Annotated in this window: 58 protein-coding genes and 1 pseudogene (1 of these 59 cut by a window edge); 16 read left to right on the top strand and 43 right to left on the bottom strand. The window is 68.5% G+C overall.

Annotated features, from left to right (window positions below):
- Positions 1 to 443, bottom strand: partial view of an ROK family glucokinase gene (locus tag E3O19_RS14820; protein WP_134568843.1) — the 5' portion only. It extends 505 nt beyond the left edge of the window; 443 of the gene's 948 nt are visible here — the first part of the coding sequence; its start codon is at positions 441 to 443; its stop codon lies beyond the left edge, outside the window.
- 173 nt (positions 444 to 616) lie between these two features.
- Between E3O19_RS14820 and E3O19_RS14815 the strand changes: the two genes are divergently transcribed.
- Positions 617 to 2449 carry an AMP-dependent synthetase/ligase gene (locus E3O19_RS14815; protein WP_134568841.1) on the top strand — a complete coding sequence of 611 codons (1833 nt, stop codon included), beginning with the start codon at positions 617 to 619 and terminating at the stop codon, positions 2447 to 2449.
- A gap of 25 nt (positions 2450 to 2474) precedes the next feature.
- Here the strand turns inward: E3O19_RS14815 and E3O19_RS14810 are convergent, their stop codons facing one another.
- The 3 genes from E3O19_RS14810 to E3O19_RS14800 all read right to left on the bottom strand — a co-directional run bounded on the left by E3O19_RS14810 (position 2475) and on the right by E3O19_RS14800 (position 7838).
- Positions 2475 to 2966, bottom strand: coding sequence for a peptide deformylase (locus E3O19_RS14810; protein WP_134568839.1), 492 nt, complete (start codon positions 2964 to 2966; stop codon positions 2475 to 2477).
- A 99-nt stretch (positions 2967 to 3065) separates the two neighbouring features.
- Positions 3066 to 4349, bottom strand: a complete 1284-nt coding sequence (locus E3O19_RS14805) for a MinD/ParA family ATP-binding protein (protein WP_241981398.1) — start codon at positions 4347 to 4349, stop codon at positions 3066 to 3068.
- An 84-nt stretch (positions 4350 to 4433) separates the two neighbouring features.
- Positions 4434 to 7838, bottom strand: a complete 3405-nt coding sequence (locus tag E3O19_RS14800) for a pyruvate carboxylase (RefSeq protein WP_134568837.1) — start codon at positions 7836 to 7838, stop codon at positions 4434 to 4436.
- A gap of 77 nt (positions 7839 to 7915) precedes the next feature.
- Between E3O19_RS14800 and E3O19_RS14795 the strand changes: the two genes are divergently transcribed.
- A complete protein-coding gene (locus E3O19_RS14795) occupies positions 7916 to 8722 on the top strand; it encodes a ParA family protein (RefSeq protein WP_134508497.1) in 807 nt (268 codons plus the stop codon).
- A gap of 143 nt (positions 8723 to 8865) precedes the next feature.
- On the opposite strand, the gene E3O19_RS14790 is transcribed toward E3O19_RS14795, so the two are convergent.
- The 5 genes from E3O19_RS14790 to ku all read right to left on the bottom strand — a co-directional run bounded on the left by E3O19_RS14790 (position 8866) and on the right by ku (position 12323).
- On the bottom strand, positions 8866 to 9417 hold the full coding sequence (locus tag E3O19_RS14790) for a MerR family transcriptional regulator (RefSeq protein ID WP_134508499.1): 552 nt from the start codon (positions 9415 to 9417) through the stop codon (positions 8866 to 8868).
- A 166-nt stretch (positions 9418 to 9583) separates the two neighbouring features.
- Entirely contained in the window at positions 9584 to 10282 is a 699-nt protein-coding gene (ftsR, locus tag E3O19_RS14785) for a transcriptional regulator FtsR (RefSeq protein ID WP_134568835.1), read from the bottom strand.
- Positions 10282 to 10695 (bottom strand): FHA domain-containing protein, encoded by a 414-nt coding sequence (locus E3O19_RS14780; RefSeq protein ID WP_134568937.1) that lies wholly within the window; start codon positions 10693 to 10695, stop codon positions 10282 to 10284. Before E3O19_RS14780 ends, ftsR begins: the two co-directional genes overlap by 1 nt.
- Positions 10696 to 10780: 85 nt before the next feature.
- Entirely contained in the window at positions 10781 to 11398 is a 618-nt protein-coding gene (locus E3O19_RS14775) for a CDP-alcohol phosphatidyltransferase family protein (RefSeq protein WP_277613038.1), read from the bottom strand.
- A gap of 49 nt (positions 11399 to 11447) precedes the next feature.
- Complete coding sequence (gene ku / locus E3O19_RS14770) at positions 11448 to 12323, bottom strand: non-homologous end joining protein Ku (RefSeq protein WP_134568831.1); 876 nt, start codon at positions 12321 to 12323, stop codon at positions 11448 to 11450.
- A 68-nt stretch (positions 12324 to 12391) separates the two neighbouring features.
- On the opposite strand from ku, the gene E3O19_RS14765 reads away from it, so the two are divergent.
- A complete protein-coding gene (locus E3O19_RS14765) occupies positions 12392 to 14878 on the top strand; it encodes an ATP-dependent DNA ligase (protein ID WP_134568829.1) in 2487 nt (828 codons plus the stop codon).
- A gap of 10 nt (positions 14879 to 14888) precedes the next feature.
- On the opposite strand, the gene E3O19_RS14760 is transcribed toward E3O19_RS14765, so the two are convergent.
- The 6 genes from E3O19_RS14760 to E3O19_RS14735 form a co-directional block, all read right to left on the bottom strand.
- Positions 14889 to 15389 carry a hypothetical protein gene (locus tag E3O19_RS14760; protein ID WP_134568827.1) on the bottom strand — a complete coding sequence of 167 codons (501 nt, stop codon included), beginning with the start codon at positions 15387 to 15389 and terminating at the stop codon, positions 14889 to 14891.
- Entirely contained in the window at positions 15386 to 15874 is a 489-nt protein-coding gene (locus E3O19_RS14755; RefSeq protein WP_134568825.1) for an NUDIX domain-containing protein, read from the bottom strand. Before E3O19_RS14755 ends, E3O19_RS14760 begins: the two co-directional genes overlap by 4 nt.
- 242 nt (positions 15875 to 16116) lie before the next feature.
- On the bottom strand, positions 16117 to 16674 hold the full coding sequence (locus tag E3O19_RS14750; RefSeq protein ID WP_134568823.1) for a hypothetical protein: 558 nt from the start codon (positions 16672 to 16674) through the stop codon (positions 16117 to 16119).
- 340 nt (positions 16675 to 17014) lie between these two features.
- On the bottom strand, positions 17015 to 17989 hold the full coding sequence (locus tag E3O19_RS14745; protein ID WP_134568822.1) for an SDR family NAD(P)-dependent oxidoreductase: 975 nt from the start codon (positions 17987 to 17989) through the stop codon (positions 17015 to 17017).
- 72 nt (positions 17990 to 18061) lie between these two features.
- The gene (locus tag E3O19_RS14740; RefSeq protein WP_134568820.1) at positions 18062 to 18589 is read right to left on the bottom strand and encodes an adenine phosphoribosyltransferase; all 528 of its coding nucleotides are present in this window, start codon (positions 18587 to 18589) and stop codon (positions 18062 to 18064) included.
- Between the two features lie 34 nt (positions 18590 to 18623).
- Positions 18624 to 19151, bottom strand: a complete 528-nt coding sequence (locus E3O19_RS14735) for a MarR family winged helix-turn-helix transcriptional regulator (RefSeq protein ID WP_134568818.1) — start codon at positions 19149 to 19151, stop codon at positions 18624 to 18626.
- Positions 19152 to 19234: 83 nt separating this feature from the next.
- Here E3O19_RS14735 and idi point away from each other — a divergent pair, with 83 nt between their 5' ends.
- From idi to E3O19_RS14695, 8 genes are read left to right on the top strand one after another with little or no spacing between them, the layout of a single operon-like run.
- Complete coding sequence (gene idi, locus E3O19_RS14730; protein WP_134568816.1) at positions 19235 to 19774, top strand: isopentenyl-diphosphate Delta-isomerase; 540 nt, start codon at positions 19235 to 19237, stop codon at positions 19772 to 19774.
- The gene (locus E3O19_RS14725) at positions 19767 to 20813 is read left to right on the top strand and encodes a polyprenyl synthetase family protein (RefSeq protein ID WP_241981397.1); all 1047 of its coding nucleotides are present in this window, start codon (positions 19767 to 19769) and stop codon (positions 20811 to 20813) included. The genes idi and E3O19_RS14725 overlap by 8 nt, the downstream gene beginning before the upstream one ends.
- Positions 20810 to 21703 carry a phytoene/squalene synthase family protein gene (locus E3O19_RS14720; RefSeq protein WP_134568814.1) on the top strand — a complete coding sequence of 298 codons (894 nt, stop codon included), beginning with the start codon at positions 20810 to 20812 and terminating at the stop codon, positions 21701 to 21703. The genes E3O19_RS14725 and E3O19_RS14720 overlap by 4 nt, the downstream gene beginning before the upstream one ends.
- Positions 21700 to 23328, top strand: coding sequence for a phytoene desaturase family protein (gene crtI / locus E3O19_RS14715; RefSeq protein ID WP_134568812.1), 1629 nt, complete (start codon positions 21700 to 21702; stop codon positions 23326 to 23328). The genes E3O19_RS14720 and crtI overlap by 4 nt, the downstream gene beginning before the upstream one ends.
- Positions 23325 to 23663 (top strand): lycopene cyclase domain-containing protein, encoded by a 339-nt coding sequence (locus E3O19_RS14710; protein ID WP_134568810.1) that lies wholly within the window; start codon positions 23325 to 23327, stop codon positions 23661 to 23663. Before crtI ends, E3O19_RS14710 begins: the two co-directional genes overlap by 4 nt.
- Positions 23660 to 23965: a lycopene cyclase domain-containing protein gene (locus E3O19_RS14705; protein WP_134568808.1), complete on the top strand. Its 306-nt coding sequence runs from the start codon at positions 23660 to 23662 to the stop codon at positions 23963 to 23965. The genes E3O19_RS14710 and E3O19_RS14705 overlap by 4 nt, the downstream gene beginning before the upstream one ends.
- Positions 23958 to 24857, top strand: a complete 900-nt coding sequence (locus E3O19_RS14700) for a prenyltransferase (RefSeq protein ID WP_134568806.1) — start codon at positions 23958 to 23960, stop codon at positions 24855 to 24857. The genes E3O19_RS14705 and E3O19_RS14700 overlap by 8 nt, the downstream gene beginning before the upstream one ends.
- A gap of 52 nt (positions 24858 to 24909) precedes the next feature.
- The gene (locus E3O19_RS14695) at positions 24910 to 25326 is read left to right on the top strand and encodes an RNA-binding S4 domain-containing protein (RefSeq protein ID WP_241981396.1); all 417 of its coding nucleotides are present in this window, start codon (positions 24910 to 24912) and stop codon (positions 25324 to 25326) included.
- A 72-nt stretch (positions 25327 to 25398) separates the two neighbouring features.
- Here the strand turns inward: E3O19_RS14695 and E3O19_RS14690 are convergent, their stop codons facing one another.
- Both E3O19_RS14690 and E3O19_RS14685 read right to left on the bottom strand, forming a co-directional pair.
- Entirely contained in the window at positions 25399 to 26841 is a 1443-nt protein-coding gene (locus E3O19_RS14690; protein ID WP_134568804.1) for a phytoene desaturase family protein, read from the bottom strand.
- Positions 26834 to 28273 (bottom strand): lipase maturation factor family protein, encoded by a 1440-nt coding sequence (locus E3O19_RS14685; protein WP_134568802.1) that lies wholly within the window; start codon positions 28271 to 28273, stop codon positions 26834 to 26836. Before E3O19_RS14685 ends, E3O19_RS14690 begins: the two co-directional genes overlap by 8 nt.
- A gap of 433 nt (positions 28274 to 28706) precedes the next feature.
- Here E3O19_RS14685 and E3O19_RS14680 point away from each other — a divergent pair, with 433 nt between their 5' ends.
- The 5 genes from E3O19_RS14680 (at position 28707) to E3O19_RS14660 (ending at position 33999) form a co-directional block, all read left to right on the top strand.
- Complete coding sequence (locus E3O19_RS14680) at positions 28707 to 29732, top strand: LacI family DNA-binding transcriptional regulator (RefSeq protein WP_134568801.1); 1026 nt, start codon at positions 28707 to 28709, stop codon at positions 29730 to 29732.
- A 114-nt stretch (positions 29733 to 29846) separates the two neighbouring features.
- Positions 29847 to 31133, top strand: a complete 1287-nt coding sequence (locus tag E3O19_RS14675; protein WP_134568932.1) for an ABC transporter substrate-binding protein — start codon at positions 29847 to 29849, stop codon at positions 31131 to 31133.
- 9 nt (positions 31134 to 31142) lie between these two features.
- Positions 31143 to 32096, top strand: coding sequence for a carbohydrate ABC transporter permease (locus E3O19_RS14670; protein WP_134568799.1), 954 nt, complete (start codon positions 31143 to 31145; stop codon positions 32094 to 32096).
- Positions 32093 to 32926 carry a carbohydrate ABC transporter permease gene (locus E3O19_RS14665; protein WP_198413926.1) on the top strand — a complete coding sequence of 278 codons (834 nt, stop codon included), beginning with the start codon at positions 32093 to 32095 and terminating at the stop codon, positions 32924 to 32926. The genes E3O19_RS14670 and E3O19_RS14665 overlap by 4 nt, the downstream gene beginning before the upstream one ends.
- A 2-nt stretch (positions 32927 to 32928) precedes the next feature.
- Positions 32929 to 33999, top strand: coding sequence for a glycoside hydrolase family 130 protein (locus tag E3O19_RS14660; RefSeq protein WP_134568797.1), 1071 nt, complete (start codon positions 32929 to 32931; stop codon positions 33997 to 33999).
- Positions 34000 to 34195: 196 nt separating this feature from the next.
- Here the strand turns inward: E3O19_RS14660 and csrA are convergent, their stop codons facing one another.
- The 26 genes and pseudogenes from csrA to E3O19_RS17875 all read right to left on the bottom strand — a co-directional run.
- Entirely contained in the window at positions 34196 to 34456 is a 261-nt protein-coding gene (gene csrA, locus E3O19_RS14655) for a carbon storage regulator CsrA (protein ID WP_134568795.1), read from the bottom strand.
- A 9-nt stretch (positions 34457 to 34465) separates the two neighbouring features.
- Entirely contained in the window at positions 34466 to 35578 is a 1113-nt protein-coding gene (locus E3O19_RS14650) for a hypothetical protein (RefSeq protein ID WP_134568793.1), read from the bottom strand.
- Complete coding sequence (locus E3O19_RS14645) at positions 35553 to 37604, bottom strand: flagellar biosynthesis protein FlhA (protein WP_134568791.1); 2052 nt, start codon at positions 37602 to 37604, stop codon at positions 35553 to 35555. The genes E3O19_RS14650 and E3O19_RS14645 overlap by 26 nt, the downstream gene beginning before the upstream one ends.
- A complete protein-coding gene (locus E3O19_RS14640; RefSeq protein WP_134568789.1) occupies positions 37601 to 38707 on the bottom strand; it encodes an EscU/YscU/HrcU family type III secretion system export apparatus switch protein in 1107 nt (368 codons plus the stop codon). The genes E3O19_RS14645 and E3O19_RS14640 overlap by 4 nt, the downstream gene beginning before the upstream one ends.
- A complete protein-coding gene (locus E3O19_RS14635) occupies positions 38708 to 39466 on the bottom strand; it encodes a flagellar biosynthetic protein FliR (RefSeq protein ID WP_134568787.1) in 759 nt (252 codons plus the stop codon).
- On the bottom strand, positions 39466 to 39741 hold the full coding sequence (gene fliQ, locus E3O19_RS14630) for a flagellar biosynthesis protein FliQ (protein ID WP_134568785.1): 276 nt from the start codon (positions 39739 to 39741) through the stop codon (positions 39466 to 39468). The genes E3O19_RS14635 and fliQ overlap by 1 nt, the downstream gene beginning before the upstream one ends.
- The gene (fliP, locus tag E3O19_RS14625; RefSeq protein ID WP_134568928.1) at positions 39741 to 40565 is read right to left on the bottom strand and encodes a flagellar type III secretion system pore protein FliP; all 825 of its coding nucleotides are present in this window, start codon (positions 40563 to 40565) and stop codon (positions 39741 to 39743) included. The genes fliQ and fliP overlap by 1 nt, the downstream gene beginning before the upstream one ends.
- Positions 40566 to 40618: 53 nt before the next feature.
- Positions 40619 to 41170: a flagellar biosynthetic protein FliO gene (gene fliO, locus E3O19_RS14620; protein ID WP_134568783.1), complete on the bottom strand. Its 552-nt coding sequence runs from the start codon at positions 41168 to 41170 to the stop codon at positions 40619 to 40621.
- Entirely contained in the window at positions 41171 to 41875 is a 705-nt protein-coding gene (gene fliN / locus E3O19_RS14615) for a flagellar motor switch protein FliN (RefSeq protein WP_134568781.1), read from the bottom strand.
- Complete coding sequence (locus E3O19_RS14610; RefSeq protein WP_134568779.1) at positions 41872 to 42759, bottom strand: flagellar motor switch protein FliM; 888 nt, start codon at positions 42757 to 42759, stop codon at positions 41872 to 41874. The genes fliN and E3O19_RS14610 overlap by 4 nt, the downstream gene beginning before the upstream one ends.
- 106 nt (positions 42760 to 42865) lie before the next feature.
- Entirely contained in the window at positions 42866 to 43855 is a 990-nt protein-coding gene (locus E3O19_RS14605) for an OmpA/MotB family protein (RefSeq protein WP_338145107.1), read from the bottom strand.
- Complete coding sequence (locus E3O19_RS14600) at positions 43852 to 44661, bottom strand: motility protein A (RefSeq protein ID WP_134568777.1); 810 nt, start codon at positions 44659 to 44661, stop codon at positions 43852 to 43854. The genes E3O19_RS14605 and E3O19_RS14600 overlap by 4 nt, the downstream gene beginning before the upstream one ends.
- On the bottom strand, positions 44661 to 44972 hold the full coding sequence (locus E3O19_RS14595) for a flagellar FlbD family protein (RefSeq protein WP_134568776.1): 312 nt from the start codon (positions 44970 to 44972) through the stop codon (positions 44661 to 44663). Before E3O19_RS14595 ends, E3O19_RS14600 begins: the two co-directional genes overlap by 1 nt.
- A gap of 243 nt (positions 44973 to 45215) precedes the next feature.
- Complete coding sequence (locus tag E3O19_RS14590) at positions 45216 to 46406, bottom strand: flagellar hook protein FlgE (protein WP_134568774.1); 1191 nt, start codon at positions 46404 to 46406, stop codon at positions 45216 to 45218.
- A gap of 85 nt (positions 46407 to 46491) precedes the next feature.
- Positions 46492 to 46935: a flagellar hook assembly protein FlgD gene (locus E3O19_RS14585; RefSeq protein ID WP_420898623.1), complete on the bottom strand. Its 444-nt coding sequence runs from the start codon at positions 46933 to 46935 to the stop codon at positions 46492 to 46494.
- 17 nt (positions 46936 to 46952) lie between these two features.
- Positions 46953 to 48608 carry a flagellar hook-length control protein FliK gene (locus tag E3O19_RS18635; protein WP_134568772.1) on the bottom strand — a complete coding sequence of 552 codons (1656 nt, stop codon included), beginning with the start codon at positions 48606 to 48608 and terminating at the stop codon, positions 46953 to 46955.
- Complete coding sequence (locus E3O19_RS14575) at positions 48605 to 49246, bottom strand: C40 family peptidase (RefSeq protein WP_134568770.1); 642 nt, start codon at positions 49244 to 49246, stop codon at positions 48605 to 48607. Before E3O19_RS14575 ends, E3O19_RS18635 begins: the two co-directional genes overlap by 4 nt.
- Entirely contained in the window at positions 49243 to 49677 is a 435-nt protein-coding gene (locus E3O19_RS14570; RefSeq protein WP_134568768.1) for a hypothetical protein, read from the bottom strand. The genes E3O19_RS14575 and E3O19_RS14570 overlap by 4 nt, the downstream gene beginning before the upstream one ends.
- Positions 49677 to 51002: a FliI/YscN family ATPase gene (locus tag E3O19_RS14565; protein ID WP_134568767.1), complete on the bottom strand. Its 1326-nt coding sequence runs from the start codon at positions 51000 to 51002 to the stop codon at positions 49677 to 49679. Before E3O19_RS14565 ends, E3O19_RS14570 begins: the two co-directional genes overlap by 1 nt.
- Complete coding sequence (locus tag E3O19_RS14560) at positions 50999 to 51619, bottom strand: FliH/SctL family protein (protein ID WP_166804591.1); 621 nt, start codon at positions 51617 to 51619, stop codon at positions 50999 to 51001. Before E3O19_RS14560 ends, E3O19_RS14565 begins: the two co-directional genes overlap by 4 nt.
- On the bottom strand, positions 51609 to 52628 hold the full coding sequence (fliG, locus tag E3O19_RS14555; protein ID WP_174776945.1) for a flagellar motor switch protein FliG: 1020 nt from the start codon (positions 52626 to 52628) through the stop codon (positions 51609 to 51611). The genes E3O19_RS14560 and fliG overlap by 11 nt, the downstream gene beginning before the upstream one ends.
- Positions 52625 to 54238 carry a flagellar basal-body MS-ring/collar protein FliF gene (gene fliF, locus E3O19_RS14550; RefSeq protein WP_134568763.1) on the bottom strand — a complete coding sequence of 538 codons (1614 nt, stop codon included), beginning with the start codon at positions 54236 to 54238 and terminating at the stop codon, positions 52625 to 52627. The genes fliG and fliF overlap by 4 nt, the downstream gene beginning before the upstream one ends.
- Positions 54238 to 54543, bottom strand: coding sequence for a flagellar hook-basal body complex protein FliE (gene fliE / locus E3O19_RS14545; RefSeq protein WP_134568761.1), 306 nt, complete (start codon positions 54541 to 54543; stop codon positions 54238 to 54240). The genes fliF and fliE overlap by 1 nt, the downstream gene beginning before the upstream one ends.
- A complete protein-coding gene (locus E3O19_RS14540) occupies positions 54543 to 54935 on the bottom strand; it encodes a flagellar basal body rod protein FlgC (protein ID WP_134568759.1) in 393 nt (130 codons plus the stop codon). The genes fliE and E3O19_RS14540 overlap by 1 nt, the downstream gene beginning before the upstream one ends.
- 13 nt (positions 54936 to 54948) lie before the next feature.
- Complete coding sequence (gene flgB, locus E3O19_RS14535; protein WP_134568757.1) at positions 54949 to 55290, bottom strand: flagellar basal body rod protein FlgB; 342 nt, start codon at positions 55288 to 55290, stop codon at positions 54949 to 54951.
- Between the two features lie 578 nt (positions 55291 to 55868).
- Positions 55869 to 56107: pseudogene (locus E3O19_RS17875) on the bottom strand (hypothetical protein); the annotation flags it as partial.

Genomic DNA, 56107 nt, shown 5'->3' with positions numbered 1-56107 from the left:
CCGCCGCGAAAGAGCCGGTTTTCGGAGATGATCGCGCCGCCGACGCCGGTGCCGATGGTGAGCATGACCATGTCGCTGTACATCTGGCCGGCGCCGAAACAGAATTCGGCCCAGCCGGCGGCGTTGGCGTCGTTCTCGATCAGGATCGGCATGTCCAGGCGCGCCTCGAGGGTTGCCCGAAGAGGTTCGTGGCGCCAGTTGACGTTGGGGCCGTAGTAGACGACGGACTGGGCCGCGTCGATGAACCCGGCCGCGGCGATTCCGGCGGCGACGACCTCCTCGCCTTCGGCGAGCCCCGTGATCATCTCGACGACGGCGTCTTCGATGCCGCGCGGGTCGCTCGCTGTGGTCGGGCGGCGATCGGAACGGATGATCGTTCCGAATTCGTCGACGAGGGCGGCGGCGATCTTCGTGCCACCGATGTCAATCCCAATCGCGTGCACAGCGAACTTCTTTCTTAGGCGTGGCCGGGGAATTGGGCCGCAGAGCGATCAGAGCTGCCGGGGCGTCCCCTCTAGAGTGTAGTGAACCAGCGCACGGCCAGGCGAAACGTCCACGACCGCCGGCCCACCCGGATAGAGTGGGGGAAATCCCGTCCGGTGCCAAAGGAGTTACCGTGAAACAGTTCGACCAGCCCGCTATCGTTCCCGCCGACCCCGAGGCCAACGTCACCGACCTCCTGGCCGCTCGCGTCGCGGCCACGCCGGAGTCCGTGCTCTTCTCGCTTCCCGTCAACGGCCAATGGGTCCCGGTCACCACCGCGGAATTCCACCGCCAGGTGGTTGCCCTGGCCAAGGGCCTCGTCGCCGGAGGGATCGAACCCGGCGACAAGATCGGCCTGATGTGCAAGACCAGGTATGAGTGGACGCTGATCGACTTCGCTGCCTGGTATGCAGGTGCTGTGCTCGTGCCGGTCTATGAGACCAGCTCCCCCATCCAGATCCAGTGGATCCTCGGTGATTCCGGCGCCACCGCCGTGATCCTCGAGACGGCCGACCACTTCTCCCGGTTCGACGAGGTGCACCCCGAACTGCCGAGCATCCAAACCGTCTGGCAGATCGGCCTCGGCGACCTCGACAAACTCGCCGCCTCCGGCACGGGCGTCACGGATGCGGAGATCGAGCGCCGCCGCAACATCGCCGTGGGCGACGACATGGCCACGCTCATCTACACCTCCGGGTCGACGGGCCGCCCGAAGGGCTGCGTGCTCACCCACTCCAACTTCGTGGAGACGACCCGCAACGCCTCCGTGGCCCTCAAAGAGGTGCTCGAGGACGAGCATGGAGCATCCACGCTGCTCTTCATCACCACCGCACACATCTTCGCCCGGTTCATCGCCGTGCTCTGTGTGCAGTCGGGCGTGCGGGTCGGCCACCAACCGGACACCCGTCAGTTGCTGCCCGCGCTCGGCACGTTCAAGCCGACCTTCCTGCTGGCTGTCCCCCGCGTCTTCGAAAAGGTCTATAACTCCGCCGAGCAGAAGGCCGAGGCGGCCGGTCGCGGCAAGATCTTCGAGGCGGCGGCGCAGATCGCCGTGGACCATTCGATCGCCGTCGACCAGGGCAAACCGGTTCCGCTGATGATGAAGATCAAGTTCGCCATCTTCGACCGTCTCGTCTACAGCAAGCTGCGCGCCGCGATGGGCGGCAACGTCAAGTACGCCGTGTCGGGGTCCGCGCCCCTCGGCGCTCACCTCGGCCACTTCTACCACAGCCTGGGGATTAAGATCCTCGAGGGCTACGGACTCACCGAGACCACGGCGCCGACCAGCGTCGGGCTCGCGACCAAGTTCAAGATCGGCACCGTCGGCCCGCCCCTGCCCGGCGTCTCCGTGCGCATCATGGACGACGGTGAGATCGAGGTGAAGGGCGTCAACGTCTTCAAGGAGTACTGGAAGAACCCGGAGGCGACCGCTGCCGCATTCCAGGACGGCTGGCTCCGCACCGGCGACATCGGTGACTTCGACAGCGAGGGATTCCTCACCATCACCGGGCGCAAGAAGGAGATCATCGTCACGGCCGGCGGCAAGAACGTCGCCCCGGCCGCCCTCGAAGACCCGATCCGGTCCAATCCGCTGATCGGGCAGGTCGTTGTCGTTGGTGACCGCAAACCGTTCATCGCGGCCCTGGTGACGCTCGACCCTGACATGCTCGCGGTCTGGCTGAACAACAACGGTGAGGATGCCGGCATGTCGCTGGCCGAGGCGGCCGTGAATCCGAAGGTCGTCGCCGAGGTGCAGCGCGCGGTCGACCACGCCAACGATCACGTCTCCCGGGCCGAGTCGATCCGCAAGTTCATCGTGCTCACCACCGAGCTCACCGAGGACAACGGCTATCTCACCCCGAAGCTGAGCATCAAGCGGGACCTGATCCTCAAGGACTTCGCCGACGTCATCGCGGGTATGTACGCGGGTGCGCCGATCACCGAGAGCACCCCGCTGCGCGCCTGAGGCGTGCAGCGGGCCCACGCACGGGTCAGAACCAGGTGGACTGCCGGATCTCCTTCATGGCGGCCCGCCGATTCTCCTTGTCGAGCCGGTCGAGGTATAGCAAACCGTCCAGGTGATCGGTCTCGTGCTGCAGCGCCTGCGCCATGATGCCGGTCCCGGACAGTTCGACCGGGTTCCCCTCCAGGTCGATGCCGGAGACGCGTGCGAAGGGGAAGCGACTGGTCGGGTACCAGAGGCCGGGCACCGACAGGCAGCCCTCCTCAACCAGCACGGGCTCGCCGGTCACCTCGACGACGACCGGGTTGAGGATGTAGCCGATTTCGCCGTCGACGTTGTAGCTGAAGGCCCGCAGATTGACGCCGATCTGCGACGCGGCAACGCCGGCCCGGCCGGGGAGACGTACGCTGTCAACCAGGTCGTCGACGAGACCCCGCACCCGGGCATCGATGATGCCGATCGGGTCGGAGACGGTCTTGAGTACGGGATCTCCGAATAGTCGGATCTGGCGCTCGGGCACAGGGAAGACTCCAAGTCTGTTCGTGCGGTGATTGCCGCGGTGACGGTGGCGCTGGTGGTGCCGGCGCTGGTAGGTGCCGGTGCGCTCGGTGCGCTCGGTTCAGATCGCCCGGTCGGCCGGCAGGCCCTCCACCACGAGTGCCGCAAGGGTCCTGGCCGCAAGCTGGGTGATGGGCTTGAGGTCGTTGTAGGAGATGACGCTCCCGGCGGCCAGCTGCGGGTCATACGGGATCCGCACGATCTCGCGCACCCTCGAACGGAAATGCGACTCGATTTCCTCGAGCTTGACCAGGTTGGTGCCCGCAGTCGCCGTGTTGAGGGCGACGATGGCGTTCTGCACCAGGTCTCCGTAACCGTTGGCCTCCAGCCAGGTCAGGGTCTCGGAGGCAAGGCGAGCCTCGTCGACGCTGCCGCCGGAGACAATGACGATCGAGTCCGCGCGCTGCAGGGTGGCGCGCATGACCGAGTGAACGATCCCTGTGCCGCAGTCGGTGAGCATGATGGAGTAGTACCGGGCGGCAAGGTCGGCGACGACGTTGTAGTCGTTCTCGTCGAACGCTTCGGAGAGCAACGGGTCGGTGTCGGAGGCGAGGATGTCCAGCCGGGTGGCGTCGCGGGAGACCAGCGCTGAGAAGTCGGTGAAGCCTCCGATCGACGCGGCCTTCGACACCACGTCCCGCACAGTCGACCTGGTCTGTTTGCTGACCCGTTCGGAGAGCGTGCCACGGTCGGGATTCGCGTCGACGGCGATGATCCGATCTTCGCGGGCGTCGGCCAGGGCCATGCCGAGCAGGGCGGTGACGGTGGTCTTGCCCACGCCACCCTTGCGGGTGAGGATCGGCACGAACCGGGTGCCGCCCTCGAATTCCCGGCGGATGCGCTCGTCCATCGCGTCGTGGGCGCGCACCTTCGCCGAATCGCCGAGGTTCACCAGGTGCAGGGTCGCCGCGTAGACGAAGCTGTTCCAGGTGCCGTGGGGCGGCGGTTTGGTCTTACGGTTGACCGCGAGCAGGCGGTCGGAGGTGAGCATCGCCGCCGACTCAGGCGCCGACCCGTTCTCCGTGCGCAGGCGCTCACGACGGGAGTGCGCGGCGGCGTCCGCGGCCGGGGCCGACAGGGCGACGACGACGCCCGGCGCCGGCCGGGCGGCGCGGGGAATCCCCGGCGTGCTGATCTCGACCGTGTGCGTGGCCGGGTGCGCACCGGTGTCCACTGTCCCGGGCCGGCCGGAGCGGCCGGCCCGTTCGTTTGCCGCCGGTCGAGCGGACAACGACGCGTCCGCTCGACCGTTCAGGCTGCCCGGAAGCGCAGCCGCCAGGTTGTGAATCGTGTGCGGCGGCAATTCGCTGTTGTACTCGTCACCGGGAACTGTGCCCGGCGTCATGGAGGGTTCCTGGCCGGAGACCTCGTCGCCCGTGCGCTTATCTGACAAAAGACCCGTCCCTTCGTCGATAGATCGGCCCCAATCCTAGCGCGGTCGCACCACCACGAGCAGATCGCCCGCATCCACCTGCTGGGTTTTGGGAATCGCGACCCGGTCGACGACACCGCTGATGGGAGAGGTGATCGCCGCTTCCATCTTCATCGCTTCGATGGACGCCACGCTCTGTCCGGCCTCGATGGTGTCACCCTCCTCGACCTGCAGGGTGACCACCCCGGAGAACGGGGCGGCAACCTGGCCCGGCCGGTTCGCATCCGCCTTCTCCGCCGCCTTGGTGCTGACGGTGATGCTGCGGTCGCGCACGAACACCGGGCGGAGCTGCCCGTTGAGCGTCGTCATGACGGTGCGCATACCCTTGTCGTCTGCCTCGCTGATTGCTTCGAGGCCCACGTACAGCCGCACACCCCTGGCGATCTCGACGGCGTGCTCCGTGCCTTGCTGGAGGCCGTTGAGGTAGTCGACGGTGTCGAGCACCGACAGGTCCCCGAACAGCTCGCGGATCTGCTCATACTGGCGCGTCGGCGCCGGGAAGAGCAGCTGGTTGAGCATCGCCCGGCGGGTGAGACTATCCTTGCCGAGGGCGTCGCGTTCCTCAGCGGTGAGCTCGGTGACCCCGATACGGATGTTGCGCCCGGCGAGCACCTTGCTGCGGAAAGGTTCGGGCCAGCCTCCGGGCAGGTCGCCCAGTTCCCCGGCCATGAAGCCGATCACCGAGTCCGGCACGTCATAGTTGCCGGGGTTCTCGGCGAAATCTGCCGGGTCGGCGCGCACCGCGGCGAGGTAGAGGGCGAGGTCGCCGACGACCTTCGACGAGGGGGTGACCTTCGGCACTCGGCCGAGGATGTTGTTCGCCGCGGCGTACATGTCCTCGATCAGTTCGAAGTCGTCGGCCAGGCCCAGCGCGACCGCCTGGGTGCGCAGGTTGGAGAGCTGGCCGCCGGGGATCTCATGGGTGTAGACCCGGCCGGTCGGAGCGCGGAGGCCCGATTCGAAGGGGTGGTAGACCCGGCGCACGTCCTCCCAATACGGCTCGAGGTCGCAGACTGCCTTCAACGAGATTCCCGTGTCGCGTTCGGTGTGGGCGAGCGCGGCGACGAGCGAGGAGGCGGAGGGCTGACTGGTGGTGCCGGCCATCGGGGCGCTTGCGACGTCGACCGCGTCGGCGCCGGCGCGCGCGGCGGCGAGCAGGGTCGCCAGCTGCCCGCCCGGCGTGTCGTGCGTGTGCACGTGCACCGGCAGCTCGAACCGGTCGCGGAGGGCCGCCACGAGCTTCTCGGCGGCCGCCGGGCGGAGCAGCCCGGCCATGTCCTTGATCGCGATGATGTGCGCGCCGGAATCCACGATCTGCTCCGCGAGCCGCAGGTAGTAGTCGAGCGTGTACAGGCTCTCGGCCGGGTCGAGCAGGTCGCCCGTGTAGCAGAGGGCCACTTCGGCCACGCTCGTGCCGGTCGCGAGCACCGCGTCGATCGCCGGGCGCATCTGGGACACGTCGTTGAGCGCGTCGAAGATCCGGAAGATGTCGACGCCGGTGTCAGAGGCCTCACGCACGAAGGCGTGGGTCACCTCGACCGGGTACGGCGTGTAACCGACGGTGTTGCGGCCGCGGAGCAGCATCTGCACGTTGATGTTCGGCAGGGCCTCGCGAAGCGACGCGAGGCGTTCCCACGGGTCTTCGCCGAGGAAGCGCAACGCCACGTCGTAGGTGGCTCCACCCCAGGCCTCGATCGAGAGCAGCTCGGGGGTCATCCGTGCCACGTAGGGGGCGACCGCGACGAGGTCGCGGGTGCGCACCCTCGTCGCCAGCAGCGACTGGTGCGCGTCGCGGAAGGTCGTGTCGGTGACGGCGAGGGCCTTTTGCGCGCGCAGGTCGGCGGCGAAGCCCACCGGGCCGAGCAGTTGGAGACGCTGGCGTGAACCTACCGGGGCCGCAACGGACAGGTCGAGCTTCGGTAGCTTCTCGGCCGGGTTCAGCAGGGTGATCGGCACGCCGTTGGGCTTGTTGACCGTGACGTCGGCGAGCCAGTTCAAGATCTTTGTGCCGCGGTCCTTCGAGGCCCGGCCGCGGAGCAGCTCCGGTCGCTCATCGATGAAGGAGGTGCTCAGGTTACCGGCGGCGAAGTCGGGGTCGTCGAGCACAGCCTGCAGGAAGGACACATTCGTCGACACCCCGCGGATGCGGAACTCGGCCAGGGCGCGCTTTGATCGGGTCACCGCGGACGTGAAGTCACGGCCACGGCAGGTGAGCTTGGCGAGCATCGAGTCGAAGTGCGGGCTGATCTGCGCGCCGGGGTTGATGGTTCCGCCGTCGAGGCGCACGCCGGCGCCGCCGGGAGAGCGGTAGGTGGTGATCTTGCCGGTGTCGGGCCGGAAGCCCATGGTGGGGTCTTCCGTGGTGATCCGGCACTGCAGGGCGGCCCCGCGAAGCTGGATCTTATCCTGGGCCAGGCCGAGGTCGGCGAGGGTCTCCCCCGCGGCGATCCGGATCTGCGCGACGACGATGTCGACATCCGTCACCTCCTCGGTGACCGTGTGCTCGACCTGGATCCGCGGGTTCATTTCGATGAACACGTGCTGCCCGGCCCGTTCGCCGACGGTGTCGAGGAGGAACTCGACCGTTCCGGCGTTGACATAGCCGATCGACTCGGCGAAGGCGATGGCGTCCGCGTAGAGGCGCTGGCGGATCTCGTCGGAGAGGTTGGGCGCCGGGGCGATCTCGATGACCTTCTGGTGTCTGCGCTGCACCGAACAGTCGCGCTCGAACAGGTGCACGGTGGCGCCGGTCGTGTCGGCCAGGATCTGCACCTCAATGTGACGGGGTCGCAGCACGGCCTGCTCGAGGAACATGGTCGGGTCGCCGAAGGCGCTGTTGGCCTCCCGCATCGCCTCTTCGAGGGAGCCGCGGAGTTCGCTCATCTTGGCGACCCGGCGCATGCCGCGCCCCCCACCGCCGGCGACGGCCTTCGCGAAGATGGGGAAGCCGATGGCCTCGGCCGCGGCGATCAACTCGTCGACGTCGCGCGACGGCGCACTGGACCCCAGCACCGGCACGCCGGCCGCGATCGCGTGTTCCTTGGCGGTGACCTTGTTGCCGGCCATTTCCAGCACGTGCTCGCCCGGGCCGATGAAGGTGATGCCTGCTTCGCGGGCTGCGCGGGCCAGTTCGGGGTTCTCGGAGAGGAACCCGTAGCCGGGGTAGATGGCGTCGGCGCCGCTCTCCTTCGCTACCCGGATGATCTCGCTCACGGTGAGGTACGCACGCACCGGATGCCCGGGCTCACCGATCTGGTACGCCTCGTCGGCCTTCAGCCGGTGGAGGGAGTTCCGGTCCTCGAAGGGGAACACCGCTACCGTTTTGGCACCGAGCTCATAGGCCGCACGAAACGCACGAATCGCGATTTCCCCGCGGTTGGCAACAAGAATTTTCGTGAACATGCAGACCTTTCGAGCGTGGCGTCGCACACAGCTGACGGTTAGGTTCTCCCAGACTAGTGAAGGTAACGTGTCTACTTGTGCACGTACTAAGCGTTAGCTCCCTCAAGGGAGGAGTAGGCAAGACCACGGTGACCCTTGGTCTGGCGTCTGCTGCCTTCGCCCGCGGCGTACGAACCCTGGTTGTGGACATTGATCCCCAGTCGGATGTCTCGACCGGCATGGACATCGAGGTGACCGGCCACCTCAACATCGCCGACGTCCTCGCGTCCCCTAAGGAGAAGGTCGTTCGCGCTGCCATCGTGCCCAGCGGGTGGACCCGCGGCCGGCAGGGAACGATCGACGTGATGATCGGCAGCCCGTCCGCGATCAATTTCGACGGACCGCACCCCAGCATCCGTGATATCTGGAAGCTGGAAGAGGCATTGTCAACGGTCGAGAAGGACTACGACCTCGTCCTGATCGACTGTGCACCCTCGCTCAACGCCCTCACCCGCACCGCCTGGGCCGCCAGCGACCGCGTCGCCGTGGTCACCGAGCCTGGTTTGTTCTCCGTCGCGGCGGCGGACCGGGCACTGCGGGCGATCGAAGAGATCCGCCGCGGTCTGAGCCCACGACTCCAGCCCCTCGGCATCATCGTCAACCGGGCCAGGACTGCCTCGCTCGAGCACCAGTTCCGGATCAAGGAACTCCGCGACATGTTCGGCCCGCTCGTACTCAGCCCCCAGTTGCCTGAGCGCACGTCGCTCCAGCAGGCGCAGGGCGCCGCGAAGCCATTGCACACCTGGCCGGGCGACAGCGCCCAGGAGATGGCCCGCTACTTCGATCAGCTGCTGGAACGGGTGCTCCGCACCGCGCGCATCGGCGAATACGCCGAACAGCACTAGCCGACTCTCGGCACGGACGTGCTCGGTGGGTCGGCGCGTGACTGGCAGCGCAGGAGCGGCGGCGCGTGACTGGCAGCGCAGGAGCGGCGGCGCGTGACTGGCAGCGCAGTAGCGGCGGCGCGTGACTGGCAGCGCAGGAGCGGTCAGGAGACCTTGCGGCTGGTCCGGCGCGCGGCGAGCTCGTCGGACGGGTCGATGGTCTGGGTGTCCAGCTCGACGAGACTGGTCTCGACCTCACGGAGCACCTTGCCGACGGCGATGCCGAAGACACCCTGCCCGCGGCTGACGAGATCGATGACCTCGTCGTTGGACGTGCACAGGTAGACGCTCGCGCCGTCGCTCATCAGCGTGGTCTGGGCCAGGTCGCTCACTCCCGATTCGCGCAGCTGGTTGACGGCGGTGCGGATCTGCTGGAGCGAGATGCCGGTGTCAAGCAGGCGTTTGACGAGTTTGAGCACCAGGATGTCCCGGAAACCGTAGAGACGCTGGGAACCCGATCCGGCGGCGCCACGCACCGTCGGCTGGACCAGTTCGGTGCGGGCCCAGTAGTCGAGCTGGCGGTAGCTGATGCCGGCGGCCCTGGCGGCCACGGCACCGCGGTAACCGGAATGCTCGTCGAGCTCCGGCATCCCGTCGGTGAAGAGAAGTCCGAGTCCGTAGCGGGAGGCGTCGTCACGCTGGTTGAGCTCACTCATACGATCGCCTCTCGGGGGTGTCTGCGATACCGATGATCGCTGTATCAACGCTACCGAGGCGAACGGCCCTGATCAATGACATCCGACCGAACAAATCAGCGTGTCGGATGCAAGGAAACCTCGGGTCGACTGCGGCGGGGACCGGCGTCGGTCCCCAGTGTATGTCTTATTTGGTGAGGCGCCCGAGGGCGGACCGGATCAGGCTGCCGCGAATCACCTCGAGCTGGCCGGCGATTTCGACCGCCATTTCGGCGGCTTTCGCACGGCTGGAGGCGTCTTTCCGACGCGACAGCGGAACCAGGGCGCTTTCGATCAGGCCGAGTTCCCGCTCAGCGGCGCCCCGGAAACCACGAAGGTGCCTCGGCTCGATGCCGCTGCGCTGCAACTCCACCAGGGCACGAAGCACGCCGAGCGCGTCGTCTCCGTAGACGTCCGCCGGGAGGATGATCGAGGCGGAAACGGCGTCGTGCAGCAGCGTGGCGGCGGCCCCGGCCTCGCGCAGGAGTTCGTCCCTGCTCAACCGGCGCACGTTCGAGAGCATGGAGGGGCCGGGGGTCACCCCGCCGGGAAGGGTAGGGGTGAGGCCGTTGTCGATGTCTTCGAGGTAGCCGCGAATGACCTTCAGCGGAAGGTAGTGGTCGCGCTGCATCGACAGGATCAACCGCAGGCGGTCCAGGTCCACCGCGCAGAACTTGCGGTAACCGGACTCGGTCCGGGCCGGGGAGACGAGTTTCTGTTCCTCGAGGAAACGCAGCTTGGATGGCGTGAGTTCCGGGAACTCAGGGGTCAGCCGGGCCAACACCTGTCCGATGCTCAAGAGTGACGTCGCGCCCGGCTGCCTTGCCTGGGCGGAGGACGCGGGCACTAGTCGCTCGCCAGTGGCGAAAGGTCGAGCCGCGAGGCGTAGAACGTCAGCCGGAACTTGCCGACCTGGACCTCGGCGCCGTCGTGCAGCAGCGTCGAATCGATCCGGACGCCGTCGAAGTAGGTGCCGTTGAGCGAAGCGAGGTCTTTCACCTCGAACGTGCGACCGCGGCGGAGGAACTCAGCGTGCCGACGTGAGACGGTGACGTCGTCGAGGAAGATGTCAGCATTGGGGTGGCGGCCGACGGCGGTGACGTCGGCATCCAACAGGAATCGCGCCCCCGAATTCGGTCCGCGACGCACCACGAGCAGTGCCGACCTGGAGGGGAGCGCCGCGATGGCCTCTTGCTCCTCCGCCGTGACATCGCCGTCGAGGGCGGCCAGCTGGGCCGCGAACTCCTGGCTGAACGTCATCGTCGTGTCGGTGTTGGCGAAGTTTTCGGGCGTGCCCTCGCGCTGGGGTTCATTCGTCTTTTTGGAATCAATCACCGTACACCTCCTACTCCTCCAGCGTATCGGATCGAGAGGACGATTTTACCCGCGAAAGCCGAATCACCCTGGCGGCTTCTATTGCGTAGATTATCCCCGCCCACCAGTACAGAAAGGCTCCCCAGATCCCGAATGCCCAACCCACCGGACCAGACCACCAGGCCAGCATCGGGAAAGCCTGGCCGAGCATGATCATGGGGAGCGCGTAGAACAGGCAGAAGGTGGCGAGCTTGCCGAGCTGGTGCACGGGGAGAGGCCCGAAACCGAAGTTGGCCAGGACGACTCCGAGGCCGAGGAGGAAGACATCCCGGCCGACGACGACGAGCACGATCCACCAGGGAACGAGGTCGCGGGAGGCGAGCCCGAGCAAGGCCGCGAAAATGTAGAGGCGATCGGCCGCAGGGTCGAGCAGTTGGCCGAGCCGGGTGACCTGGTCGAACCGCCGGGCGAGGAACCCGTCGAGGAAGTCGGAGGCGGAGGCCACGACAAGCACGAGCAAGGCCCAGGAATCCTCGCCGCGGATCAGCAGGACGAGGAAGACGGGAACCAGGGCCAGCCGCAGCATGCTCAGGAGGTTGGGCAGCGTGACCACCCTCGAACTGACCTGTCGTTCCTCTGCCGCGCTCACAATTCCCGAGTCTATCGAGGCGCTCCACGGACCGGAGCGCGCCATCCCGTCAGCCCGCGGATGCGCCGGTGCGGGGAGCCGAGTCGCCTCGCCCCGGCCGTCTGCGGCTGCCCGCTTCGGTCCTGGCGCGGCTGCGCTCCACGCTGCGACGGAGCGCCTCCATCAGGTCGAGCACTCCCCCGCCGCCGTCCGTTTCGTCCGCGCCCTCCCCCGGCGCGCGGCCGAAGGTGACGCTGGTGTCGACCGTGTCGCCGGCCGCGAGCTTCGCCTCGATCAGCTCCCGCAGCTGGTCCTGGTAGTCGTCCCGGAAATCGCCGGGCGAGAAGTCGGCGGCGAACGATTCGACCAGTGCGGCCGACAGGTCAAGCTCCTGGGCCGAAATGCGCACCTCAGTGCCCAGCGCGGGGAAATCCGCCGCCCTGATCTCGTCCGCCCAGAGCAGGGACTGCAGCAGGAGCACGTCGCCGCGCACGCGGAGAGCGCCGAGCCGGGTCTTCTGGCGCAAGGCGAACCGCACGATCGCGGTGCGGTCGGTCGCCTGCAGCGCGTGCCGCAGCAGCACATAGGCCTTCGGCGATGAACCATCCGGTTCGAGGTAGTAGCTGCGCTCGAAGATCATCGGGTCGAGTTGCTCGCTCGGCACGAATTCGACCACGTCGATCTCGCGGCTCCGCTCGGCCGGCATCGAGGACAGATCGGCGTCGGTGAGGATCACCGTATGGTCGCCGTCGTCCCAGGCCTTGTCGATGTGGGCGTAGTCCACGACCTGGCCGCAGATCTCGCAGCGGCGCTGGTAGCGGATTCGCCCGCCGTCCTTGTCGTGCACCTGGTGCAGGGCGACGTCGTGGTCCTCGGTGGCGCTGTAGACCTTGACGGGCACATTGACGAGTCCGAAGGTGATCGCGCCCTTCCAGATCGATCTCATGCCGCCAGTGAACACCGGTTGAACGCGGCAGGCTAGCCGCGGCCGGAGCGTGGGGGCATGCTGGTGTCATGAACCAGGGACCGGACCGTTCGGCCGCCGGCCAGGTCGTCACGGTCGGCGGCCATCGGATCACGCTCACCAGCCTCGACAAGGTGCTCTACCCGGAGACCGGCACGACCAAGGCGGACGTGCTCGCCTACTATGCGGCCGTTGCCGACGTGCTGATCCCCCATGCCGCCAACCGACCGGCGACGAGGAAGCGCTGGGTGCACGGCGTCGGCACCGCAGCGGAGCCCGGCCCCATGTTCTTCCAGAAGAACCTCGACGCGTCGACGCCGAGTTGGGTGGTACGACGGTCGATCGAGCATTCCGACCACGTCAACGTGTATCCGCTGGTCAACGACCTGGCAACGTTGACCTGGCTCGGCCAGGTCGCGGCCCTCGAAATCCATGTCCCGCAGTGGCAGTTCGGCCGGGATGGGCACCCTCGCAACCCGGATCGGCTCGTGCTCGACCTCGACCCCGGCGAGGGCGTCACCCTCGCCGAATGCGCGGAGGTGGCCAGGCTGGCCAGGGCCATCCTCCGCGACATGGACCTGGACCCGTTTCCGGTGACCAGCGGAAGCAAGGGCATCCATCTGTACGCGGCGCTGAATCTCAGCCACACCTCCGACCAAGTGTCCGCGGTCGCGCATGAATTGGCGCGCGCCCTCGAAGCCGACCATCCCGACCTCGTGGTCAGCGACATGAAGAAGGCCAGGCGCACCGGCCGGGTCTTCGTGGACTGGAGCCAGAACAACGCCGCCAAGACCACGATCGCGCCGTACTCCCTTCGCGGCACAACGCGCCCGATGGTTGCCATGCCCCGCACCTGGCGCGAGCTGGCCTCCCCCGGCCTCGCCCAGATCGACTATCGCCAGGCGATGCACCGGGTGGAGCGGAACGGCGACGCTCTGGCTGACCTGCTCACCGCCCACCCCGGTATCCGGGCAGCCCCCGGCGCCGCGGCGGACCCGGGCCCAGGCCCAGGGGCAACCGACCGGCTGGCCGAATACCGGAGCAGGCGCAACGGTACCCGAACTCCGGAACCGGTGCCGGCAGAGGCCACCGGTTCATGGGAGGGCCGCTCCTTCGTGATCCAGGAGCACCACGCCCGCAACCTGCACTACGACCTGCGCCTCGAGCACGACGGGGTGCTGGCGTCGTGGGCGCTGCCGCGGGGCGTTCCGACCGAGCCGACGAAGAACCATCTCGCCGTGCGCACCGAGGACCACCCGCTAGAGTACGGCACGTTCGAAGGGGACATTCCGGCCGGGGAATACGGCGCGGGCACGGTCAGGATCTGGGACAGCGGCCGTTACGACCTGGAGAAGTGGCGTACCGACGAGGTGATAGTCACCCTGCACGGCGCGCCGGGCGGGAGCCTCGGCGGGGCGGTGCGGTTCGCCCTGATCCAGACGAAGGGGCCGGACCGCGCCGAGAACAACTGGCTCATCCACCTGATGAAGGCGACCGCGACGCCCGGTCGGGCAGGGGCGGCCCGGCCAGGTGTCGACAGGGCCCAGGGCGCACCGGCCCTGCCCTACCCTGCCCCGCCCGCCGGAGGCATCCGCTACTCCCCCATGCTCGCCGCGCTCGGCACGGAGGACAACCTGGCCGGGATGCCCGGCACGGAGTGGGCCTTCGAGATGAAATGGGACGGTATCCGGGTGCTCGCCCACGTCAGGGCGGTCGGCCCCACCACAACGGTGCGCCTGGCCAGCCGGAACGGCCATGACCTGACGGCTGCCTACCCTGCCCTCGTGTGCGCGCTGCCGGCCGCGATCACGGCCGGATCAGCGGTGCTCGACGGCGAGGTCGTCGCACTCAACGACGCCGGCCGGCCGAGCTTCGGCCTGCTGGCGAACCGGGCGGTCACGACGCCGGTGAGCTACCTCGTCTTCGACCTGGTCGAGCGGGATGGGCAGGACCTGACCCGGCAGCCGTACTCGGTGCGCCGCGGCATCCTGGACCAGGTGGTGAGCGGCGACGGTCGGATCCAGGTGCCGCCTTCGTTTGACGGTGATGCGACGGCTGCGATCCGGGCGAGCCGGGAGCTCGGTCTGGAGGGCATCGTGGCCAAACGACTGGACGGCCGCTACGAACCGGGGCGCAGGTCCAGATCCTGGATCAAGATCAAGCACCATCCGACCCAGGAGGTCGTGGTCGGCGGGTGGCGCCCCGGGAAGGGCCACCGGGCCGGCTCGATCGGATCACTGCTGGTCGGCATCCCGGACGGTGGCGCACTCACCTACATCGGCCGGGTCGGTACGGGGTTCCGGGATCGCGACCTGGACCAGATCCTGGACCGGCTGCGGCCGATCGGCGCGGCGGTGAGCCCGTTCGCCGAGGTCCCCGCGGCCGACGCCGCGGATGCGCACTGGGTACGGCCGCTCCTCGTCGCCGAGGTGGTGTTCGCGGAGTGGACCGAGGCGAAGCGACTCCGGCACCCCGTCTGGCGAGGCTGGCGGGCGGACAAGGCGCCCGCCGACGTGGCCGGGGAAAACCCCGGGTAGCCCGACGCGGTCAGGAGCGGCGCGGCACCCTGGGCCGCTTGGGGAAGGCATCCCTCATGTGGTCGGAGGAGAGGTAGTCGGCTACGCCGATCATGATCAGGCTGAACAGGATTTGTTCGGTGACCATCCAGAACGGGTAGAGCCCGGGGATCGCGGCCAGGACCAGCGTGATCACAGGGAAGATCTTGCTGAACAGCCTCAGACGGGAGTAGGCCCAGTAGTAGCCCTTCCGGGCGCGCCAGGCGAAGTAGAACAGCGTGAGCGTCATCGCGAGCACCACGAAGGTGCGCATCCAGACCGAGAAGGGCAGCGCGGCGCCGCCGAGGGCGAGCATGACCGCCACAATCACGGCCGCCGCGCCGAGCACGAGTTCGGCCGCGAGCAGCCAGGCGATGGCGACGAAGGCGCGCCGGGTGCGCGGGTGGTCTCGCATTGCCGGCGGGATCGTATAGTCGACGCTCCGCCCTCCCGCGACCCGGTCGACGGCGAGAAACATGGGTTCCAGGTTCATGGTGCCTCCGGAACAACGCTAGTCGTTGCCGGGTGCTGGCCGAGCCGCAGCAGCAGCCCCGGCCAGGCCGCGGCGAATCCCGGATGCAGCGGGAGCGCGCCGACCTCGCCTGTCGGCACCCAGCGGAGGGCGATGCTCTCCCCGTCGCTGATCACCGGTTCGAAACGCCGGGTCGCTCGAACGACCACGGTGGTGTACGACCAGAAGCCGAGGTCGAGCACCGAACTGAATTGCACGCTGACCAGGTCGGCCGGCACCCCGGCCTCCTCGCGTGCCTCGCGCAGGGCGGCCTCGAGCGCGGTCTCGTGCTCGTGCCGCGCTCCCCCGGGTACCCCCCAGGTGTCGCCCTGGTGGCTCCAGACCGCGCGGTGCTGCAGGAGCACGCCCAGCTCCAGGTGGTGGACGAGGAGACCGGCCGCGCCGAAGCGCCCCCAGAACTTTCGGCCGTCGGGGCCGTAGACCCAGGTGTCGCCGTTACCGCTCATCTCACCAGCATGCGTCACGGAGCCGTTAAACGTCACAAAGCCCTTGAAACGTCACAAAGCCCTTGAAACGTCACAAAGCCCTTGAAACGTCACAAAGCCCTTGAAACGTCACAAAGCCCTTGAAACGTCACAAAGCCCTGAGACGTCACAAAGCCCTGAGACATCACGGCCGACACGACTCTTCGTTCAGCCCGGTCACGCGCCGGAATCAGCGGGTTGGAGCCAGCGCGCCGGTTTGCGAGTCACCACGGGTACGGCCGGGGGATGTCGTCCGCGTCGACGTAATGAATACCGCCTTCCGGGTCGAGCGGCAGGCCCGAGGCGGAATCGCGGCAGGATGCCTCCCAGACCTCCTGCCCGGTCAGTGCGTGGATCTCCCCATTCGTCACCACCCAGCCGCGAACGGCCTGATACGGGACCCCTCCCTCCGGCGACAGGTAGCGGGGACCCATTTCGACGGTGTGGAGCATGAGGCTGAACGTGTCGGCGGCACTGATCCGGCAGGTGACATACTCCAGCAGTTCCGAGTAGCCGATGCTCGGGGTGGTGCGCCCCGTCGGGTCGGTATGAAAACTGGTGTGGCCGATCGCGTCCGCGGAGACGGTCAGTTCGTGGCTGCCGTTTCCGTGGCGATTGCCGACGAGGGCCGCGACCAGGTGTTCCTGGTTCTCGTGGCGCACGGTGGTCTGGGAGCAGCCCGTGCAGTCCAGTACGTAGAGGGGCAGGGCAGCCCGGAGCTCGTGGTCGGGATTCGGGGCGAGGTTCGCGTTCGAATGGCAATAAGGGCAGGTGATGTGCATGGCTGGATCCCCCGTGCTGGGGCAGCTCCTCCATCCCGTTCATGCAGGATCGTCTGCCGGGCGACCGAGGCCGTCTGCCGCCAAGCTAGCAGTTGCCCCGGTCGACCACAGTCGGCATCAAAGGGGACACCGGCTCGCAGAGGGCAGCAGTAAGGGAAGCAGGGGAAGCAGCCTTCCCTGAGCTGACCCGGTCACTCCTGGCCTTCCAACCGGGCGGTTCCCTGGGTTCACGGATGGACTCCCTCGGCGCCGGAGCGACGGTTGCCCCTCTCCAGCCCGACGCATCCAGGGCGGGCGCCCGGCCGGTGAGGCGTCTGCTGATGCGCGAGGACCGCTCGGCTCAGGCGAACGCGTTGACGCCGGTGAGGCGCGCGGAGTAGGCCCAGAGCCAGGCTGCGGCATCCGGATCGATGGCGTGCACGTTCACCCCGGACACGCGGGCGTCAGGCCCGTCCGGTACGGTCGCTTCGGCGATGTCACAGTCCTCGCAATACACGCCGCCCCGGCCGAGGAGGAGGGGCGACGTCGCCGCCCAGGTCGAGGTCGCTGCCCCCTGCGCGGGGGACTTGAACCGCGGGTTGACGACGCCGTCCTCGGTCATCCAGCCCGACGCGACCATCTCCGCTTTGGGCAGGTGGCGCTGGAGTTCGGTCATGATGCCGCCGGGGTGCACGGCGAACGCCCGCACGCCCAGGGGGGCGCCGAGGAGGTCGAGCTGCACCGCGAACAGGCTGTTGGCCGTCTTGGCCTGGCCGTACGCCACCCATTTGTCGTAGCCGGTGCTGAACTGAGGGTCGTCGAAACGGATCCCGGACAGCTTGTGCCCGGTGGACGAGAGTGCAACGACCCTGGCCCCGCCGTTAGCGACGAGCGCAGGCCAGAGCAGGTTCGTGAGCGCGTAGTGGCCCAGGTGGTTGGTCGCGAACTGGGATTCCCAGCCGTCACCGACCCTGGCCTCCGGAGCCGCCATGATCGCCGCGTTGTTGATCAGGATGTCGACGCTGCGACCGGTGGCCAGGAAACGGTCGGCGAAGGCGCGCACGCCGGCCAGGTCCGACAGGTCCAGCTCATCGACGGCAACGGCGCCCAGGCCGCGCGCGTCGAGGGCTGCCCTGGCCACCTCGGGACGGCGAGCGGGAACGATCACACGCGCACCGGCACCGACGAGGGCTGAGACCGTCTCGATGCCGAGGCCGGAATACCCACCGGTGACGATCGCGGTGCGACCGGCCAGGTCGATCCCGTCGAGGACCTCGGCCGCGGTGGTGCCCGGCCCGAAGCCGGAAGGGAGCCTGTGTTGCGCTGTCGTCGTCATCGTTCCAGCGTAACGGCCGGCGGCCGGCCAGATCAGATCAGATCAGATCGGATCAGATCAGATCAGATCAGATCAGAGAGCAACGATGGTGTGCACCGCGGCGTCGCCGAGCCGGCTGCGGCCGTCGAGGTCGGTGAGTTCGAGCACCACGCCCACGCCGGCCAGGGCGTATCCGGCGCGTCCGATCAGGCGGGAGGTCGCGGCGATCGTGCCGCCCGTGGCCAGCACGTCGTCCAGGACGAGAACCCGTGACCCCGGAGCGAGCTGGCCGATTTCGAGTTCGAGGCAGGCCGACCCGTATTCCAGGTCGTATTCCTCGCTCAGGACGGCGCCGGGCAGTTTGCCGCCCTTGCGCACGGCGAGCACGGCGACGTCGGCCGCATAGCCGACGGCCGCGGCAAGCAGGAAGCCGCGCGCCTCGATACCGGCAACGGCGTCGAACTTCCCCGCAAACCGGCCGGCCAGCTCATCGATGAGGGAGCGGAACGCGGCGGCATCGGCGAAGACGGGGTTCAGATCGCGGAACAGGATGCCCGGCTTCGGGAAGTCCGGGTAGGAGGCGAGGAGGGTGTTGACATGGGCTGCTGCGGGAGTTGGCACTGATTCAGCGTAGGCGATGCCGACCGGGCGAGCTCTAAGACCTCTTGGCCCTGGCAGTGTCGCCACCGGTCATGGCCGTACCCATCGCGTCCAGGAAGCAGACGACGGCGCGTCGATCGGCGATGCTGAGGTCCTCGGCGACGTCGATCATTCGCTGGTGCACCGCGCCAAGCGCCCGGGTGAGCTCCTGGTGGGCCCGCGGTGTGGCGTGCACGATCTGGGCTCTTCGATCGACGGCGTGGGGTTCGCGGCTGATGTGACCGGTGCTCGCCAGTCTCGCAAGGAGCTTGGCCGTGGCGGCCGAGGTGATCCCGAGACGGGCGCTCAGCTCCGTCGGACCGATCGACTCCCCCGCTCGCTCGGCCTTGATCAGGTGGCGAATGGCGAGCAGGTCCGTCTCGTTGATCGCGAGCGCGGCCTGGGTGCGCCGGCGCATGGCCGCATCGATCCTGCGGAAATCGCGAACCGCCTTCAACACGGCGATGGCGGTGTCGGGCCCCTCCCCGTCCATGCCGTTCCAGTAGGAGCCCGCCGGTGGCGAGGCTGCTGCTGGTGATGACATCCCCCCATGCTAGCCTCACAAGTAGCTAACCTTGTTAGATACTTTTCCGAGTATCGTGGATCCAAGGACGGAAAGGGGCGGTCATGGCGCAGATCGAACTGCTCGCGGAACACGTGGTGCTCGTCGATGAGTCCGGCTCGCCCATCGGAACAGCCCCGAAGATCACAATGCATGACGCCGACACCCGGCTGCACCTCGCGTTCTCCTGTTACGTGCTGGATCCGCTCGGGCAGGTGCTCATAACCCGTCGGTCCCTGGTCAAGAAGACCTGGCCCGGAGTGTGGACCAATTCGTTCTGCGGCCACCCGCTCCCCGGCGAATCGATCCCGGACGCCATCGACCGCCGCGCTCGTTTCGAGCTCGGCCTCGCACTCGACTGTGTCACCGTGATCCTCCCCGATTTCCGCTATCGAGCCGTCGACAGCAGCGGAATCGTCGAAAACGAGATCTGCCCGGTCTACGTCGCCACTGCGAGCGGCGACCCCGTTCCGAACCCCGACGAGGTCGTGGAGTTCGCCTGGGTCGACCCGGCCACGCTCCGCCGCTCCGTCCTGGACCTTCCGTGGGCTTTCAGCCCCTGGCTGGGACTTCAAATGAAGGAGTTGACCGACTTTGGTGCCTGACATCGCGACCATCGGGGTCGGCACGGAACTGGAACGATTCTTCGCCGCGTCCCGGCTGCGTGCGAGCGACTACGGCGAGCACTACGTGGCTCTCTGGGATTGCCTGGAGCAGGCCAGCACCGGCGGAAAACGAGTGCGTCCCGCGTTGGTCCTGGCCGCGTTCACCGGTCTCGGCGGCACCGACCTCAGCCTGGCCACGACGGTGGCCGTGAGTTTCGAGCTGCTGCACACGGCATTCGTCATCCATGACGACGTGATCGACCGCGACCTGGCCCGCCGCGGCGTGGCCAACGTCGCCGGCCGGTTCATCGAGCGTGCGATCGCCCACGGGGCCGTCAGCACCCAGGCGGACACGTGGGCCGCCACCGCCGCCATTCTCGCCGGCGACCTCGCCCTCAGCGAGGCCCATCGGGCCCTGGCGATGCTGCCGGTCGAACGGGAACTCCGCGGTCGGCTGCTCGACCTGCTCGATCGCGCCGTGTTCGTCAGCGCGGCGGGCGAGCTGGCCGACGTGACCAACACCACGTCGAAGGAACCGCTCTCGGTCGAACAGGTGGTGTTCACCCTCGAGCAGAAGACGGCCGTGTACTCGTTCGAGGCACCGTTGCAGGCCGGGGCCGTGCTGGCCGGCGCCGGGGTGGAGGCCATCAACGTGCTCGGTCAATTCGGCCGGTTGATCGGGGTGGCATTCCAGCTGACCGACGACATCCTCGGCGTGTTCGGCGACCCGGCGAAGACCGGCAAGAGCGTGGTCTCGGACCTGCGCGAGGGCAAGCAGACCGCCCTGATCGCCCACGCCGGTACGACAGCGGCCTGGCCCGATATTGCGCCGTTCATCGGCAGGGCCGACCTCTCCGAGGAGGAGGGTGCCGAGGTGAAAGAGCGACTGCGTGACTGCGGCGCCCTCGACGCCGCGGAGGAACTGGCCCGGAGCCATGCCGAACGCGCCGTGGCGGCCCTCGACACTCGCTCTATCCCGGAGGCGCTGCGCAGCCACCTGACGACGCTGGCCGGCACCGCCGTGAATCGCACTCGATGAGCCGCCGCACTCCCCCGACGAAGACCGAGATCGGCACCTATAACCAGGCGGCGCGCGCCAGCTCGGCCACTGTGATCGGCCACTATTCCACCTCGTTCGGCCTGGCTGCCAGGCTGCTGGAGCCCCGCGTGCGCAGCCAGGTCAGGACTATTTACGCCCTGGTGCGGATCGCCGACGAGATCGTCGACGGCGCGGCCAGCCAGGCCGGGCTGAGCCGGGACGAACAACGGGCGCTGCTCGACGGCCTCGAGCGGGAGACGACCGAGGCCATCACCCACGGTTTCAGCACCAACCTCGTCGTGCACGCGTTCGCCGCCACCGCCCGAGAGGCCGGGATCGACGCCGACCTCACGGCGCCGTTCTTCGCCTCGATGCGCCGGGACCTCGATCCTGCCCCGTTCGACACGGCCGGCGTAGCCGAATACATCTACGGTTCCGCCGAGGTGATCGGGCTGATGTGCCTGCGCTGCTTCATCCAGGACGCCCCACGCACGAGAGCCGACCTGGCCGTGCTGGAGACCGGCGCCCGCAGCCTCGGCGCCGCGTTCCAGAAGGTGAACTTTCTCCGGGACCTGGCCGCGGACCGCGACGGGCTCGGACGCAACTACTTTCCCGGGGTGAGCCTGCTCACGATGACGGACGAGGAGAAGAACGTGCTCCTCGACGACATGGACGCCGACCTCGCCGCGGCCGAACTGGTACTCCCCATGCTCCCGCGGGGCAGCCGGCGTGCGGTCACCGCGGCCCACGACCTCTTCGCCCGCCTGTCGACGAAGCTGCGGGCAACCCCCGCACGAGAACTGATGAGCGCCCGAGTGCGGGTGCCGGATCCGGAGAAGATCATGATTGCCCTCGGCGCATCATTCGGCCCCAAGGCGTGGAAGCGATGACGAAGCGCACCCCGCACACCGTCGTCATCGGCGGTGGCATCGCGGGGCTCGCCAGCGCCGCCCTTCTCGCCCGGAACGGCCACGACGTCACCCTGCTCGAGGCGCAGGACGAACTCGGCGGTCGCGCCGGCTCCTGGAGCGTCGACGGCTTCCGGTTCGAGACCGGACCCAGCTGGTACTTGATGCCGGAGGTGTTCGACCACTTCTTCCGCCTCTTCGGCACGAGCACGGCCGAGCAATTCACCCTCACCCGGCTCGACCCCGGCTACCGGGTCTACTTCGAGGACGAGCCGGAGCCGGTGGACATCGCCGCCGACCGGGCCGACAACATCCGCCTCTTCGAACGTCTGGAGCCCGGCGCGGGCGCGGCGCTTGACCGGTACCTCGTTTCGGCGAAGGACACCTACGAGATGGCCGTGAAACGCTTCCTGTACACGAGCTTCGCGTCGTTCCGGCCTCTGCTGGTACCCGATGTCCTGACGCGGCTCGGCCGGCTCGCCCGTCTACTCCTCCAGCCGCTCGACAAGTTCGCGGCCGGCTATGTGAAGGACCCGCGGCTCCGGCAGATCCTCGGCTACCCGGCCGTCTTCCTCGGTTCTTCCCCCGACCAGACCCCGTCGATGTACCACCTGATGAGCCACCTCGACCTGGCCGACGGCGTGCTCTACCCGCAGGGCGGCTTCACCAGGCTGATCGACAGCATCGCCGACCTCGCCGTGGCAGAGGGCGTGCACGTGATCACGGGGGCGCGGGTGACTCGGATCCGCACCACGGCTGACGCGAAAAGCGCCGTGGCCGGGGTCAGCTACCGGGCCTCCGACGGCACGGTCATCGAGCTGGACGCCGACCAGGTGGTCTCCGCCGCCGACCTGCACCACACCGAGACCGAGCTCCTGCCGGCCGGAAAACAGACCTACCCTGAGCGCTGGTGGCAGAAGCGAGTGTCCGGGCCGGGCGCCGTGCTGGTGATGCTGGGCATCCGGGGCGAACTGCCCCAGCTCGAGCACCACACCCTGTTCTTCACCAAGGACTGGGGCGAGAACTTCGGTCGCATCTTCGGCAAGAAGCCGAGCGTCGCCTCGCCGGCCTCCTTCTACGCCTGCCTGCCTAGCGTGACCGACCCCGGCGTTGCCCCGGAGGGCTACTCGAACATGTTCATCCTGGTGCCGATCCCCGCTGACCCCGGCCTCGGCCGCGGCGGCATCGACGGCGCCGGTTCCGCGGCGATCGAGAAGATCGCCGACGACACGATCGCCCAGCTCGCCGAGTGGGCCGGGATCCCCGACCTTTTCGATCGGATCGTGGTGCGCCGCACGGTGGGCCCGGCCGACTTCGCCGAGGACCTCAATTCCTGGCGCGGCGGGGCGCTCGGGCCTGCGCACACCCTGCGTCAGAGCGCGTTCCTGCGCGGCTCGAACGCCTCCTCGAAGGTCGACGGCCTGTTCTACGCCGGCGGCACGACGATCCCCGGGATCGGCCTGCCGATGTGCCTGATCAGCGCGGAGATCCTGCTCAAGCGGGTTCGGGCTGACACCAGTACCGGGCCACTCCCGGAACCGTTGCCGCAGCCACGTTCGGCACGCGTGCCGGGAACGCAGTCGAAAAAACAGTCGAAAAAGCAGTGACATTCGCCTACCTGCTCACCCTGCTCGTGTCGCTCGGGGCGATGGTGCTGCTCGACCGGCGCTTCCGCCTGTTCTTCTGGCGTCGGCCGGCGCGCGCGGCCATCGTGCTCGGTGCCGGGATGGCGTTGTTCCTGACCTGGGACCTGGCCGGGATCGGCCTCGGCATCTTCTACCGAGGCGAGACGACGCTGATGACGGGCCTGCAGCTGGCCCCTGAACTGCCGCTGGAGGAGTTCTTCTTCCTCGCGTTCCTCAGCTATCTCACGATGAACTCCGTACAGGGCGCACGGCTGCTGTTGGCCGCGCGCATCAGGAGGGTGAGACCGGACCGGTGACCTACCTGCTGCTGAACGCCGTGTTCCTCTTCGTCGCCGCCGTGGTCGCCGCCGTCGCCTTCCGCCTCCGACCGGGCTACCGGCGGCTCCTGCCCTCACTCGGGATCGCGCTCGTCGGCGTGCTGGTGCTCACGGCGGTCTTCGACAACATTATGATCGGGATCGGACTGGTCGATTACGATCCGGACCGGATCAACGGGCTGCGCCTCGGCGTCGCCCCGATCGAGGACTTCGCCTACCCGGTCGCCGCGGCGCTCCTGCTGCCGGCGCTCTGGTCACTGCTGGGGAGAACGGATGACTGAGATGGCCACGTCGACGCTGTGGAAGACCCGGCAGGTGCTGCTGTCCTCGCGCCCGCTGAGCTGGATCAACACCGCGTTCCCGTTCGCGGCCGCCTACGTCGTGACGACCGGGCGGGTGGACGCCCTCCTCCTGGTCGGCACCGTGTTCTTCCTGATCCCGTACAACCTGCTGATGTACGGCATCAATGACGTCTTCGACTACGAATCCGACCTGCGCAACCCGCGCAAGGGCGGCGTCGAGGGAGCGATGCTCGACCCCGGCCTGCACCGCACCGTGCTTGCGGCCGGGGTGCTGACGGCGGTGCCCGTGCTCGGCGCGATGCTCGTGCTCGCGGGGGCGCAGCATCCGTGGTCCTGGCTGGTGTTGGCGATCAGCCTGTTCGCGGTCGTGGCCTACTCGGTGCCCGGACTGCGGTTCAAGGAGCGCCCGTTCGTCGATTCGATGACCTCCAGCACGCACTTCGTGAGCCCGGCCGTGTACGGTCTTGTCGTCGCCGGCGCCACCGTCACGCCCGGCCTGGTCGCCCTGCTCGTGGCCTTCTTCTTCTGGGGCATGGCCAGCCATGCCTTCGGCGCCGTGCAGGATGTCGTGCCGGACCGGGAGGGCGGGATCTCCTCGATCGCCACAGCCCTCGGGGCCGCACGCACCGTGCGGCTCGCGATCGCACTCTGGGCGATTGCCGGGCTACTCATGCTCGGAACCGGCTGGCCGGGGATGCTGGCCGTGGTGCTCGCCCTACCGTACATTGCCGCCGCCTGGCCGTTCCGGTCTGTCTCGGACGACCGCGCCGAGAACGCCAATGCCGGCTGGAAACGTTTTCTCTGGCTCAACTTCCTCACCGGCTTCCTCGTCACCATGCTGCTCATCGGCTGGGTGCTGCTCGTTTCCTGAGCCGGGTGGCGCCCCGGCGTGCCCGTGGACCCCGTGGTCGTAGAGTCGAGGGATGGACCCCGTGATGACCGCCCGTGTCGATAGCTGGACCTGGGCGGTGCGCATGTACAAGACGCGTTCATCCGCCACCGCGGCCTGCCGGGCCGGGCACGTACGAGTCAACGGCGACCGCGCCAAGTCTGCACAACCCGTCCGGATCGGCGACGAGGTGCGGGTGCGCAGCAACGGTTTCGACCGCATCCTGATCGTCTCCCGGATCGTGAGCAAGCGGGTGGGCGCCACGGTGGCCGTCGAGTGCTTCGTCGACAAGACTCCGCCGCCGCCGCCGCGCGAAGAGGTGGCCCTGGTGCCGATGCGCGACCGCGGCGCCGGGCGGCCGACGAAGCGGGAGCGCCGGGACATCGACAAGCTGCGCGCCACCCAGCGCGGCGAGCCGGGCGACGCCTCCTGGCTTCCCGACGACGACTGAGCGGAGAGGGGGCGCGGAGGGCCGAGGCGCGGAGGGGGCGGAGAGGGGCGCGGAGGGCCGAGGCCAGGAAGCTCAGGGCGCCAGGGTGGGCGGCTCACGGATGCCGAATTCCTCGCGCAGCACGAGGGTGGCCGCGTGCCAGCCGTTCATACCGTGCACGGCCGGTCCCGGCGGCGTCGAGGCCGAGCAGAGGTAAAGTCCGGGCACGGGGGTCTTCCATGGCCGGGTTGACACGACGGGCCGTTTGATGAGTTGCCGCAGGGTGACCTGCCCGCCGAGGATGTCCCCACCGATGAGGTTCGGGTCGACCAGGTTCAGCGCCCGCGCGGTGGAGGACGCCGTGGCCAGGACGGTGTCCCGGAATCCGGGCGCGAACTCCTCGATCCGGCGCACGATGGCCTCCGATCGGTCGGCATCCGACCCCGGGGGAACGTGCGTGTAGGCCCAGAGCACCTGCCGTCCGTTCGGCGCCCTGGTCGAGTCGAGCACGCTCGGCTGGGTGACCAGGACGAACGGATGCTCCGGCACCCGTCCCCGCGCCACCTCCCGTTCCGCACGAATCACCTCGGCCCGGCTGCCGCCTACGTGAACCGTCGGTGCGAGGACCAGCTCGGGGTTCGCCCACGGCACCGGGCCGGACAGTGCAAAATCGACCTTCGCGACCCCACTGCCGTAGCGGAAGCGTGCCAGCGCCCGCCGATACCTGGCCGGCAGAGCGTGCCCGGCGAACCGGTCCAGGAAGTCGGGCGAGGTGTCGAGGATGGTCACCCGGGCCGGTTCGAGATCACCGGGAACCCGAACCTCCCGGCCGAGGTCAAACCGGCCACCGTGCGCGATGATGTCGGCGACCATGGCGTCGGCGATGGCCTGCGAGCCGCCGACCGGGTAGCCCCAGCCGGCCCCGTGGGCGTATGCGGCCAGGAGCAGGCCGGCGCCGGCCGTGGCCAGCGACGGCTGGCGCCCCGGCGCGTGCGCGGCCACCCCTGCGAAGAGCGCCTGGGCCGCCTCACCGCGGAGGATCCCGCGTTGGAGTTCCGTGCCGAGGCCGGCCACCCGCATGCCGTAGACCAGGGCGGCAACCGGGGCGTCCGGCCAGCGCAGGAGCTGGTTCCCGGTCAGGGCGACGACGCCGTCGAGGCGGTTGAGGACGGGCTGAAACAAGCGAGACCAGGCGCGACCGTCCCGGCCGAGGCCGTCCGCAGTCCGGTCCAGGCTGCGATACGCGACGGCCGCTCTGGTGGCGTCCAGGGGATGCGCGTACGACACCTCCGGAATGATGAACGGCACCCGTGCGGTGAGCCCGAAGGCCCGGAAGAACGGCGAGGCGAGCGCTGCCGGATGCACCGCCGAGCCCACATCGTGCCGGAACCCCGGCAGGGTCAGTTCCTCGGTGCGAAGTGCCCCGCCGGCGGCGTCGGCCAGCTCGGTGACCTGCACCGAGAGGCCCGCTCTGGCCAATACGACCGCCGCGGCGAGCCCGTTGGGCCCGGCGCCGACGACATTGACGTCAGGCATGGGCCCGACCGGCCAGGGACACTGGCGAGACGAGGAGTCCTACCTCCGATCGAATCCACCAGTCGCGGGAGGCCCGGCGTTCCGCCGGGGTCGAGAACCGGTACAGGTAGACGCGGGCGCGGATCTGCCGGGGCGGGGCCTCCGGGAACGGGTTCACGCGCAGCAGCCGGAGAGTGGGGCGGTCGCCCTCGAGCAGCCGGACCAGGAACGTCTCGAACCACCGGGTGTCCCGCGCGCCCAGGGCAAGGAACCACATCAGCCAGTCCAGGCGCAGGTGGTACGGGGCGAACTGGCGCGGCATCCGCCCCGGTGCGCCCGGCTTGCCCCGGAACTCGTAGGCACGCCAGCCGGTCGCGTCGCGAGGGTCGGCCGCGTCGCTGCCCTCGACGACCACCTCGAACCGTTCCGTGGTGACCGTGCCGAAGGCACCGTAGGCGTTGACCAGGTGGTAGCGGTTGAAGCTCGCGTTCATCAGCTGCCGGCGGGCGAAGATGTTGCGGAAGGGCCGGTGGCTGAGCACCAGCAGGAAGAGCGTGGCGGCCAGCACGACCACGACGAACCAGAGGGGTGCAGCCGGGGACTCGCCCGCGGCCGGGAGCCCGGGCAGCACGGCGCGGAAGGCGTTGTCATCGACGGCGGAGAAGGCAAGCACGATCGTGATCCAGTTCAACCAGGCGAAATTGCCGGTGAACACGAGCCAGAGCTGGGTCAGCACGATGATGGTGGCGGCGACGGATGCCACCGGTTGCGGTGCGAACAGGAAGAACGGCACCACGAGTTGCGCGAAGTGGTTGCCGATGACTTCGCCACGGTGGAACCACTTCGGCAGGTTGTGCACGTACCAGCTGACCGGATTCGGCATCGGCTGCGTCTCGTGGTGATAGAACAGCGCGGTCAGGTCGCGCCATTCCCGGCCGCCGCGGATCTTGATCATCCCGGCACCGAATTCCAGCCGGAACAGCAGCCAGCGGCAGAAGAGGATCACCGTGATCGGCGGTGCCACCTCGTTCGACCCGAGGAACGCGACCACGAAGCCGGCTTCGAGTAGCAGGCTCTCCCAGCCGAACGAATAGAACGTCTGACCGACGTTGACGATGGACAGGTAGCCGGCCCAGAGCAGCAGGAAGGCGACCAGCGGCAGCCACGGCGGTCCGAGTTGCGGCAGACCGGCCACCAGTGCGGCGGCCAGGGCCGCGCCGGACCAGGCCAGGGCCAGCAGCATCCGGTCGGAGTACCGCCAGTGGAACAGGCTCGGCGACTGGCGAAACCTGATCCGGGAGACCAATTCCGGCACCGGGAGCAGACCGTGCTCGCCGAGCAGGGCCGGGAACTGGTTGACCGCCGAGATGAAGCCGATCACGTAGCACGCGGCAACGCCGCGCTGCAGCATCTGCCGCGCGAACTCGGAGTCTCCCGCATTGAACCAGTCCATGGTGGATTCACCATAGGCCCGAGCGCAACGGCCTTCAATGGGGTCCGAGGCCCGGGCGGGTCGAGCACGAGGTGGCCATCCGTCGGCTCCGGGGGCCCGACGGTGGCGGGACCTATTCTTCATGTCGGTTGCTTGGCGACGGGGTACTTGGAGAAGGTTGCTTGGCTACGGGGTACTTGACGACGGTCGCTTGACGACGGTCGCTTGACGACGGTCGCTTGACGACGGTCGCTTGACGACGGTCGCTTGACGACGGTCGCTTGACGACGGTTGATTGACGACGGTCGCTTGACGACGGTTGATTGACGACGGTTGATTGACGACGGTTGATTGACGACGGTCGCTTGACGACGGTTGCTAAACCGGTATAGTTGACTAAACCGGTTCAGTTCATGGGTGAAACCCGCGGCTGGCGATCAATGAGGAGGCCTCCGTGAGTGCTGAGAAGGTGACGATCGCCGATGTGGCCAGGACGGCCGGCGTGAGCAAGGGCCTGGTCTCATTCGCCTTGAACAACCGACCGGGGGTCGGCGCGGAAACCCGGGTGCGCATCCTTCAGGTTGCCCAGGACCTCGGCTGGAAGCCGTCGCTCCGGGCTCGTTCGCTGTCCACCCAGCGTTCATTCGCGCTCGGGCTCGTGATCGCCAGGAACCCGGAGGTTCTCGCCTCCGACCCGTTCTTCCCGTCGTTCATCGCCGGCGTCGAATCGATCCTGGCCGCCGAGCGTCGCGCGCTGGTGCTCAGCGTGGTGCCCGACGAGGAAACCGAACTGCAGACCTATCGGTCGTTGGTCGCCGACGGGCGGGTTGACGGGGTGTTCCTCAGCGACCTGCGCCACAACGACGCCCGCATCCCGCTTCTGACCGAACTGGGCCTGCCTGCGGTCACCCTCGGGCGCGCCGAAGGTGACAGCCCGTTCCCCGCGGTCACCATTGACGACACCCCCGGGGTGATGGAATCCGTTCGCTATCTCGCAGACCTCGGCCACCGCCGCATCGCGCACGTCGCCGGCAGCACGAACCTGCTGCACGGCACCCGTCGCCGAGAGGCGTTCGCGGCCGCGATGACGGCGGCCGGGCTGCCGGATGGGCAGACCGTGGAGACCGATTTCTCTGCGCGGGCCGGCTCTGACGCCACCCGCCGGCTGCTCGGCCAGGCGATCCGACCGACCGCGATCGTCTACGCCAACGACCCGATGGCCATCGCCGGCCTGGGCGTGGCGCACGAGCTCGGCATCCGAGTTCCCGAGGACCTCTCGATCACCGGCTTCGACGACATCGACTTCTGCCGCTACGTGTTCCCGCCGCTGACCACCGTCAGCGCTGCGCCGGCGGTATGGGGCCGCGCCGCGGCGACGACACTGCTGCAACTGATGGAGCACGGCCGCGCAGATGACGTGGACCTGCCCGCCGCCAGGCTCATCATCCGAGGCTCGGCCGCTCCGCCGACTCGGCACTGAACAGCCCGGCCTAGAGACCCACGACCCACGACCCACGACCCACGACCCACGAATATACCCGCAGCAGGGCTGCTGCGATCTTAGGAAATGGAGAAACACATGCACAGCAAGGGAATGACCCGGCGGCTTCTCGCCGTCACGGCCGCTTCGGCCACCGTGGTGCTGGCGCTCGGCGCCTGCGCCTCGGGTGGGACGAGCGGCGACGCCAGCACGGCGCGCGGCCCGATCACGATCTGGTACTCGAACAACTCGAGCGAGATCGAATGGGGCAAGCAGATGGTGACGGCCTGGAACGCAGACCACCCGAACGAAAAGGTGAAGGCGCAGGAGATTCCGGCCGGCAAGAGCAGCGAGGAAGTCATCGGCGCCGCCATCACGGCCGGGAACGCGCCCTGCCTGATCTACAACACCGCCCCCGTGGCCGTGCCACAGTTCCAGAAGCAGGGTGGACTCGTCGACCTGAGCAGCTTCAAGGACGGTGCCTCCTACATCCAGGACCGCAGCGGCGAGACCGCCGCGCAGTACAAGAGCGTCGACGGCAAGTTCTACCAGATGCCGTGGAAGTCCAACCCTGTGATGATCTTCTACAACAAGGACATGTTCACCAAGGCCGGGCTCGACGCCGAGAACCCGTCGCTGGCAACCTATGACGAATTCCTTGCCACGGCCCGCACCCTGGTCTCCAGCGGCGCGGCCAAGAACGCCATCTTCCCGTCGCCGACGAGCGAGTTCTACCAGAGCTGGTTCGACTTCTACCCGCTGTACGCCGCCGAGAGCGGCGGCCAGCAGCTCGTGAAGGACGGCAAGGCCACCTTCGATGACGCCACCGGCGCGAAGGTCGCCGAGTTCTGGAAGACCCTGTACACCGAGGGTCTCGCGAGCAAGGAGAAGTACCAGAGCGACTCCTTCGCTGACGGCGTTGCCGCCATGTCGATCGTCGGCCCGTGGGCCGTGCCGGTCTATAAGGACAAGGTCAACTGGGGTGCGGTTCCCGTTCCCACCAGCGCGGGCACGGCCGCCGACAAGACCTACACGTTCAGTGATGCCAAGAACGTCGCAATGTACTCCTCGTGCAAGAACCAGGCCACCGCCTGGGACGTGCTGAAGTTCTCGACCAGCAAGGCACAGGATGGCCAGCTGCTCGACCTAACCGGCCAGATGCCGATCCGTGGCGACCTGCCGACCGCATACCCGGAGTACTTCAAGGCCAACCCGGCCTACCTGCAGTTCGGTGACCAGGCCGCTCGCACGGTCGAGGTTCCCAACGTGTCCAACTCGGTCGAGGTGTGGCAGGACTTCCGCGACGCCTACTCCAAGTCGGTCATCTTCGGCGAGGGTGATGTGAAGAAGTTTCTTACCGACGCCGCCACGAAGATCAACCAGTTGGTCGGGGCGAAGTAGCGTCTGCCAATGTCCACCACCGCAACGGCGACCCCGCCCGCCGGGGGATCCACTCGATCTCCCGGCGGGCGGGGCCACCGCCACCGCCCGCTCCTCGGCAAGAACCCGATCGGGCTCCTGCTCAGCGCGCCGTACCTCGTCTTCGTCATCGTCGTCTTCGCGTATCCGCTCGTCTTCGCCGCGTACATGGCGTTCCACGACTATTTCTTCGCCGCCCCGGGCGCCCAGGTCGACCGCCCGTTCGTGGGCCTCGCCAACTTCCAGGAGGTGCTCTCCGACCCGGCCGTCATCCGCTCGTTCGGCAACGTCGGCATCTTCCTGCTGATCAACGTGCCGCTGACCGTCGTGCTCTCCCTCGTGCTCGCGACCGCGCTCAACAAGGCGGTCCACGGCCGAACGTTCCTGCGCGTGGCCTACTACGTTCCGTACGTGACCGCGAGTGTCGCGGTCGTCGGCGTGTGGCTGTTCCTGTTCAGCGGGAGCGGCCTGGTCAACCAGCTGCTCGGCCCGTTCGCCCCCAAGCCGTCCTGGCTGATCAGCCCGACCTGGGCGATGCCCACAATCGCTCTGTTCGTCACCTGGAAACAGCTCGGTTTTTATATCCTGCTCTACCTCGCCGCGCTGCAGAGCGTGTCCAAGGAGCTCTACGAGGCCGCGTCAACCGATGGCGCCGGCGCCCTGCGCAGCTTCTTCTCCGTCACGATCCCCGGCGTGCGTCCCGCGACAGTGCTCGTTCTCCTACTCTCGACCGTGACCGGCGCGAACCTCTTCACCGAGCCGTACCTGCTCACCGGTGGTGGCGGCCCGAACGGGGCATCCACCTCGCCCGTGCTGCTCATGTACCAGAAGGGAATCGAGCAGGGCCACCCCGGCACGGCATCGGCGATTGGAATCGTGCTCGTGATCGGAGTTCTCATCGTCGCGTTCATCCAGCGCAAGGTAGCGGGAGGTGACGAGTCATGACGCGCGGCCAGAAAATCCTCCGCGGCGTCGTGCTGTCGGTCGGTGCCGTCGCGTTCCTCTTTCCGTTCTACTACATGATCATCGGATCGTTGCAGGCCTCGCCTGACTCGACTCCCGGTGGGGCGTTCCCGAACCCTGCCAACCTGACCCTCGAGAATTACACCGACATCAACAGCCGGATCAACCTCATTCGGGGACTGCTCAACTCGGGCATCTTCACCGGCGGCGTCATCGTCGGTACCCTCGTTTTCGGGGTGCTCGTCGGCTATGCGCTGGCCCAGCTGCAGTGGCGCGGACGCGGGGTCACCTTCGCACTCGTGCTCCTGGTCCAGGTCGTTCCGTTCCAGCTGCTGATGATCCCGCTCTACGTCATGATCGCCAGGGACTACGGCCTCGCCGACAACTATCTCGGCATGATCCTCCCATTCGCGATCAACTCAACCGCCGTCATCATCTTCCGCCAGTACTTCCTCCAGGTTCCCCGGGACCTGTTCGACGCGGCGAGGATCGACGGGGCCGGCGAGATCACCGTACTGATGAAGATCGCCATCCCGCTCGTACGCCCCGCAATCCTGACCGTGGTGCTGTTGACCTTCATCGGACCCTGGAACGAGTTTCTCTGGCCATTCCTCGTCACCAAGGAGGCCTCCATGCAGCCCCTCGCCGTGGCACTGGCCAACTACATCAGCAACGTGGCCGCCACCGCCGCCAATCCCTTCGGAGCCGTCCTCGCTGGAGCCTGCGTGCTCGCAGCCCCGGCCGTCCTGCTCTTCATCGTTTTCCAACGACATTTTGTCTCCACCGATATCGGCTCCGGCGTGAAAGGTTAGAAATGACTACCCCAACGAATTTTCCCTATACCCTGACCAGAATGGGCGTCATCATGACGCCCGAAGACGGCAACGACCTCGAGGCCGAAGGCGTTCTCAACCCGGGCAGCGGCCACACCCCCGACGGCACCCTGTACCTGCTCCCCCGCCTGGTTGCCACCGGCAACGTCTCCCGGGTCGGCCTGGCGAAGGTCGTCATCACCGACGGCGTACCCACCGGGGTCGAACGTGAGGGCGTCGTGCTCGAACCGGACCGGGGCTGGGAACGCGGCGCGAACAACGCCGGGGTCGAGGACCCCCGGGTCACCCACATCCCGCGCCTCGGCCTGCACGTGATGACCTATGTCGCGTACGGTCCGCTCGGTCCCCGAACGGCCGTCGCCGTCTCCAGCGACCTGCGCGAGTGGCGTCGACTCGGCCCGGTGCTGTTCGAGTACGACGAGGCCCTCGACATGGACCTGAACCTGTTCCACAACAAGGACACCGTCTTCTTCCCCGAGCCGGTCACCGGCCCGGACGGGGTGGAGAGCTTTGCCGCGCTGCACCGCCCGATGTGGGACCTCGGCGAGGTCAAGCCGGGAGAGGGCATCCGGGTTCCGGCCGGCGTCACCGACACCCGGCAGAGCATCTGGATCAGCTACGTGCCGGTCGCCGATGTGCTGGCCGACGTCACGAAGCTGACCTTCTGGGGCGACCACCGCTTCCTCGCCGGGCCGGAATTCCCGTTCGAGGAGCTGAAGATCGGCGGCGGGCCTGCCCCCTTGCGCGTCCCGGAGGGCTGGTTGCTCATGCACCACGGCGTTACGGGGACCATCGACGGTGCGTTCTCCCAGCAGCAGAGGGTGAACTATTCAGCCGGCGCGATGATCCTCGACGCCGACGACCCCACCATCGTCCTGGCGCGCACGAGCGAGCCGCTGCTCAAGGCGGAGACGCCGGACGAGATCAGCGGAATCGTGCCGAACGTGGTCTTCCCGACCGCGATCGAGGAGATCGACGGCGTGCGCTTCGTCTTCTACGGAATGGCGGACTCGAAGATCGGCGTCGCTCGCCTGGACCACATCCCGGCCTGACCACCCCGGTGGTCGAGCCCGCAGAGACCGCCAGTCGAGACCGTCGAGACCGTCGAGACCGGTGAGACCGGTGAGACCGGTGAGACCGGTGAGACCGGTGACAGTGATCTCGACGAGCTCGATCACCGGGACACTCGGGCGCCGGGAGACGGGATCTCGACGAGCTCGGGTGCCGGGGGCTCGGGTGCCGGGGCGGCTACGGAGCGGGAGCCGGGGGCGTGCCGGGAGCGAGGAGGCCGAGTGTCGCCTTGATCCGGGCCTCGGCGTCGCTGTCGGCGTGGCTGGCGGAGATGTTCGCCTCGGTGACCGCACGCACGACCTCGTCGCGCTGGATTCCGACGCCGCGGGGGGCGTCGATTCCGATTCGGATGCTGTCGCCTCGCACGTCGAGAATGGTGATGACGATGTCGTCACCAATGAGGATCTTCTCCCCCTGTTTGCGTGTAAGTACCAGCACCAGCCCAGCCTAGCGCGACCCGTCCGCGAGGCCTGGGAGGCTCGGCACTCCCGCCAGTGTCGTGGCCGTTGCCGGAGCTCCGTCCACCCAGCCGATCGGAAGGCCCAGCTCGTCGACGGTGCCCGGCGTGCCGGTGGTTGAAGCCCCGACCACGGCGACAGCGTCGATCTGCGTGATGGCGGCCAGCGCCGCGGCCCAGCGGCCGGTGTCCGAGGGTTTTCGGCCGGCCTCCACCACGAGCCAGACCTGGTCGGCACCGATCGGCGCGAGCGTGTCGGCCAGGGCCGCGACCAGGGTCACCGAGTCGGCCAGATTGCCGCCCAGGCCGTAGGCCACGAAGGCGGTCAGGCCCCGTTCGACTCCCCTGGCCCTGGCCGAGAGCGCCGTGCGGCGGTCGTCTGCGCGTTCGCCCTCATCGGAGCGGACCGCCCCGGCGACGAGCACTTCGCCGGCCCCGTTGAGCGCCATCGAACGCGCGACCTGAAGCGCGGCATCCGGCAGCCCGACGAGCACGACCAGATCCCCGTGCCCCGAGAGGGGCCGAGGCACCCGGGTCACCGGCGTCGGCGGCGGGGCGAGCTGCGCGGCGGGCTGCGCGGCGGGCTGCGCCTCCATGGGCCCGACGTCGGTACCGGCGGCGCGCACGCGAGTCGCGGTGAGCACAATCGGGGCAGGATCCGGTTCGGCCTGAAAGGTGAGCTCATCCATCAGGTGGGCGAAGTCGGCGGAGTCGGTGGACAGGGTCAGTTCCGGGCTCGTCTGGAGGCGAGCCTCGGCCTCGTCCGCGTCGTCCAGGAGGGCGGCGATGCCGAGCCTGGCCTGCAGGTCGGGCTGGTCCGGCGGGTCGCGCCTACCCTGCGGGTCACGCCGGTCACGCCGGTCACGCCGGTCCTGCGGTTCGCGCCGGTCCTGCAGGCCGAACCGGGCGTGCGCGCCGCGGCGCCGCCGCTCCGGCACCTCGACGGTGACCTCGAAGTGCCGCCTGGCGAAGAAGCCCCGGATGCCGCCGACCGTGACGCATTCGGCGGCGACGATGCGCGCATCCGCACCGTGTTCGGAGAGGATGCGCGCCTTCAGCCCCTCGAGGGTGGCACCTTCAAGCAGAAATCGTTTCGGTTCCACGAACCACTCCCACCGTCTCGATGGCAACGTTCGCCGACGTCACCTCCTGGTAGGAGAGCACCGGCAGCCCGCCGGCGTGCGCGGAGAGCAGGCGGCGGATGGCAGGGCGCAGCGCGGGCGCGCAGACCAGCACCGCGGTCAGCCCGCTCGCCTCGACGTTCGCCAGGGCCTCCTTGAGCGAGCCGAGGATGGCGTCGATCCTCGCCGCGTCGAGCATGATCTGGGTGCCCTGCTCGGAGGGACGCATGCCCTCGAGCATGGACTGTTCGAGCCCCGGCTCGATCATGATCACCCGGAGCAGTCCGTCGTCGAGGTACTGGGCGGTGAGCGCCGGGCCGAGCGCCTGGCGGGCTGCCTCGACCAGTCCCTCCGGGTCGGCGGAGACCTTCGCCCGCAGCGAGAGGGACTCGTAGATGCGGGGCAGGTCGTTGATCGGGATCAGTTCGACCAGCAGCCCCTGCAGCACGCGCTGCACCTCGGCGAGGGAGAGCAGGCCGGGGATCAGGTCGTCGACGGCGGACGGGTTGACCTGCTTGACCCCGTCGGTCAGCACGCGCACGTCCTCCCTGGTGAGGAGCCTGGCCGCGTTGCCGGTGATGATCGAGGAGAGGTGGGTGACGAGCACGGAGACCCGGTCGATCACGGTCGCCCCGGTCATCTCCGCGCTGTGACGCATCTCGCTTGGCACCCACTTGCCGGCCAGGCCGAAGACCGGTTCGACCGTGGCGGTGCCGGGCAGCAGCTCGAGGGCGTCGCCGAGGGCGAGGACCTTGCCGGCGGGGGCCGTGCCGCGGCCGGCCTCGACGCCGGCGATACGGATGACATAGGTCGCCGAGGGCAGGTCGACGCTGTCCCTGGTGCGAACGGGCGGCACCACGACGCCGAGGTCCATCGCGATCTTGCGGCGCAGGGAACGCACCCGGGCGAGGAGGTCGTCCTGGGCGCCGGAGACGAGGTCGACGAGGTCGGGCGCGAGGAGGATCTCGAGCGCGTGCACCCGCATGGTTTCGATCAGGTCTTCGGCGGTGTCCGACCGCGGGGCCAGCCCCTCGGCCGCGACCGCGGCATCCTTACCGGCCTGGTCGCGCTCCTCACCGGCTTTGATCCGCCGGGAGAAGAGGATCAGGGCCACCCCGATCACCACGAACGGGATGATCGGCATGCCGGGGATGAGCGCCATCAGGAGGGCGGCTGCCCCGGCGATCATCAGCGCGTTGCGGGACTGGGTGAGCTGGGCGGAAGCGGTCGTACCGATGTCGGACTCCGCGTTCGAGCGGGTGACGATCATGCCGGTGGAGACGGCCATCAGCAGGGCAGGGATCTGGGTGACGAGGCCGTCGCCGATGGTGAGGAGCGAGTAGGTGCTCATCGCCTCGCCGATCTCCAGGCCGCGCTGGATCATGCCGATCGCGATGCCGCCGACCAGGTTGATGATGATGATGATGATGCCGGCGATCGCGTCACCCTTGACGAACTTCGAGGCGCCGTCCATGGCGCCGTAGAAGTCGGCCTCGGCGGACACCTCGGCCCGGCGCTCCCTGGCCTGGGTGTCGGTGATCAGGCCGGCGTTCAGGTCGGCGTCGATCGCCATCTGCTTGCCGGGCATGGCGTCGAGGGTGAACCGGGCGCCCACCTCGGCGACCCGTTCGGCGCCCTTGGTGACGACCACGAACTGGATCACGACGAGGATCAGGAAGATCACCGCGCCGATGATGATCGACCCGCCGACGGCAACCTGGCCGAAGGAGGCGATGACCTGGCCGGCGTAGCCGTCGCCGAGCACGAGGCGGGTGGAGGCCACGTTCAGGCCGAGCCGGAACAGGGTGGCCACCAGCAGCAGCGAGGGGAAGACCGAGAAATCGAGCGGCTTCTTCACGAACATGGTGGTCAGCAGTGTGACCAGGCCGAGCAGGATGTTGATGATGATGAGGACGTCGAGGAGCACCGCCGGCACCGGCACGACGAGCAGCAGGATGATGCCGACAACGCCGATCGGCACGGCGAGTTTGGCGAGGTTGCGGTTCATCGGTGGCCTCCGTTGATCAGGGCAGGTTCGGTTACGGTGTGCACGCCGGACCCGGCGCCGGAGCCACGGGTCTTCAGGGCCAGTACAAAGGCCAGCACCCGGGCGACGGCGTTGTAGAGCTCGACCGGGATTTCCTGGCCGATCTCGCACTCGGCGTGCAGGGCTCGGGCGAGCGGGATATCGCGCACAATGGGGACGGTGTCGGTCTCGGCCTGCTCCCGGATGCGGGCGGCGATCACTCCGGCGCCCTTCGCGACGACGCGCGGCGCGGACTTGCCCGGTTCGTATTTCAGGGCGACGGCGAAGTGGGTGGGGTTGATCAGCACGACATCGGCGGTAGCGACGGCCGCCATCATCCGGTTGCGGCTCATCGCCAGCTGCCGAGACCGGCGCTGGGACTTGACCTGGGGGTCACCTTCCGAGCTCTTGTTCTCGTCCTTGACCTCCTTCTTCGTCATCCGGGTGCGCTTGCGGTTGCGGCGGATCACGACGAACACGTCGGCGGCGGCGAGTACGAGACCCGCGATCACCGCGGACTGCACAAGGGAGGCCGCGCCGCCGCCGGCCGCTCCGATCAGCGCCATCACGGGCAGGCCCCCGGCGGTCATCAGGATGGGCATCAGGCCCTGGATCACCAGGGTGAGCACCAGGCCGACGGCCACGGTCTTGAGCAGCGCCTTGACGCCCTGCCAGACCGCCTGCCCGCCGAAGGTGCGGGTGAAGCCGGTGACCAGGTTGAACTGCTCGTACTTGCCGGCGACCTTCTTGAAGTGCACACCGCCCTGGGCCACCGCGCCGATCAGCACGGTGACGAATACCGTCGCGAGCATCGGGGTGAGGACGCCGGCCATCGAGCCGAGCGATTCGCCCAGCATCTGAACGGCCAGTTCGGGGTCCGGCCGGGCGACGAGGGAGCGGATGCTGATCATCTGGCTGGTGCCGGCCTGGGCGCCGAGGGAGATGGTGACCGGGGTCATGATGGCGGCGGCGCCGATGCCGAGCCACGCGGTGAGGTCCTGGGATTTGGAGAGCTGGCCCTTGGAGCGCACCTCGCGCATCCGTTTATCGGTCGCCTGCTCGGTCTTTTCACCGGAGTCCGACATCTACTTCACCCCCATCATCGTGCCGACGGCGACGCCGGTCAGCGAGGAGACGATGCGCGGGAGCGCGACGAAACCGGCGGCGCCCAGTGACAGGGTGATCAGGATCTTGAGCGGGAAGCCGAGGGCGAACGCGTTGAGGGCGGGCGCCACCCGGGTGAGCAAGCCAAGGCCGGCGTCGGCGAGGAAAAGCACGACGATCAGGGGGCCGGCGATCTGCACCGAGGCGAGCAGCATCTGCCCGACCGCCGTGGTCACGGCCTGCATCGGCACGGCGAGGTTCATGCCGCCTCCGATCGGCAGGGCTGCGAAGGTGCGGGCGAGGCCGCCGATGATCAGCTGGTAGCCGCCGGAGGCGAACAGGAGCGCCAGGGCCGTCATCTGGTAAAGCCGGGTGAACATGGCGCCGTTGATCATGGCCTGCGGGTCGAAGCCCTGGGCCAGCTGGAACCCGCCGAACATGTCGATCAGGTTGCCGGCGGACTGGATGGCGGAGAAGACGACGAGGACCAGGAAGCCGAGCACCCCGCCGACCATGATCTCGAGGATCAGGGCGCCGATGAAACCGGCCGTGTCGGGCGAGACGTAGCCGGGGGTCACCTGCGGCGAGACGGCCAGGGCGAGCCCGAGGGCCAGCATGCCCTTGATCCGCAGCGGAATTGCGTTGTACGAGAACGGTGGCGCCACGATGAGGAACGCGACCATGCGCACCCCGGCGAGCATGACCGCTTCGATCCACGCGAAGTCCAGGGTGATGTTCATCAGCCGCCGCCGATGAGCGCGGGGATCTTATCGAAGAGCATATGGGTGAACGAGACGATCTCGGAGATCATCCAATGGCCGGAGACGATCAGGGCCACGGCAACGGCGATCGCCTTGGGCACGAAGGAGAGCGTCACCTCCTGGATCTGGGTGATCGACTGGAGCAGGGAGATCGCGAAGCCCACGACGAGGGCGGTGATCAGGATCGGGGCGGACAGCATGCCGGCCACCAGGATGCCCTGGAGCCCGATGTCGAGAACGGCGTTGGTGTCCATCAGCCCCCCCGATAACTGCTGATCAGGGTGGTGATGATCAGACCCCACCCGTCGACGAGCACGAAGAGGAGGATCTTGAACGGCAGGGAGATCATCACCGGCGGCAGCATCATCATGCCCATCGACATCAGGGCGGCGGAGACGACGAGGTCGATGACAAGGAACGGCACGAAGATGACGAAGCCGATGATGAACGCGGCCCGAAGCTCGGAGATCATGAAGGCGGGGATCAGGGTGAGCAGGTTGACCGCGTCGCGGTTCGCCGGGTTGGGCTGGTCGGCGGCCCTCGTCATCAGGGCGAGGTCTTCCTCCCTGGTGTGCGCGAGCATGAACGTGCGCAGCGGCCCCGAACCGATGGTCACCGCGTCATCGAACGAAAGCGTGCCGTTCAGGTAGGGCTGGAGGGCGTGCTCGTTGATGTCGGTCAGGATCGGCGCCATGATGAACAACGACAGGAACAGGGCCAGGCCCGCGAGCACCTGGTTCGGCGGGATGGACGGTAGTGCGAGCGCGTTGCGGGTCATCGCGAGCACCACGAAAATCTTGGTGAACGAGGTCATCATCAGCAGGAGCGCCGGTGCGACCGAGAGCAGCGTGATGCCGATCAGGGTGACGATCGCCGAGGACGGCGAACCGTCGGGCCCGTTGATGGACACATTCAGGCCGCCGCCGGCCGGCGTGGTCGGGGCGGCCGGTTCGGTCGGCGGGGTGGGGTCGATCGGCGGGGTGGGGTCGATCGGCGCAGGGTTGACCGGCGCGGCATGCCCGGCCGGGGCGATGACGAGCACGATCGCCGCCACGATCACAACGACCAGGGCCGCCATCACGAAGACCCGGGCGATGCGCCAGCGTCGGTCTGCCCGCAGGGCTGCCGGGTTCACCGTCCCTGCCGGAGGGCGGCTGCGGTCTGCTGCCACGTCGCCGGCGAGAGGATGGAGCCACCCAGGCGGCTCTGATTGGTCCGGCCTGCGGCGGCACGGGCCGCAGCGCCGTGGCGCGGTCGCAGGATGAGCGGCGGGGCCGGCTCGAAGTCGGCGTCTGAGGTGTGCGCCGCATTCTCCGCGGCACCGGTCGAGGCCGCGGCGCCGGTCGAGGCCGCGTTGAGCGAGCGAGCGAAGACCGAGTCCCCTGCCGTTCCGGCGGCCACCGAGTCGCTCGTCATTGCGGCGTCGACAGCGGACGAGTTGTCGCCGCCGTGCAGCACGTTCACGGACTGTTCCGTCACGCCGAGCACGAACCGGCGGCCGTCGATATCGACGACGACGACGGATGCCTTCTGGCCGAGGCCCTGGCGGCCGACCACGGTGACGAGGTTCTGGCTTCGCGTCGCCCGGGCGCCACGGGTCAGGCGTCGCTGAAGGACCCAGAGCAACCCGAGCACAGCGGCCAGGGAGAGGGCAACCCGCAGAGCGACGAGGAGCGTGTCCACCTAGGTCAGGCTCTCGGCCACGTCGAGGATCTGAGTGATGCGCACGGCGTAGTCCTGGTCGACTACGACGATCTCACCGTGCGCGATCAACCTGCCGTTGAGCAGGATATCGGCGGGGGCCCCTGCCGAGCGGTCGAGTTCGATGACCGCCCCGGGTTCCAGCGCGAGCACGTCCCGCACGGACATCCGGGTGCGACCGATTTCGACAGTGAGGGCCATTTCGACGCTGTTGATGCGGCCGAGCTTGCCGACCACCGAACCGGGCCCGCGGCCGGTGGAGCCGATGGTTCCGTTGTCGCGCAGCCGGATCGCGAACCAGCCGGTGACGGCGCCTGCGCCGGTCAGTTCGTAGACGACGGTGTCGGCATCCGCGAACAGCGCGGTCGCGTCTTCGACCCTGGTCTCCCCCAGCACGCCGACCCCGAAGGCGCCCGCGGCACCCTCGAGCGCCGGGCGCAGCACGTCCTGGCTGGAGACCAGGGCGGATTCGGCTCCGGCCGCGGCGTCGAGCGACGCCGGGTCTGCCAGCACGACGGCGATGTCCGCCGAGGTCACCCCGACGAAGGAGGCGACGACCGCGGCGCCCAGCCGGCCGGCCAGGGCCGCGCCGGAGCACGGCACGGCCTGCAGGGACGTCGGGGTCGGCAGGAGCCCGATCAGGGCGTCGACGGCGGCGGCAGGCATCGCGGTGGTGGTGGTGGTCATGCGAAGGTCTCCTCGGTGTCGATGACGATGCAGGCCAGGCGGGAGCCGTTGGAACCAACGGCGGCGCGTGCGAGCGGCTGGCCGTCGACGACAACGTCGAGCGGGCGGTGCTTGGAATGGGAAATGGAGAGGACGTCCCCGACCGCCAGGCCCAGGATGACGCTCGGCAACACGCGGATCGGTGTGAGCTGCAGGGCGACGTCCACCGGCACCCAGGCGAGCTGTGCGTGCAGGAGATCTTCCGGGTTTCCGGCGTTGCTGGTCGGGTTCGTCTCACCGAGCTGGGGCAGAAGCGTGTCGGCCGGGAGGGCGAGGGTCGCGGTGGCGGTCGATTCGCCGACCCGCATGGAGAAGGTCGCGACGATCATCAGGTCGCCGGTGGCCGCGGCCTGGGCGAACTGCGAGTTGTACTGGATACCCCCGACCACGATCGGCGCGACGAGCAGGGCACCGAGGCAGTAGCGCAAGTCCTCGAGGGCGTCGTCCATCAGCCGCCGCACGAGCGCCTGTTCGATCTGGGTGAAGGTGCGTTCGGGGGCGGATGTGCTGCCCGAGCCGCCGAGCATGTGGCTCACCCAGGACAGCGCGGCGGCCGCGGGGAACTGGATGACGGCCTTGGCGCTGAACCCGGTGACCGGGCAGAGCACCATCGCCGTCGTCGCCGGAAGAGATGACGCGTACTCGTCGTAGCTGCGCATGATCACGCTGTCACAGGTCACCTGCGAGAGCACCCGAACCTTGGCGGTGAGCTGGGTACCCCACTGGCGGGCGAAGGTCTCGAAGGCGAGTTCCAAAACGCGGGAGTGCTCGCGGGCGAGGGTTGTCGGGCGACGAAAGTCGTACACCTCGACCGTGCGCGCCGCCGAAGCGGGCACACCAATCACTGCTTGTTCCTGGACCGTCACGACAACGACTATCGGTCGCCGAACTGCGCGCGTTAGGAGTCGGCGCGAAACTCATCTTCCGGGTCGTCGTGGCCGGTTGCCGTGATCAGTGTCCGGTCTTCGCGGTGGTCTTCCCCGTCGTGGTGGTCGTGGTGGACGTCGCGGTTTTTGTGGTGGTCGTGGTCGAATCGGCGGATGCCGCGGGCACCGCGGCAGGCACCGCGGCAGGCACCGCAGCGGGCACCGCGGCAGGATCGGCTGACGCTGCGGGTGCGGGATTGAGGGCCGTTCCGTCCAGCACCGACGGGATCAGCGAACGGACGGCCTCCGGCTGGCTGGAGAGCATGACCACGTCGACCCGGCGGTTTTGCGCCATCGCGGCGAGCTCGGTACCGGTCGCAACCGGCCTGGCCGAACCGTAGCCGACGGCCGAAATGCGTTCCTGCGCGATTGCGCCGAACTCGACCAGCCGGCGCAGCACCGCCGTCGCCCGGCCGGAGGAGAGCTCCCAGTCGGTCGGGAAGTTGACCGTGACGCCATGCCGGTCGGCGTGGCCCTCGATCTTCACCTCGTTGGGCTGGGCAGCGAGGATCGGCGCGATCGTGTCAAGCACCTGTACCGCCTGGGCACTGAGGTCAGCGAGGTTCGGGGCGAAGAACGCCTCGGAACCGATCAGGCCGACCGTGAGGCCGCGGGAATCAATGACAAACTGCACCTGGCTGCCGATGCCCTTGGCATCCACGGCATCCTGCAGGGACTTCCGGGCCGCTTTGAGTTTGCCGACCTCCGACGTCGCCAACTGCAGGTCGGTGAGACCGGTCGCTTCGCCCTGTTTGGCCTTCTCTTTTGTGACGATGACGCCCTTGGCCGTGTCGACCTTGCCGACGTCGGTGGCGCCGAAACCGGTCGCGAGAGAGTTCTTCAGCTGCACGAACTTGGACTGGTCGACCGATGACATGGCGAACAGCACGATGAACATGCACATCAGCACGGTGACCATGTCCATATAGGACGCCATCCAGCGCTCATCGACGTGCTCGACGTGTTCCTCTTCGAGGCTCCGGCTGCGGCCGCGCCCCCGGCCGTGCCCGCTCACGCCGCCTTGGGCAGGGACTTGGCCGCCTTGTCTGTCTTGCCCGCCTTCGTCGACTTGGAGGATTCCGCCGGCACCATGGCTCGCAGTCGTTCGCCGAGGAGGCGAGGCTGGCTTCCAGCCTGCACCGCGAGGGCACCCTCGAGCAGGAGCGTCATCCGCTCGACCTCGATGTCGGAGAGGCGCTTGAGCCGGTTGCCGATCGGCAGCCAGAGGAAGTTCGCGGAGAGGAGACCCCAGAGGGTGGCGACGAAGGCGGCCGCGATCAGAGGGCCGAGGGTCGAGGGCGTGTCGAGCTTCTCGAGCACGTGGGTCAGGGAGATGACGGTGCCGATGATGCCGACGGTGGGCGCATAGCCGCCGAGGCTGGTGAAGAACTTGGCGGCGTTGCGGCTGGCCTTGGTCCGGGTGGCCAGCTCGTCTTCGAGCAGGATGCGCAGTTCGTCACCGTCGGTGCCGTCGGCGATGTTCTGCAGGGCGCCGCGCAGGAAAGGGTCGTCGACGTTGTCGGCCTCCTGCTCGAGGGCGAGCAGGCCGGCGCTGCGGGCCTTCTCGGCCAAACCGACGATCTGGTCGATGACCTGCTGCGGCGGGGTGGTCCTGCCGACGAAGGCGCCGGGCACGGCCTTGAACGCCGAGATCGCGTCGCGGATCGTTCCTCCGGCGATGCCGACTGCGATGGTGGCGCCGAAGACGAGCACCATCGGGGCAGGCAGCAGGATCGAGGAGACATGGCCACCCTCGATCGTGATCATGGCGAAGAGCGAGCCGAAGGCGAGAGCGATGCCGATCAGGGTTGCGGGATCCATCAGAGCCTCCGCGGTCGGTGGGGCAGCGCGCCGCCCGGCTGGGTAGGGTCTTCGATCGCGTGCGGACCGCTGACGATTTCGAGCGGTCTGGCGCCGGTGCTGTAATCGGCGTCCGAGGTGAGGTAGGCGAGGGAGATAACGTGGGCTCGGAAGCGGGCGATCTTCTCGATCACCTCTTCGAGGCCCTCCGTGACGATGAACTTGGCACCGTCGACCATCACCAGGGTGGTGTCGGGGCTTGCGTGGATGCGCTCGATCAGATCGGGGTTGATCGCAAACTGGCTGCCGTTCAGCCGCGTCACAACGATCATCGGGCCCGTCCCTGGTCTCCGGACGGTTCAAGTAACCGTCGTGAACCACTGTCGGTCGCCGTGCCCCGGCCGTTAGTTGTCGGCCGCGACCGGAAGCGGTGGGCCCTCGCTGAACTGTGACTTGAGCACTAATTAGGGCAGGAAAACCGTGCAGAACTCACAGCTCGGCGATAAATCAGCGCCTCTGCGGGTTGGATCCGGATCCTCTCACGAGGACCGATCCGGCCCGCCCCTCAGTCCTTGCTACCGCTTGAGGTTGGTGAGCTCCTGCAGAACCTCGTCCGAGGTGGTGATGATGCGGGCGTTGGCCTGGAAGCCGCGCTGGGCGACGATCAGGTTCGTGAACTCCTGAGAGAGGTCGACGTTCGACATCTCGAGCGCTCCCCCCGTGAGCGAGCCGAGGCCGCCACTGCCGGGGGCGCCGAGGGCGGCGTTGCCGGAGTTGAAGGTGGCGCGGTACTCGGAGGAGCCGGCCTTCTCGAGTCCGCCCGGGTTGGCGAAGGTGGCGAGGGCGATCCGGCCGATGGATGCCTGTCCGCCGTTGCTGAACAGGCCCACCAGGGTGCCGTCCTTGCCGAGAGTGAAGGACTGGAGCGTGCCGGCGGCGGCGCCGTCCTGCGAGTTGATCGTGGCGGTGGTGAGCCCGGCGAAGCCCTCGAGCTTGCCCAACTCGACCTTCACGTTGTCACCGGTTGCGGTGACGACCATCAGGTCAGCCGCAGGAGGGGTCTGCTTGCCCCCTGTGAAGGAGAGAGTTTGCGTCGCAGTCGCGCCGCCAGCGACGCCCGACACGTTCCAGGCGCCCGCGCCGGCATTTGTGAAGGTGAGCGACAGAGTGCTGGGGGCACCGGATGCGTCGTAGATCTTCACGTCGCGAAGGAGAGCAGTGCCAACCACAGCGTCGGACGGCAGGTTGCCACCCATGAGCGCATTCTTTGTCGGGTTCGCCGGGATGATCGACTGCAGCGGCAGGGTGATGTTGCCGATGGCACCGCCCTGGTTGATGACTCCCTTGACGCCGTTCCAGCCCTGCACGATCGCGCCGGCCGGCGAGACCAGGCGGCCCTGGGCGTCGAAGTCGAATGCGCCGGCCCGGCTGTAGAGGGTTTCGCCGCCGAGCTGGGTGACGAAGAATCCGTCGCCCGAGATCATGATGTCGGTGGCCTTGCCAGTGGCCTGCGAGGAGCCCTGGGCGAAGTTGGTGGAGATGCCGGCCACCTTGACGCCGAGTCCGACCTGGGCCGGGTTGGTGCCGCCGACCTCGGCCTGCGGGCCGCCGGCACCCTGGCTCAGCTGCGAGAGGGTGTCCTGGAACTGGGTGGCCGAGGCCTTGAACGCGGTGGTGTTGACGTTGGCGATGTTGTTGCCGGTGACGTCGAGCATGGTCTGGTGCGAGCGAAGGCCGGAGATGCCGGAGTACAGGGAACGAAGCATGGGATGCTGCCTTTCTGAAGGGGAGGGAGTCTGAAAAGGTGAGGGGAGCTGTTGAGTTGGCGGGGCCCGGCTGTGCGGGCCGCGGTCAGGCGGTCACCGTGGGTGTCGCCGCCGGATGGGCTGTGACGCCGGAGATCGCATCCAGAGCCACGCTCGTGCCGTTGATGGTGACCTGGGGAACCTTGCCGGCGTAGGAGACGGCGGAGGCGGTGCCTGTGGCGCTCGTGCCATCGGCCTTCGTGTAGGTGACGTCCTGGCCGACGAGGGCCGCGGCGGCCACGCGCATCTGCAGCGAGAAGTTCTCGTCTGCCGTGGTCGACAGCGCGGAGAGCTTCTCCATCATCGCCAGCTGCGTCGTCTGGGCGATCATCTGGTTCGTGTCCATGGGTGAGCTCGGATCCTGGTTGCGCAGCTGGGTCACCAGCAGCGACATGAAGGCCTCGGAGTCGAGGGTCTGCTTGGGCGCCCGGGTGGGTGTGGTGGTGTACATGCCGGTGGCTACCGGGGCGGCAACTGCGTCGATGGTCACGATGTTCTCTCTTCTGCTCAGGCCAGGATGTCGATGGTGTGTGTGCTCCCGAAGACGGGGGCACGGAAGCGCTCCGGGGCGGCTTCGCCGGCGCCTCGGCCGCGTTCGGTGCGGGCATCGGGCTGCTGCCGGTCCTGACGGTTCGCCGACGGGTCGGAGGGCGAGTCGTTCGCGGACAGGTCCAGGTGGGCGGGGAGCCCGCCACCCGAGAGGTCGCGGCGCAGGTCGGGAAGGATGGCGCGCAGGGCGTCCCTGGCCAGGTCGGTCGGGGCGAAGAGCTCGACCCGGATGTTGTCGCCGTTCACGTGGGCGCGCACGGTGACCGGCCCGAGGTTGTCGGGGCTGACACTGATCGTGAGAACGTGGTCGCCGTTGACGGCCCCGGCCAGGTTGAACAACGGCCGGGCAACCTGGGCCGCCAGCGGCACGGTCGGAACGGCCGCTGCGGGCGCCGGTGCCGCCGCGGCAGCAGCGGGCGTCACGGTCGGCGCTGGGGTGACGACGGAGCCGGCCGGAACCGCCACGGTTCCGGGGGCAGCGGCCTTGTCGACCGGAGCCGCGGCTTCGGTATCGATGCGGGCGGCGGCGCCGGCGACGGCCGCACCGAAGTCCGCGGCCGTCCTGACTGGAACGAGCCCGGAAAGGGCCGTGGTGCCGGTGGCCATGCCGGTCGCGGCCGGTGAACCGTTCTGGGCCGCGGGTCCGGTCGGTGCTCCCGCTGAAGTTCCCGGCGCAGCCGTTCCCACACCGGTCGCGGTCGCGTCGATGGTGCGTGCTGCGGTAGAACCTGCGGCAGCGTCGACGCCAGCGGTTTCGGCAGTTTCCGTCGCGGCTGCGGTAGACGTCGGTTCGGCAGCGGTTCGGAGAGCCGGAACGGCTCCGGCGACGGCGACCGAGGCTGAAGCCGGGACTGCGGCGGCGGCGGCGGCCGCGCTCGCGCCCGCATCGCCGACGGGGGTCGCAGCGCAAGCGCCGACGACCTCGGCCTTGTCCGATTCGGCGTTGTCCGATCCGGCGTTGTCCGATCCGGCGTTGTTGGAGGCGGTGCCATCCGACATGGTGCCTGCGGGCCGTGACTGGGCGGACAGGTCAAGGCCGGCGGCCGTCGCGGGCATCGCCGGGACGGTTGTAGTGACGACAAGAGCTGAGTCGTCCGGAGTGTCAGGGGAACCTGCCTCATCAGACGGGGCCTGTGTTCCGGCGGCGACCGGCAGCGGCGCGGAGACCGGAGCAAGGGTAACGAAGGAAGCGGGCGCGATCGTGGACGGCATCGGGGCTGCTGCGGCGTCTGCTCTCCCTCGGTGGATCGGCTTGCCTGCGTCCGGCTTACCTGCGTCCGGCTTGCCTGCGTCCGGCTTACCTGCGTCCGGCTTGCCTGCGTCCGGCTGGGGGCGCTGTGCCGGCGAAGCAGGGTTCGCAGTGCGGTTCGGAGTGCGCTCCACCGGGCGCTCCACAGGGCGGTCCGCGGACCGGTCGGGGGCGGCATTCGTGGCCGGCTCGTAGCGGGCGCCGCGGCTTGCCACCCCGTCGCGTGCGTCGAGGGTGCCCTGCATGATCGACGCGAACGCGCCGGCTCCGGCAGCCGCACCGGCCCCGGACGTGGTGCCGCCCTGGCCGCGGGACGAGGGCGGGGAAACGGCCGGGGCGGCCGAGCGGAGGAGAGCCGAATTCATCGGGAACCGCCCTTCATCAGCTTGGCGAAGGCCGCGGTGACGAGGTCGGTCGTGCCTGCCGTGCTCGTGGCCGCCGGGACATCGGGGATGACGCGGCGGATCGTGGTGATCTCGGAGTCGTCCATGTAGGCCTCGACCTTGCTGACCGTGCGGCCCTCGTATGGCGCGTGGATGACCTTGTGGTCGCCGGCGTAGATGAGGATGTGGTCGCCGCCGCCGGTGACGATGAGGTCGCCCGGTTTGGCCTCGGCCAACGAGGCAACCTCGGTGCCGATCTTCATCTGGCCGGAGACGAGGCGCGGCACCGCGATGCCCATGTCCGCGTAGACCTTCTGCACGAGTCCGGAGCAGTCCATGCCGCTCCGGTCTTCGCCGCCGAAGACATAAGGAACGCCGAGGTACTTCTCCGCGGCCTTCACCACCCCGGCGCCGGTCGCGCTGCCGGGGTTCGCGGTGACCGTGCCGGCCTGGGCGGGGCCGGAGGCGGAGGCGGAGGCCAGGGCATCCGCGAACGTGCTCGACGACACGCTGCCCGCGGCGGTCGTGGCCGTCGACTTCGTGGGGGCGACCACGCTCGAGAGCTGATCCAGGGTGGCACGGATGTCGCTGACCCGGCTCAGCATCGCCACCATCGTCATTGGAGCAGGCCCTTGCGGTTGCGGTGCCAGGAAGTGGAGGCGATCTCGTCGAGGATGGTCTGTTCGGCGTGCAGGTCTTCGGCGGCGACCGCCTGGCCGTGCCGGCCCTCGAGCTTCTCGAGGCTCACCGACTCCGCGCGGGTGGCATCGTAGGCGGCCTGCGCCTCGCCGACGGCCGTCTGGTAATTGCGGCCGAGGGCATCCATCTCGGAGAGCATGCTGCGGGAGGAGGCCCGTGCCGCGGCGACCGCATAGAGCGTCTCCGGGCCGGTGACGTTGCTCGGCAGCACCTCGAGGGCGGCCCGGGCGTGTGCCCGGCGCAGGGTGTTCGCCCGGGCGGCGGCGTTGGCGGCGGCAAGGTCGCCGGCGGCCTGGTCCTGCTGCAGGTGACGCAGCCGAAGCAGTCCGGCGAGGGCGAAGGTGCGTGCCATCAGAAGCCTCCGAGTTGCCCGGTGAGGGCGGTGAGCTGGTCCCAGGCGAGGGCTGCCGGGGTCTGGTCGTCCATGCGCTGCTGGAGGAAGGCGTTGATCGCGCCCTCGTGGGCCACCGCGGCGTCGACCAGCGGGTTCGTGCCGGTGCGGTAGGCACCCACGTCGAGCAGGTCCTGGGCGTTGCGGCGGGCGGCGAGCACCTTGCGCAGCATGCCGGCGACCTCGTTCTGGTGCGGGTTGTTGACCCGTGAGGCCACCCGGGATATCGAGGCGAGGGCGTCGACGGAGGGGAAGTGGCCGAGCACCGCGAGCTTGCGGTCGAGCACGACGTGGCCGTCGAGGATGGACCTGGCGGCGTCCGCAATCGGCTCGTTGTGGTCGTCGCCGTCGACAAGGACCGTGTAGACGCCGGTGATCGAGCCGGCCTCGTCGGTGCCGGCGCGCTCGAGCAGCCGGGCGAGGAGGGAGAACGTGGAGGGTGGGTAGCCCCGGGTGGCCGGCGGCTCGCCGACCGACAGGCCGATTTCGCGCTGGGCCATGGCCACGCGGGTGAGTGAGTCCATCATCAGCATGACGTCGGCGCCCTGGTCCCGGAACGACTCCGCGATCCGGGTGGCCACGAAGGCCGCGCGCAGGCGCATCATGGCCGGTTCGTCGGAGGTGGAGACCACGACGATCGAGCGGGCCAGGCCCTCCGGGCCGAGGTCGTCCTCGAGGAACTCGCGCACCTCGCGGCCGCGCTCCCCCACCAGGGCGATGACGGACACTTCGGCGTCGGTGCCACGGGCGATCATGGAGAGAAGCGACGACTTGCCGACGCCCGAGCCGGCGAACAGGCCCATCCGCTGGCCCTTGCCAACCGTGGTGAGGGTGTCGAGCACGCGCACACCGAGCTGGAGGGGCGTGACGATGCGAGAGCGCGCCATGGCAGAGGGGCTGTCGTGGTCGAGGGAGACCCGGCCGGCGACGACGAGCGGGCCTTTGCCGTCGATCGGGCGGCCGAGGCCGTCGATGACCCGGCCGAAGAGGCCCCTGCCGGTCGGCACGAAGTCGGGGGCGCCGTCCGAGCGGGCCGGGGCACCGACGCGGATGCCGGTCATCCGTCCCAGCGGCATGCACCGGATGCCCTCACGGGTCGTTGCGACCACTTCCGCGTCGACTTCGCCGTGCTCGCCGATGGTGACCAGGTCGCCGATGGCGCAGTTGAGGCCGCGCACCTCGAGGCCGAGGCCGACGATGGAGGAGACGACGCCGACGCGCTGCGGCCGGGCAGCGGCCAGGGCCGAGCCGAGCCTGGCGGCCTGCGGCTGCCAGGTGAGGGTCATGAGGCACCGCCGAGGAGCACGGCCTTCGCGCGGGCGAGGGCGGTGCCGATGCGGGCGTCGAGGAATCCGTCGGGGAATTCGGTGATCGCGTCGCCGCGGGCGAGGGACGGGTCCGCCGCGAAGTCGACGCCGGCCTGCGCCCGGGTGGCCGGGTCGAGCACGGCCAGGTCGTCGGGGTTCATCCGCACGGAGTGCGGCTGGGCGGCGGTCGAGTGCGCGAGGGCGCGGCCCAGGGCGAACCGGACGGACTTCTCGGCGTCGTCCAGTTCGTGGCCGATGATCGCCTCGGCGAGGTCGAGGGCGGTGGTGACGAGGGTGTTCTCCGCGTCGCGCAGCACCGGGACCGTGCGCTCGTCGAGGGCGGCGGCGGCGGCCCCCAGCACGGCGACGGCGTGGTCGACCCGGGCCTGGCCGTGGCTCACGGCCGCGGCGTGCTCGGCCTCGAGGTGGGCAGCCCTGGTGGCGATCTCCTCGGCGGCGGCCCGGAGCCCGGCCGCGTAGCCGGCAGCGTGGCCGCGGGCGCGAGATCGATCGTCGTCCTGGTCACCAGTGACGTCCCGGTTGACGTCCCGGAGGGTGGGGAACGACAGGGTGGAGAATCCGCGGTTAGACGACATAGTCATCCTCGTCTGCTCGCTGCACGGTGATGCTGCCCTGCGCGGCCAGGTCGCGGATGGCGCGCACGATGGTGGCGCGGGCCTCCTCGACCTGCGACACCCGCACAGGCGCCATGGCCTTGACCTCGTCGTCGAGGATCTCGCGGTTGCGCTCGGACAGGTTGGTGCGGATGGTCTCGGTGACGCCCTCGGCGGAGCCCTTCATCGCGACGGCGAGCACGGCCGCGTCGATGCCGCGCAGAACCTGCTGCACATCCCGGCTCTCGAGTTTGACGATATCCGCGAAGGTCAGCATCCGGGACCGGACTTCTTCGGCCAGGATCGGGTCGCTAGCGTCGAGGGCCTCGAGCAGGGCGCGTTCGGTGGCGACGTCGGCGCGGTTGATGATGTCGACGAGGGGCTGGATGCCGCCGACCACCGCGGTGGTGTCCCGGGACGAGGAGATGGCACCGACCCGGCCCTTGAGGGTGTCGGTGACCACCTTGATCGCCTCCGGGGTGGCGGTGCCCATGGTGGCGATGCACTGGGCGACCTCGGCCGGCAGGGAACCGTCGAGGCCGGCGAGCACGGCTGAGGCGTGCTCGGGGCGCAGGTGCGCGAGCACCAGAGCGATGGTCTGCGGGAGTTCGCCGTCGAGAAGGGTGAGCACCTGGAGCGGCTCGGCGGTATCGAGGAACTCGAAGGCCTTGCCGGCCATCGACGACGCCACCCTAGTCATCACGCCGGCGGCCTTCTCGGCGCCGAAGGATGCCTCGAGCAGGCCGACCGCGAACGCGTGGCCGCCGCGCGGGTTGCGGGCGCCCTTCACGGTGATGTCGTGGAACTCCAGCACCGTCGTCTCGGTGACCTCGGGGTCGACCCGGCGCAGCTGCACGATCTCGGCGGCGATGTCGGCGGCCTCGGCCTCAGTGAACTGCTTCATCACTTCGGAGGCGCGCTGGCGGTCCATGTTCATCAGGACAACGGCGACCTTCTGCGTTCCCGTGAGGGGAACCTTCACCTCGATCATGCGGGCTGCCGGTCATCCATCAGGCCGCGCAGGAACTCGGCGGTGCGGGCCGGGTCACGCTGGGCGAGGGAATCGATCTCGACCCGCATCCGGTCGGCTTCGCCGGTGGCTCCGCTGACGCCGTAGGCGACCGTGGGGGTCGGGTCGATCATGATCGGACTGTTCTGGGCGGTGATCCCGAACGGGACGTTCGCCGCGGCGAGCACCGGGCGGGCCTCGATCAGCTCGTCGAGCTCGATCGCTTCGCGGCTCTGCCGGCGCGAGCGACGGGCATAGAGGATGAGGCCGAGCACGAAGGTGATGACGATGCCGGCGGTGATGATGCCGATGCGCAGGATCTCCGAGAAGCGGTCGGCCGCTGCCGAGGCGTCGGCGGCCTTGAGGGCGGTGGCGGCATCCGTGGCACCGGCGGCGTTGAAGCTGACGACCTCGACCGTGACGGCGTCGCCACGCTTGGCGTCGATTCCGGCGGCGGAGGAGACCAGGGAGGTGACGTCGGACACATTGAGCTTGCCGACGGCGTCGGCGTTCACCGCGACCGAGACGGTCTGGCGGTTGATCTGGCCGGCCGGGATGGTGCGGGTTTCGGTGACTTTGTTGACCGCGTTGTTCTTGGTGGTGTCGGCGGAGGTGAAGGAGCCGTCCTTGCCGGTTCCGGCAGGAACGGCGATGTTGTCTGGCCCGAGAACGCCGGCCGCGGCGCCGCTGGCACCGGCACCCGAGTAGGTCTCGGTCTTGACGGCCTCGTTGAGCGTGGGCGTGTTCGTGGGGGTGGTGAAGGATTCTTCGACCCGCTGTGCGGACTGGGTGCTCATGTCGGCGGCGACGACGACGGTGGCGTTGCCGGGCCCGACCACCTTGTCGAGCATGGCCTGGACGGCGCCGCGCACGCGCTGCTCGTAGTCGCCGGCCTGCTGGTCCGCGGAGCCGGTGGCGCCGACGCCGACGGCGGAGAGCACGACACCCTTGGCGTCGATGACGGCCACGTCGGTGGGCTTCATGCCGTCGATGGACGCGCTGGTCAGGTGCACGATCGCCTGCACCTGGTCGGAGTTGAGGGTGACGCCGGCCTGCGTTTCGACGAAGACGGATGCGGTGGGGTCGGTCTTCTCCGACGCGAACACTGTGTCCTTGGGGATCGCAAGACGCACGGACGCGGTCTTGACACCCTTCATGGCCTGGACCGTGTTGGCCAGTTCGCCCTCGAGCGCCCGCTTGTAGGTGACCGACTGCTGGAACTCGGAGGCGGTGACGCCCATCTTGTCGAGCAGCGAGTAGCCGCCGGTGCTCGAGGAGGGCAGGCCGGCCGCGGCGCTCTTGAGGCGTTCGTCGTAGACGTTCTCCTGCGGCACCATGATCGTGGCGCCGCCGTCGCTGAGCTCGTAGGGCACGCTGTCGGTGCGCAACTGGTCGACGATGGTGTTCGCGTCGGAGCCGCTGAGACCGGAGAACAGGGGCGTGTAGGCCGGCTTACTGGCCCACATGGTGAGGGCGGCAATGCCGAGCGCGAGCACGGCGACCCCGATGATGGCGACCGTGCGCTGGGCGACGGTGAATTCACGGATGTTGCGAGCGATGTTGGCGAAGACCGACGTAATGGGGCGGGGCATCAGGCCTGCATCCTCATGATCTCGTTGAACGCGTCGACACCCTTGTTACGCACCGCTGCGACCAGTTCAAGGGAGACCTGCGCCCTGGTCGACGCGATCGTCGCGGCGTGGATGTCGTTGAGGTTTCCGGTGACCGCCTGCACCGCGAGGGTATTGGAGGTGGACTGCAAAGCCTGCAGGTTGTCGACGGCGCCGGCGAGGGCGGAGCCGAAGCTCGCACCGTCGGTGGGCTGGCTGTTTTGCACGCCGGGCAGGTAGCCGGTGCCAGCCACTGACTGAACAGCGGGGATTGCGCCGATGGTCATCAGCCACGTCCGATCTGAAGTGCTGCTTCGTAGCTGGTCTTGGCGCGGTCGACGACGGCGGCGTTGGCCTGGTAGCCGCGCTGGGCCATGATCAGTTCGCCCATCTGCTCGCCGAGGTCGATGTCGGGGCGACGAACGTTGCCGTTGGCATCCGCGAGCGGGTTGCTGGGGTCGGAGGCGAGGATGCCCGTCTCCGAGCCGAGCGCGGTGCCGGAGACGTAGGCGCCGGTGACGCCCTGGCCCTCCTGGGCGACGATGTAGCGGGCCTGGAAGGCCTTGCCGCTGGTGGGGGTGACCGTGTTGACGTTGGCGATGTTGTCGGCGACCGCGTCGAGCCACTTGCGGTGCAGGGTGAGGCCGGTGCCGGCGATGCCGATCGCGTCGATGCTCATGAATGCGCGCCCATCAGTTGGTCCGCATCGCGGCGCGCATCGCGCTGAACGGGTTGTTGACGGCCTGGGCCGCGAACTGGTAGCGCAGCACCGTCTCGGTGTTGGAGAGGGTCTCGGTGTCGAGGTTGACGTTGTTGCCGTCGAGGCGGGTGGGCTCGAGCGAGCTTGCGGTCGTCGCATTCGTGCGACCGTCGCCCGCTGCGACCGACTTGGCCAGGGCAGCCTCGAATGCGACGCGCTTGGCGTGGTAGTTCGGGGTGTTCACGTTGGCGATGTTGTTCGCGATGGTGCGCTGGCGCAGGGCCAGTCCGTCCAGGGCGCTGGATAGCGCGGTGGCGGTCACGGATTCAAGCACGGTTTCCCGATTCGTCGTCAAATGAAGACGGCCGATCCGTGGCCTGAGGTTGAGCTATCCCTGCTCGTTCCTTGCTATCGACCACCGCGTTAGCAAAGTAAGGGGATTCTTAGGAAGAAATAGTGCGGGGCTGCGCGATCCCGCTGTTTCACTGGGCGGTGTGCCTCATTCTGGGGGCCACTGGCGGATGCTTCGCTGCGGTGATCGAGCCTGTCGAGATCCCACCCGGGTCTCGACGGGCTCGACGACCGGGTCTTGACGGGCTTGACCGCCGGGTCTCGACGAGCTCGACCACCCGGTCTCAACGAGCTCGACCACCCGGNACGAGCTCGACCACCCGGTCTCAACGAGCTCGACCACCCGGTCTCAACGAGCTCGACCACCCGGTCTCAACGAGCTCGACCACCCGGTCTCAACGAGCTCGACCACCCGGTCTCAACGAGCTCGACCACCCGGTCTTGACGGCTCGACCACTGAGTATGAGCGCACCCGCGGTGATCGAGCCTATCGTGATCCCCACCCGGTCTCGACGCGCTCGACCGCCGGGCCTTGACTGGTTTACCGCCAGGTCGCGCCGGTTAGAACGGGGCGGGCTCGGGCGGGGCCGGGTCGTGCGGTGGGGGTGTGGTGGTATCTGTGACCGGCGGGTTGGTGTGGATGATGGTGGCGGGTTCGGTGGTGAAGGTGCGCCCGGTTGGGGAGGTCCATTGCAGGTACCCGTCGTCGAGGTGGGTGATGGTCCACCCGGTTTCGGTTTTGAGGCCGTGGCAGCCTGGGCAGAGGTGGGCGAGGTTGTTGTGGGCGGTGAGGCCGTCGA

It is taken from the genome of Cryobacterium algoritolerans, from assembly GCF_004402785.1.
Taxonomy (GTDB): Bacteria; Actinomycetota; Actinomycetes; order Actinomycetales; family Microbacteriaceae; genus Cryobacterium; species Cryobacterium algoritolerans.
The sequence above is the reverse complement of the archived record's forward strand: the minus strand, read 5'-3'. Positions and strand labels throughout refer to the sequence as shown.

Bases quoted from the DNA above. Each gene is read 5' to 3' on its own strand.
- E3O19_RS14805 (WP_241981398.1), bottom strand. From the start codon at position 4,349: ATGACGCCGGGCACAGTTCCCGGTGACGAGTACAACAGCGAATTGCCG.
- E3O19_RS14800 (WP_134568837.1), bottom strand. From the start codon at position 7,838: ATGTTCACGAAAATTCTTGTTGCCAACCGCGGGGAAATCGCGATTCGT.
- E3O19_RS14790 (WP_134508499.1), bottom strand. From the start codon at position 9,417: ATGAGTGAGCTCAACCAGCGTGACGACGCCTCCCGCTACGGACTCGGA.
- E3O19_RS14780 (WP_134568937.1), bottom strand. From the start codon at position 10,695: ATGACGTTCAGCCAGGAGTTCGCGGCCCAGCTGGCCGCCCTCGACGGC.
- ku (WP_134568831.1), bottom strand. From the start codon at position 12,323: ATGAGATCGATCTGGAAGGGCGCGATCACCTTCGGACTCGTCAATGTG.
- E3O19_RS14765 (WP_134568829.1), top strand. From the start codon at position 12,392: ATGAACCAGGGACCGGACCGTTCGGCCGCCGGCCAGGTCGTCACGGTC.
- E3O19_RS14760 (WP_134568827.1), bottom strand. From the start codon at position 15,389: ATGAACCTGGAACCCATGTTTCTCGCCGTCGACCGGGTCGCGGGAGGG.
- E3O19_RS14755 (WP_134568825.1), bottom strand. From the start codon at position 15,874: ATGAGCGGTAACGGCGACACCTGGGTCTACGGCCCCGACGGCCGAAAG.
- E3O19_RS14750 (WP_134568823.1), bottom strand. From the start codon at position 16,674: ATGCACATCACCTGCCCTTATTGCCATTCGAACGCGAACCTCGCCCCG.
- E3O19_RS14745 (WP_134568822.1), bottom strand. From the start codon at position 17,989: ATGACGACGACAGCGCAACACAGGCTCCCTTCCGGCTTCGGGCCGGGC.
- E3O19_RS14735 (WP_134568818.1), bottom strand. From the start codon at position 19,151: ATGTCATCACCAGCAGCAGCCTCGCCACCGGCGGGCTCCTACTGGAAC.
- idi (WP_134568816.1), top strand. From the start codon at position 19,235: ATGGCGCAGATCGAACTGCTCGCGGAACACGTGGTGCTCGTCGATGAG.
- E3O19_RS14720 (WP_134568814.1), top strand. From the start codon at position 20,810: ATGAGCCGCCGCACTCCCCCGACGAAGACCGAGATCGGCACCTATAAC.
- crtI (WP_134568812.1), top strand. From the start codon at position 21,700: ATGACGAAGCGCACCCCGCACACCGTCGTCATCGGCGGTGGCATCGCG.
- E3O19_RS14700 (WP_134568806.1), top strand. From the start codon at position 23,958: ATGACTGAGATGGCCACGTCGACGCTGTGGAAGACCCGGCAGGTGCTG.
- E3O19_RS14695 (WP_241981396.1), top strand. From the start codon at position 24,910: ATGGACCCCGTGATGACCGCCCGTGTCGATAGCTGGACCTGGGCGGTG.
- E3O19_RS14690 (WP_134568804.1), bottom strand. From the start codon at position 26,841: ATGCCTGACGTCAATGTCGTCGGCGCCGGGCCCAACGGGCTCGCCGCG.
- E3O19_RS14685 (WP_134568802.1), bottom strand. From the start codon at position 28,273: ATGGACTGGTTCAATGCGGGAGACTCCGAGTTCGCGCGGCAGATGCTG.
- E3O19_RS14675 (WP_134568932.1), top strand. From the start codon at position 29,847: ATGACCCGGCGGCTTCTCGCCGTCACGGCCGCTTCGGCCACCGTGGTG.
- E3O19_RS14670 (WP_134568799.1), top strand. From the start codon at position 31,143: ATGTCCACCACCGCAACGGCGACCCCGCCCGCCGGGGGATCCACTCGA.
- E3O19_RS14665 (WP_198413926.1), top strand. From the start codon at position 32,093: ATGACGCGCGGCCAGAAAATCCTCCGCGGCGTCGTGCTGTCGGTCGGT.
- E3O19_RS14660 (WP_134568797.1), top strand. From the start codon at position 32,929: ATGACTACCCCAACGAATTTTCCCTATACCCTGACCAGAATGGGCGTC.
- E3O19_RS14645 (WP_134568791.1), bottom strand. From the start codon at position 37,604: ATGAACCGCAACCTCGCCAAACTCGCCGTGCCGATCGGCGTTGTCGGC.
- E3O19_RS14640 (WP_134568789.1), bottom strand. From the start codon at position 38,707: ATGTCGGACTCCGGTGAAAAGACCGAGCAGGCGACCGATAAACGGATG.
- E3O19_RS14635 (WP_134568787.1), bottom strand. From the start codon at position 39,466: ATGAACATCACCCTGGACTTCGCGTGGATCGAAGCGGTCATGCTCGCC.
- fliQ (WP_134568785.1), bottom strand. From the start codon at position 39,741: ATGGACACCAACGCCGTTCTCGACATCGGGCTCCAGGGCATCCTGGTG.
- fliP (WP_134568928.1), bottom strand. From the start codon at position 40,565: ATGGCGGCCCTGGTCGTTGTGATCGTGGCGGCGATCGTGCTCGTCATC.
- fliN (WP_134568781.1), bottom strand. From the start codon at position 41,875: ATGACCACCACCACCACCGCGATGCCTGCCGCCGCCGTCGACGCCCTG.
- E3O19_RS14600 (WP_134568777.1), bottom strand. From the start codon at position 44,661: ATGGATCCCGCAACCCTGATCGGCATCGCTCTCGCCTTCGGCTCGCTC.
- E3O19_RS14595 (WP_134568776.1), bottom strand. From the start codon at position 44,972: ATGATCGTTGTGACGCGGCTGAACGGCAGCCAGTTTGCGATCAACCCC.
- E3O19_RS14590 (WP_134568774.1), bottom strand. From the start codon at position 46,406: ATGCTTCGTTCCCTGTACTCCGGCATCTCCGGCCTTCGCTCGCACCAG.
- E3O19_RS18635 (WP_134568772.1), bottom strand. From the start codon at position 48,608: ATGAATTCGGCTCTCCTCCGCTCGGCCGCCCCGGCCGTTTCCCCGCCC.
- E3O19_RS14575 (WP_134568770.1), bottom strand. From the start codon at position 49,246: ATGACGATGGTGGCGATGCTGAGCCGGGTCAGCGACATCCGTGCCACC.
- E3O19_RS14570 (WP_134568768.1), bottom strand. From the start codon at position 49,677: ATGGCACGCACCTTCGCCCTCGCCGGACTGCTTCGGCTGCGTCACCTG.
- E3O19_RS14565 (WP_134568767.1), bottom strand. From the start codon at position 51,002: ATGACCCTCACCTGGCAGCCGCAGGCCGCCAGGCTCGGCTCGGCCCTG.
- E3O19_RS14560 (WP_166804591.1), bottom strand. From the start codon at position 51,619: ATGTCGTCTAACCGCGGATTCTCCACCCTGTCGTTCCCCACCCTCCGG.
- fliG (WP_174776945.1), bottom strand. From the start codon at position 52,628: ATGATCGAGGTGAAGGTTCCCCTCACGGGAACGCAGAAGGTCGCCGTT.
- fliF (WP_134568763.1), bottom strand. From the start codon at position 54,238: ATGCCCCGCCCCATTACGTCGGTCTTCGCCAACATCGCTCGCAACATC.
- fliE (WP_134568761.1), bottom strand. From the start codon at position 54,543: ATGACCATCGGCGCAATCCCCGCTGTTCAGTCAGTGGCTGGCACCGGC.
- E3O19_RS14540 (WP_134568759.1), bottom strand. From the start codon at position 54,935: ATGAGCATCGACGCGATCGGCATCGCCGGCACCGGCCTCACCCTGCAC.